The organism is Neisseria sp. HMSC31F04 (assembly GCF_001807735.1).
In the GTDB taxonomy this organism is placed as follows: Bacteria; Pseudomonadota; Gammaproteobacteria; order Burkholderiales; family Neisseriaceae; genus Neisseria; species Neisseria elongata.
This window is the reverse complement of the sequence record NZ_KV790816.1, coordinates 1-42,578: the sequence shown is the minus strand read 5'-3', so window position 1 is coordinate 42,578 and position 42,578 is coordinate 1. Positions and strand designations below refer to the sequence as shown.

The following is a 42,578-nucleotide window of genomic DNA, read 5'->3' as shown; positions in this document are numbered from 1 at the left end:
GATTTTGGGGAATTTTGCAAAGGTCTCGGCCTCTATTCTTTGCCGGAATACCTGCTTTGATAAGGCGGCACGAAGCGGCGGGCACACGCCGGACACGCCGGCCATCAGGCAGACTGATGATGTTCATCCGAAAATAAAATTAGCCAAAATGTCTGCAGGGATTTTAAATCGCGCCATGCCGGTTTGCCGGCTGAACACAAAGTAAGAGGAGATTGAAAAATGGATAAGCAGACAACTTCCAAAGTACTGTCGCATCCCAAGTTCCAAACCATGGCCAAACAGAAATCGATTTTGGGCTGGACGTTTTCCGCCGTGATGTTTGTGGTCTATACGCTGTTTGTCGCCTATCTCGGCATCGATCCACAGGCGTTTGCCACGCCCGTGTCCGAGGGCGGGATAACGACTTGGGGGATTTATATCGGCCTGGCCGTGATTATATTTGCGGTGGCGATTACCGGCATTTATGTTTATGTTGCCAACGGCCGTTTTGAAGAAACCACCCGCGAAGTGGTGCGCGAAGTAACGGAGGGGAAAAAATGAAAAAGATGAATAAATTTTATTTTGCCTTTGCAGCCTGCTTGGCCGCCAACGCAGCATGGGCGGCAGACGCTATTTCCGGCGAGGTGCAACAGCGTCCGCTGAATGTTCCTGCGGTGGTGATGTTTTTTATTTTCGTCGGCGCCACGCTGTTTATCACCAAGTGGGCGGCAAAGAAAAACAAATCGTCCAAGGATTTTTACACGGCGGGCGGCGGAATTTCGGGGTTTCAAAACGGTTTGGCGATTGCGGGCGACTTTATGTCAGCAGCGTCTTTCCTCGGTATTTCCGCCATGGTGTTCACGCGCGGGTATGACGGTTTGATTTATTCCACCGGCTTTTTGGTCGGTTGGCCGCTGGTGTTGTTCTTGGTGGCCGAACGGCTGCGGAATTTAGGCAAGTTTACCTTTTCCGACGTGGTGGCCTACCGTTTGCAGCAAACGCCGGTCCGCCTCTTAGCCGCTTCCGGTTCGATTCTGGTGGTGATGCTGTACCTGATTGCGCAGATTGTCGGCGCGGGTAAGCTGATTCAGTTGTTGTTCGGCATGAATTATCTGTCGGCCGTGGTTATTGTCGGCGTTTTGATGGTGGCGTATGTGTTGTTCGGCGGAATGTTGGCAACTACGTGGGTGCAGATGATCAAAGCGGTGCTGCTGTTGTCGGGTGCGAGTTTTATGGCTTTCGTGATTTTGAAGGTATCGGGCTTCAGTATGGAGCAGATGTTTGCCAAAGCGGTGTCCATTCATGAAAAAGGCAGCAAAATTCTGGAGCCTGGCGGTTTGGTGAAAGACCCGATTGATGCGTTGTCGCTCGGATTGGCTTTAATGTTCGGTACGGCCGGCCTGCCGCACATCCTGATGAGGTTCTTCACCGTGCCGGACGCGAAGGAAGCGCGTAAATCGGTGTTTGTCGCCACGGGCTTTATCGGCTACTTCTACATCCTGACTTTTATTATCGGTTTCGGCGCCATTATTTTTGTAACCAAGGACAATCCGAATTTCTTCGCGGAAATGGTGAAAGACGGCAAAACCGTTTATGAGATGATAGGCGGCAGCAATATGGCGGCGGTGCATTTGTCCGAAGCTTTGGGCGGCAATATGTTCTTAGGCTTTATTTCGGCGGTGGCATTCGCAACCATTTTGGCCGTGGTGGCGGGTTTGACTCTGTCGGGTGCTTCAGCGGTAAGCCATGACATCTATGCGTCAGTCATCCGCAAAGGAAAGGCCACTTCCCATGAGGAAATGCGGGTTTCACGCACTACCGTGCTGATTTTGGGTGTTTTGTCGATTGTTTTCGGCTTGATTTTTGAAAATCAAAACGTTGCCTTCATGGTTGGCTTGGCTTTTGCCGTGGCGGCTTCGGCCAATTTCCCGATTTTGGCACTGTCGATGTTTTGGAAAGGATTGACCACACGCGGTGCGGTTGTCGGCGGTTATACCGGCCTGCTGCTGTCGCTGGTGATGATTATTTTGGGGCCGAGTGTGTGGGTTAGCGTGTTTCATTTCGAATCGCCCGTCTTCCCCTACGGTTCACCCGCCATTTTCAGCATCCCCGCTGCCTTTATTGCGGCTTGGCTGGCTTCAATAACCGACAAATCTGCCCGTGCCGAAGAAGACAAGGCCGGTTATGAAGAGCAGTATGTCCGTTCGATGACCGGTATCGGGGCGGAAAAGGCTTCCGACCATTGATGATGTTGTGTGAAGGCCGTCTGAAAACCGAGGTTTCGGGTTTTCAGACGGCCTCTTCCTTTGTTAAATCTCAGATTGATTCGAACTCAGAATGACGGGACGGGAGGATTGGCCGGTTTGTTTGATGGGCAGGATTAGGTAGATTAGAATGCAACCGTGTTCTTCACAATCCGTTGCTTCGTTATCAATTACTTAGGAATCCAGGTGCAATCATATGAATGTCGTTAAGAGTTTATTGGTTTCAGTTTTATTCTTGAGCTCGGGTTTGCTTGCTGCTCAAAGTCATCATTCCCAATGGAAAAAAGTTTATGAAAAGGATTTAACGGATTTTGAATTGAGTCCGGAGGGAAGCGGGTTGGTATTGTTTGCCAAATCTCAAGGACGTTGCAGGATGGATGTTGATTTTTATGGGGAAACGGGACAGGATAAATACCAGTATGAATTTACCCGCGACCGTTTGACGGCAGGTTTGCATCGGGAGTACCGCTATACCGCTGCATCGTTGTCGGAAGTAACTAAAGATAAAATAAAATTGGTGCGGAATGAGAAGCTGAATCCTGCTTCAGGCGCGGTAGAGAAAGAATTTCGGGATATTTATCAATACGTTCCTAATAAGGTTTTAAAAAAATATTGTTTTTGATATGGCATGGCAAATAAAGCAAGAGGTCGTCTGAAAACTTTTCAGACGACCTCTTGCTTTATTCATCCCATCGTTTAATGCAGATGCTCGTAAATGGTTTCCGCCAATGCCTTGCTGATGCCTTCGACCTGTTCTAAATCTTCTTTGCTGGCGGCAACGACGCCGCGCAGGCCGCCGAAGCGGGTGAGCAGGGCTTGGCGGCGTTTGCTGCCTACGCCGGGGATGTCGCTGAGGGAGGAGGTAACGCGGGCTTTGTCGCGTTTTTTGCGGTGGCCGGTGATGGCGAAACGGTGGGATTCGTCGCGCACGGTTTGCAGGAGGTGCAGGGCGGGGCTGTTGGGCGGCAGGCGGAAGGTTTCGCCGGTGAACGGGAGGATGAGTTCTTCCATGCCGGCCTTGCGTTCGGGGCCTTTGGCGATGCCGACCAAGGGGATGTGCAGCCCGAGTTCTTCCCATACGGACACGGCGATGCCGATTTGTCCTTTGCCGCCGTCAATCAATACGACATCCGGCCATTTGACGGCCTCGCCGTTGGCTTCGGCCTCCTGCATTTTGCCGTAGCGGCGGGTGAGGACTTCGCGCATGGCGGCGTAGTCGTCGCCGGGTTTGGCGGTGGTGATGTTGTAGCGGCGGTATTGCGAGGGTTGGATGTTTTGTTCGTCGTACACGACGCAGGAGGCGATGGTGGCTTCACCTTGGGTGTGGCTGATATCGAAGCATTCGAGGCGGTTGAGGTCGTCTGAATTCATGTTCAGGATTTTTGCCAACTCGTCGATGCGGTGTTGCTGGCTGCTTTGTTGCAGGCGGCGTTGGGCAATCGCCATTTGTGCGTTTTGTTCCGCCATTTTCAGCCAGACTTTGCGTTCGCCTATGGTTTTGGTTACGAACTGCATTTGTTTGCCGTGTTCGCCCTCCAAGGCTTCTTTCAATGCGTCGGGGACGTGGAAGTTGCTGATGATGATGTCGGGTTTGTTTTTGCCCAGATAGTGTTGGGCAACGAAGGCTTCGGCGTATTCTTGCCCGTTTGGTTCGGGGTCGTTTTTGGTGTCGGGGAAGAAGCTTTTGTCGCCGACGTGCCGCCCGCCGCGGATGCTGACCCAGTGTACGCAGACGAGGCCGTCTGAAACGGCGAGCGCAAGCAGGTCGATGTCGTTGGGGTTGTTCGGGTTTTTGCTGTCGATGAACTGGTTGCTCTGCATGATGCCGAGCGCTTGGATTTGGTCGCGGTAGCGGGCGGCTTCTTCAAATTGCAGGTTGGCGGCGGCGGTCTGCATTTTGTGTTGCAGGGTGCGGGTCAGTTCGTCGGTTTTGCCGTTGAGGAAAGTGGCGGCTTGGCGCACGCTGTCGCGGTAGTCTTCTTCGCTGATGTGTCCGACGCAGGGCGCGGTGCAGCGTTTGATTTGGTAAAGCAGACAAGGGCGGTCTCGGTGTTCGAACACGCTGTCTTCGCAGGTACGCAGCATGAAGACTTTTTGCAGGACTTGGATACTGTCGCGCACGGCGTTGCTGTTGGGATAGGGGCCGAAGTATTGGTTGGGCTTTTTCAGCGTGCCGCGGTAATACGCCATCTGCGGATATTGATGTCCGCTGAGCATGAGGTAAGGATAGCTTTTGTCGTCGCGGAAGAGGATATTGTATTTGGGCGACAGGGCTTTGATGAAGTTGTTTTCGAGAATCAGAGCTTCGGCTTCGGAGCGGGTGATGGTGGTTTCGATATGATGAACCTGTTTCACCATCAATGCGATGCGCGGGGAATGGTCGTTTTTTTGGAAATAGCCGGACACGCGCCGCTTGAGGTTGACGGCTTTGCCGACGTATAAAACGTTGCCGCCTTCGTCGAAAAAACGGTACACGCCGGGCAGGTTGGGCAGGTTTTTGAGGAAAAGTGGGATGTCGAAGTCCGTGGTCATGGGGCGGGTAGTGTTGGTATAGTTTTTCAGACGGCCTAAATTATAGCAGGCCGTCTGAAAAGGAAACCGACGGCAGATGAAAACAAACAGTTCGGACAGCCTGCTATAATGCCGCCCTTTTACCTGCCGGAGCAAGAAAGACATGTTTGCCGTTATCGGAGGCAGCGGCCTGACCCGCATTCCCGAACTCGAAATCACCGGACGCAGAATCGTCCGCACGCCATACGGCCTGCCCAGCGCGCCGCTGCTCACCGGCAGGAGCGGCGGCCGCGAGCTGGTGTTTTTGGCGCGGCACGGCCTGAACCACACGCTCGCGCCGCACGAAATTAACTACCGCGCCAATATTTGGGCGTTAAAGTCGTTGGAAGTCGTCGGAATTATCGCGGTATCGGCGGTTACATCGTTAAATAGCGATTGGCGGTCGGGCTCGCTGGTTTTGCCCGACGATTTGATTGATTACACCAGTGCCCGTTCCGCTACCTTCTTTGAAAACGACAACTGCGGCGTGGTGCATACCGATTTTACCGAACCTTACGATGCGGCTTTGCGCCAAACCCTGCTCGAACACGCCGCTGCGCGCGAGACCGTGCTGCTGCCGCAGGCGGTATACGGCTGCCTGCAGGGGCCGCGCACGCCGACCCGCGCCGAAATGCGGCGTTTGCGGCGGGACGGCGTAGACATATTCGGCATGACCGGCATGCCCGAAGCGGTATTGGCGCGCGAAGTCGGCCTGCCTTATGCCCACCTGTGCGGCATCGTCGCCCATGCCGACGACGGTGCGGCGGCGGACGAACGCAGCCGGAAATCCTATGATGCCATCGAACAAATCCGCCGCCTGCTGGTGGATTGGTAAACGGGAGCCGGAAATGGAAGGATACCCTTTGTCGTCCGCAAAGGCCGTTTCAGCGGGGCGGAATACATCGTTTCAAGCTATTAAACCATGAATCACGCCACGTCTTTTTCCACTCCGCCCACACAGAATGCACAGGCCATCGCCTGGGTGTTCGGCCGGCCCGTAACCGACCTGCCGCAGGATTTGTTTATCCCGCCGGACGCGCTGAAAGTCGTCTTGGGCAGTTTTCAAGGGCCGTTGGACTTGCTGCTCTACCTCATCCGTAAGCAGAATATCGACGTGCTGGATATCCCGATGATTAAAATCACCGAGCAATACCTGCACTACATCGCCCAAATCGAGGCGCAGCAATTTGATTTGGCGGCGGAATACCTGCTGATGGCGGCGGTGCTGATTGAAATCAAATCGCGGCTGCTGCTGCCGCGCACCGCCGAAACGGAAGACGGGGAAGAGGCCGACCCGCGTGCGGAACTGGTGCGCCGCCTTCTGGCCTACGAACAAATGAAACTGGCGGCGCAGGGCTTGGACGCGCTGCCGCGTGCCGGACGGGATTTCGCCTGGGCGTACCTGCCGCTGGAAATCGCCGCCGAAGTCCGCCTGCCCGAAGTCGTCCTATCCGACCTGACGCAGGCCTGGCTGGCCATCCTTTCCAGGGCCAAACACAACAAAAGCCATGAGGTTATACAGGAGGCCGTGTCCGTCCGCGCGCAAATGAGCGGTATCCTGCGCCGCCTGCAAACCGCGCCCTGCCGTTTTTCCGAACTGTTCCGCCCGTCGCAAGGCCCGGCCTATGTGGTCGTTACCTTTATCGCGCTTTTGGAATTGGCGAAAGAAGGGCTGGTCAGAATCGTTCAGCCGGAGAATTACGCCGAAATCGAAATCAGCCTGAACGACACGCCGAACGAAGAAACCGCGCCTGATGCCGCAGCGGCACAGGCGGAATAAACCGACAAGGAAACCCGAAAATGGATACACTGCCGTTTCAAAACGAAATTGCCGCCCGGATGCTGGTCAATACCGAAGGCGAAACCATACATCCCGACGCCCGCTTTTTTCAGACGGCCAACGGCTATTGGGCGGCCTGGTACGAAGGCACGGCGGCAGTTCTGCCGCCGGATGCCGCCCCCGGGGAACCCTGTTTTTGGGTGGAAGGCGCGCACGACATCAACGAACTGGCGGCCATGCTGGAAAACGGCGAATTCGACGATATGGAAACCTTCGACGGCGAAGAGGAAGAATGGCATGAGGCAGGGCATACCTGCGGTTGCGGCTGCGCGCACGGGCATGAAGCCGATTGAGTGGGCCGGCAGGCCGTTTTCAGATGGCCTGCAAGCAGGAACCGCCCGTCTGCCGTGAAACGGCAGCGAAGGAAATGACTTGCCGATTTTATTTAAATTTATTTCATTTCCATTCATCGGTTTATAGAAAAAACTAAAATTTTTCCCCTTTATTTGTAAGAAACGGCCGCCTTCGCCGTCTAAGCGTGCATCAAGACATCGGAGGAAGTTTTTTATGGATAAAACGCTCGGCCTTTGCCGTTCGACGGAAGATTGCGGCAAAGGCATTTCAATGTTGGCATTGAGGCTGTTTGCCGCCTACGAATTCGGCGAGGCAGGCTTGGCCAAATGGCGCGGCGAAAACTGGTTTGCCGATATACGGGACGCGTTTCCGTTTCCCTTCGACCTGCTGCCGGCGGGTTTGAGCTGGAATCTGGCGATGGGGGCGGAATTGGTCGTGCCCGTTTTGCTGGTGTTGGGTTTGCTGACGCGCCTGGGTGCGCTGGCATTGATGATACTGACCGCCGTGGCCTGGTACGCGGTGCACGCGGGCAACGGCTACAATGTGTGCGACAACGGCTATAAAATGGCCTTTATTTACCTGCTGCTGCTCTTGCCCCTGCTGTTGCAGGGCGCGGGAAAGTATTCGCTGGACTACCTGCTTTTCCGCAAAAAATAGCTTTCAGGCCGTCTGAAAGGCGGAAATTTTGCTTTCAGACGGCCTTTTACAGCCTGCCGGACTGTTTCCGGCATATTCATTCGTTTTTTAACACTCAGGAGTAAAGATATGAAAACCACTTCTTCTTTGGCCGCCCTGGCCGGTGCATTGGCTTTGATGGGCACCCAGGCTGCCGCCGCTGCCGACCAAAACGCAAAACCCGCACAAACCGTTCCGGCCAAAGCGGCAGCGAAAAAAGCCGCTGAAGGCGCATGCGGCGAAGGCAAATGCGGCGCGGCCAAACCCGCCGCAAAAGGCAAAGCGGCCGAAGCCAAATGCGGTGCCGCCAAAAGCAAAGCGGCCGAAGGCAAATGCGCAGCCGCCAAAAAAGCCGCCCCTAAAGCGGCCGAAGGCGCATGCGGCGAAGGCAAATGCGGCAGCCACTAATCCGGCCGCATAAATAAACCGAGGCCGTCTGAAAAGGCACAATCCGTTTTGACAACGTTAAAACGCGCTTTCAGACGGCCTTCCTTACAGGAACATCCGATTTCGAAAGGAACGATATGGCAACCACACTTCAAGGCGCGGGCTTGGGCTACAAACGCGCGATGGCGGAGGATTTCCTGCACCTCGATCCCGCAGGCAGCCCCATCCGCTTTATCGAAGTCGCACCGGAAAACTGGATGCGGATGGGCGGCGCGGCGCGCAGGCAGTTCGACCAAGTGGCGGAACGCTTTCCCGTCGCCTGCCACGGCTTGTCGCTTTCCTTGGGCGGACAAGACCCGCTGCGGGTGGATTTCCTGAAACAAATTAAAGAGTTCATTGCCCGCTACCGCATCGGCTTTTTTTCTGAGCACCTGAGCTATTGCGGCGACAACGGTTTTGTATACGACCTTTTGCCGCTGCCGTTTACCTGGGAAACCGTGCGCCACACCGCCGCGCGTATCCGCCGTGTGCAGGAAATATTGGAAATGCGGATTGCGGTGGAAAACACCTCCTATTACGCCCACAGCCCGCTGGCTGAAATGAGCGAAGTGGAATTCCTCAACGCCGTCGCACGGGAAGCCGACTGCGACATCCACCTCGACGTGAACAACATCTACGTCAATGCCTTCAACCACAACTTGTTGGCCGCGCACGACTTCATCGACCAAGTGGACGCGGGGCGCGTTACCTATATGCACATGGCCGGGCACGACCGGGAAGGGGACGACCTGCTGATCGACACCCACGGGCAGGCCGTTTGCGGCGACGTATGGGAACTCTTCGCCTACACCTGCCGCCGCCTGCCGCACAGCGTGCCGACCCTGCTCGAACGCGACAACAACCTGCCGCCGTTTGCCGAACTCGAAGCAGAAGTGGCGCGCATCGCACGAATCCAACAACAAACGGAGCAGGAGCGTCATGAAAACCATGCAGCCTGACAACGGAAGCGGCCGCAGCGCGGCCTTTCAGACGGCCTTGGCCGACTATGCGCGCGGCGCAGCGCAAGCCCCCGAAGGCGTGGACATCGGACGGCTCGGCGTCTACCGCCGCCTGTTGCTGAACAACCTAAACAGTTTCATCGACTTATGCTTCAGTGCTTCCGGCGGTTTCGCCGAAACCGGCCTGTGGCAGGAATTGCAACGGCGTTTCCTGCTCGAAGCCCGCCCGCAGTCGCCGTTTTTCAACGACATCCCCAAACAGTTTCTCGACTACGTCCGCAGCAGGCCGGAAAACGAAAGGCCGTCTGAAAACATCCTGCACATGATGGCTTTCGAAACCGACCTCCTGCACGCCGAAACCGTCATCCAGCCCGAAGCCGCCCCGCAATGGGACGAAAACACCGAATTGCGCTGGGCCGAAGGCGCGCGGCTGAAACACTATCCCTGCGACTTCGTCTCTTCCGGCCTCGAACGCATAGACGATGCGGCCGCCGACGTACTCACCTGGCGCGACAACGCGGGCAAAGTATATTACACCGCCCTCGACGGAGCCGACCTATTGCTGCTGAACCACTTTCAAGAAGCGAGCGCGGACACGCTGTCGGGCATCTCGGCGCAACTGGCCGCGCTTTCAGACGGCCTCGACGCTTCAGACTGGCTGGAAGAGGCCGTCCGAAGCTGGGTGGAAGCAGGCGTGCTGCTGCCCGCGCCTGCCGGGCGGAATCGGGATTTATGACCACACCCGAACAAGACACCTACGGCCGCCTGCTTGCCGCCCTGCGCCCCGGCCTCCTGCGTTTCGCCCGCATCCAACTGCGCGACCCGGCGCAGGCGGAAGACATCGTGCAGGAAACCCTTGCCGCCGCCTGGGGCAAGCTCGGCCAATTCCGCGAAGAAGCCGATTTGAAAACCTGGGTAACGGCTATTCTCAAAAACAAAATCGCCGACCATTTCCGCAGTGGCAGGCGCACCGCCGTCAGCCTCGACAGCCTGCGCGAAGAAAACGAAGCCGCTGACCAAGCCTGGCACACCTGCTTCGATGCCGGCGGCCACTGGCTCGAAACCGCCGCCCCCGCCGCCTGGCGGCCGCCGGAAGACTATGCCGAACAGCAGGATTTTTTCCGCACGCTGGAAAACTGCCTCGGCGGCCTGCCGGAGGACACCGCCCGCATCTTCTACTTGCGCGAAATCATGGGCATGGAAGTAGAGGAAATCTGCGGCCGCTTCGGCATCGGGCGGGACAACTGCTACGTCATCCTGCACCGGGCCCGCAACAGCCTGCGCCGCTGTCTGCAACTGCGCTGGTTCGACATCGGCGCGTAAGGAGGAAAACATGTTCAAATGCCGCGAAGCCTGCAAACTGCTGTCCGAAGCGCAAGACAGGAAACTGACTCTGCGCGAACGCGTCCTGCTTAACTTCCACCTGGCCGTCTGCTCGCCCTGCCGCCGCTACCGCAAACAGCTTGCCTTTCTGCGTGAAAACCTGAAAAAATGGCTGTCCGACAAATATTCCTAAATCCCGCTCATCCGTTTTCAGACGGCCTCTGCATCGAAAAGGCCGTCTGAAACAAACATCCGAAAGAGAAAATCATGCAAACACAAGCCGTTATCGAACACATCGTCCGCTGGCTGCACGACTATGCTGGCCAGGCGCGCGTTAAAGGCTTTATCGTCGGCATTTCCGGCGGCATCGATTCCGCCGTCGTTTCCGCATTGGCCGCCCGAACAGGCCTCGACGTGCTGCTGTTGGAAATGCCCATCCGCCAGCAGGCCGAACAAATCGACCGCGCGCAGCAGCACATTGCCGATTTGCAAAGCCGTTTTGCCAACGTCCGCAGTCTGCGCGTCGACCTCACCCCCGCCTTCAACTGCTTTGCCGACACGGTGGAGGTCAGCGAGGCAGAGTACCCGGCCAAGCAGCTCGCGCTGGCCAACAGCCGCGCCCGCCTGCGTATGCTGACCCTGTATTACTACGGCCAAATCAACGGCCTTCTGGTTACGGGGACGGGCAATAAAATCGAAGATTTCGGCGTGGGTTTCTTCACCAAATACGGCGACGGCGGCGTGGACATCAGTCCGATTGCCGACCTGACCAAAACACAGGTTTACCGTTTGGCCGAAAGTCTGGACATTATCGAAGCGATACGGAAAGCCGTCCCTACCGACGGCCTGTGGGACACCGAGCGCACCGACGAACAGCAGATGGGCGCGAGTTATCCCGAATTGGAATGGGCGATGGACATTCCCGCCGACAAGCAGCCCGAGGATTTCGAAGGGCGGCAGCGCGAAGTGCTGGCGATTTACCGCCGTCTGAACCGTGCCGCGCAGCACAAAATCCAACCGATTCCGGTCTGCAACGTGCCGAAGGAGTGGTTGGCATAAGGCATGGCGGCAGTGAAACGGATTGTCCTGAAAGACGGGGCCGTTATCCGCTATATAGTGGGCTATATAGTGGATTAAAATTGCAATGATACGGCGTTGCCAACGCCCTTATGTACTACCCGTACACGGCGGGCGTTGCCGCCTTGTCTCATTTTTATTTTAATCCGCTATACATGCTTTGAGGCCGTCTGAAAAACAGTTTTCAGACGGCCTCGATGTTTGTCGGTTTTGTTTGCTTAAAAAAACGGACGGTTTTTATTTTTTGGCTTCACGGTCGCTTCGGCGGCCGTCGGCTTCATATTTGCCGCCGCGTATGTTCAGCCGTTCCAGCAGTGCGCCGTCTCCGGACGGTATGCCGTCCACGCACCAGACATCGTGGAGTACGGCGCGCACGGCGGCATTGCTGGTGGCTGCGCCGCCCAATTCCTGCCATTGCGGATTGCGTGCCTTGATCCAGCGTTTGTTTACGGGGTCGCCGTAGGCATAAATTTTATAAGAGTGTTTTTTGCCTTGCCGGCTGGAGAACGAGCCGGGCGCGCAATACAGTGCCTCGCTGCTGATGTTGTCAATGCCTTTTCCCGAACGGAGGTTGAGGACGTAACGTACGGTGCCGTCTTCGGCCGCATGGATGCTGTCGGGGGAAATCAGGAGGTGTTTGTCGAAAGTGGGGGAAACGTAGAGTTCGAACCATTTTGTGCCTTCGGCAGGGAAGGGGGCCAGGGCTTCTTCCGCTTCGGTGAAGGTGCGGCGTTTGATGTCGGCCTCGGTTTCCACATAGCGGGAGCTGTTTTCGTTGTCTTTCAGGCTGAATCTCTCCGCTTGGACGAAAGGGGCGGCAAGCAGGAGGGCGAATAGGGCGGCGTATTTTCTCGGCATGTCATTTCCTTGTGTGGGAGGTTGTGCGGCGGATTCTAGCACCAACGGCGGGTCGGCAGACAAGTTTTGCCGTACCGTGGGGCGGTATGCCGATGAAAGGCGTATAATCCGCCGCTTTTGATTTGAGGCGATGAAAATGAGCGAACATTATCTCGATGTAACCGGGCTGAAATGCCCGCTGCCGATTTTGAGGGCGAAAAAGGCTTTGGCCGCTCTGGCCTGCGGCGACGTTTTGACGGTGGATGCCACGGATGCGGGCGCGCCGGACGATTTTGCCGCGTTCTGCCGCCAAACCGGCCATGTGCTGCTGGCTTCGGAGAGGCGGGAAGGTGTGTTCAGGCTGGTTCTCCGGCATAAATAGGCTGCGGCGGATAAAGGTTCAGGCCGTCTGAAAACCGGGACAACGGTGTTTCAGACGGCCTGAACCATGTGCGCGTTTAGAAACGCCGTTTCAGCCCGCAGGCCTGCATGATGCTGGCGGCGAGTTCTTCCACCGATTTGTGCGTGGTGTTGGTGAACGGGATGTCGAAGCGGCGGAACATGGCCTGCGCGTCGGCTACTTCCTGTTTGCAGGTGGAGATGCTGGCGTAGTTCGAATTCGGGCGGCGTTCTTCGCGGATGTCGGCCAGGCGTTCGGGCTTGATGGTGAGGCCGTAGATTTTATTGCGGTACTGTTTCACCATCGGCGGCAGGTCGGGTTTGTCGAGGTCGTCGGGCGTGAGCGGGTAGTTGGCGGCGCGGATACCGTATTGCAGGGCGAGATACAGGCAGGTCGGGGTTTTGCCGCTGCGCGATACGCCCATCAGGATTACGTCGGCATCTTTCAGGTCTTTGTCGCTGACGCCGTCGTCATGGTTGAGGGTGAAGTTTACCGCTTCCATGCGGGCATCGTAGCGGGCGGTGTCCGAGATGCCGTGATTGCGTCCGACTTCGTGGCGGGCCTTGGTGCCCAGTTCTTTTTCCAATATGCCGAGAAAGGCATCGAAAAAACTCAGGTGCAGGCCCGGGCTGTTGCGGATGATGTCGCGGATTTCTTCGTTGATGATGCTGGAGAAAACCAAAGGCCGCATGGCGGTCTGATTGGCGGCGGTTTCAATGATTTTTACCATCGCACGGGCTTTGTCCGGCGTATCGACGAAGGGGTAGGTGGAGCGTTTGAATTTCACTTCCTGAAATTGGTCGAGCAAGGCTTCGCCCATGCTCTCGGAAGTCAGGCCGGTGCGGTCGGAAATAAAAAAGGCGTGTCTGCGCGACATAATGATGCGGCTCTCTTTCGCTGTCTGGTTTGGAAAACAGGCGCGGATGATAGCAAGATGCCGTCTGAAATTGAAGTGCGGGACGGATGTTACATGGTGCTACATGAAATTTTTGTCAAATATAATTTAGCTATTAAATTTCTTTTTATTTTTTTATCGGCATAAAATTTCTTTGTTGTGCGTAAAATTTGCTTGATTAGGGTTTTGCAATATCATTTAACTATAAGATTTGGTGGTGTTTATATCGGTTTTACATTTGTCGGGCGGATTTTGTTTCACTCGACTACAATGAGGCGGAGCGCAATTTTCAGACGGCCGAAACACACGGGCCGTCTGAAAAAAGCATGACACGAAGGCACAGGCTGGTTACAATGCCGCGCTGAATCCTTTACCTTTCCCAACCTTTATTTTGGACGACACAAATGGCTGAAAATTATGTTATCTGGTTTGAAAATCTGCGTATGACCGATGTGGAGCGCGTTGGCGGAAAAAACGCTTCCCTCGGCGAGATGATTAGCCAACTGACAGAAAAAGGCGTGCGCGTGCCGGGCGGTTTCGCCACAACGGCGGAAGCCTACCGCGCATTCTTGGCGCATAACGGCCTGAGCGAACGTATTTCCGCCGCACTGGCCGCGCTGGATGTGGACGACGTGAACGAATTGGCGCGCGTCGGCAAAGAAATCCGCCAGTGGATTTTGGAAACGCCGTTTCCGGAAGAGCTGGACCGCGCGGTTGAAGAAGCCTGGAACAAAATGACGGCCGATGCGGGCACCGACGCGATTTCCGTTGCCGTGCGCTCATCCGCCACCGCCGAAGACCTGCCGGATGCCTCTTTTGCCGGACAGCAGGAAACCTTCCTGAATATCAACGGGCTGGACAACGTCAAAGAAGCCATGAAGCATGTTTTTGCCTCGCTTTACAATGACCGCGCCATTTCCTACCGCGTCCACAAAGGTTTCGCGCACGATATCGTGGCCTTGTCGGCAGGCGTGCAGCGCATGGTGCGCTCCGACAGCGGCGCTTCGGGCGTAATGTTTACGCTGGATACCGAAAGCGGCTTCGATCAAGTCGTCTTCGTGACCTCGTCCTACGGTTTGGGCGAAATGGTGGTTCAAGGCGCGGTAAACCCCGACGAATTCTATGTCCACAAACCGACTTTGCGTGCCGGCCGTCCCGCCGTGCTGCGTAAAACCATGGGTTCGAAACTGATTAAAATGGTGTTTACCGAACAGGCTCAGGCAGGCAAGTCCGTGCAGGTGGTGGACGTTCCGGCCGAGCAGCGCAAACAGTTTTCCATCAGTAACGAAGAAATTACCGAGTTGGCACAATATGCGCTGATTATCGAAGAACACTACGGCCGCCCGATGGACATCGAATGGGGCCGCGACGGCGTGGACGGTAAAATCTATATCTTGCAGGCACGTCCCGAAACCGTTAAATCCCAAGAAGAAAGCGGCCGCAGCCTGCGCCGGTACACGATTTCCGGCGAGAAAAAAGTATTGGCCGAAGGCCGGGCCATCGGTCAGAAGGTCGGTCAAGGCAAAGTGCGCCTGGTGAAAGACGCTTCCGAGATGGACAGCGTGAAAGAAGGCGATGTATTGGTTACGGACATGACCGACCCCGATTGGGAGCCGGTGATGAAACGTGCGGCGGCCATCGTTACCAACCGTGGCGGACGTACCTGCCACGCGGCGATTATCGCGCGCGAATTGGGTATTCCGGCCGTCGTCGGCTGCGGCAACGCCTCTTCCGTCCTGCAGGAAGGCCGGGAAGTAACGGTTTCTTGTGCCGAAGGCGACACCGGCTTTATTTACGACGGTTTGCTGAATGTGGAAGTCAGCGACATCGCTTTGGACAACATGCCCGCATCGCCGGTGAAAATCATGATGAATGTGGGCAATCCCGAGTTGGCATTCTCGTTCTCCGGCCTGCCCAGCGAAGGAATCGGCTTGGCGCGCATGGAATTTATCATCAACCGCCAAATCGGCATCCATCCGAAAGCATTGCTCGAGTTCGAACGTCAAGACGAAGACATCCGTGAGGAAATCGAAGACCGTATTGCCGGTTATGCCTCTCCGGTCGATTTCTATGTGGATAAAATTGCCGAGGGCGTGTCCACGCTGGCCGCTTCCGTATTCCCGCGCAAGGTCATCGTGCGGATGTCCGACTTCAAATCCAACGAGTACATGGGCTTGATTGGTGGCAGCCGTTACGAACCGCACGAAGAAAACCCAATGTTGGGCTTCCGCGGTGCGGCGCGTTATGTTTCCGAAGACTTTGCCGAATGTTTCGCCTTGGAATGCCGTGCCTTGAAACGCGTCCGCGACGACATGGGGCTGACCAACGTCGAAATCATGATTCCGTTCGTCCGCACCTTGTCTGAAGCGGAAGCCGTGGTTAAGGCATTGAAAGCCAACGGCTTGGAGCGCGGTAAAAACGGCCTGCGCCTGATTATGATGTGCGAAGTGCCGAGCAACGCGCTTTTGGCCGAGCAATTCCTGCAGTATTTCGACGGCTTCTCTATCGGCTCAAACGATATGACCCAGCTGACTTTGGGTGTGGACCGCGACAGCGGCGGTTCGATTGCTTCCTCTTTCGACGAACGCAATCCTGCGGTTAAAGTTATGCTGCATCTGGCCATTTCCGCCTGCCGCAAGCACAACAAATATGTCGGCATCTGCGGGCAAGGCCCGTCAGACCATCCCGATTTTGCCAAATGGCTAGTGGAAGAGGGCATCGATACCGTTTCGTTGAACCCCGATACCGTGATTGAAACTTGGCTGTATCTGGCCAAAGAAGTGAAGAGATAAGCGGATTGTCGTGAAAAACCCTGCATATCGGAACGGTATGCGGGGTTTTCGGTTTTATCGTCCGGCCGTTAGTGAAGAAAGCGGCGGGCAAAGGGAAGGCCGTCTGAAAATACGGCAGGGGATTTTCTCCCGCAGTGTTTTCAGACGGCCTGATGTATTGGAAAACCGATTATCGTGCGTTTTCCAATTTTTTGCGTTCAAACACTTCGCGCGGTTCCAAATTCTTTAAGAAACGCGCCAGTTCGGACAACGCGCCCTCGTAAACGCCGCGTTTGAATTCGATAACCTCGTCTATCGGTGCCCAGTAATCGTGCCAACGCCAACCGTCGAATTCGGGGTGGCTGGTGGCACGCAGGTGTACATCGCTTTCGCGGCCGACCAGTTTCAGCAGATACCAAATCTGTTTCTGCCCGCGGTAAGAGCCGCGCCATTCGCGCCGTACCCAGTTGTTCGGCACGTCATAACGCAGCCAGTCGCGCGTGCGCCCGATGATTTTCACATGGTGCGGCAGCAGGCCGACTTCTTCCATCAATTCGCGGTACATGGCCGTTTCCGGGCTTTCGCCCGGCTTGATGCCGCCCTGCGGGAACTGCCACGAATGCTCGCGCACCCGCTTGCCCCAGAAGACACGGTTTTGACCGTTGATGAGGATGATACCGACATTAGGGCGATAGCCTTCCCTGTCCAACATGATTCCGCCCTCGTACAAATTTCAAATCGGGCGATTTTCCCATATTACAGGCCGTCTGAAAAGCAAGCGGCGGCGTATCGATAACGTAACAGGCCGTTAAAAAATGTCGGCAAAACCCCGAAAGCCGCTTGCATCGTACGGGCTTTTGCCGTTTAATGCGCGACAACACCGTTAAGAGAGAGAAGGACATTCAGGATCGCGGCGGGGTGCGCCGGAAACCGTGAAAATACGGCAGGCGGAATCATTTTTCCCAGCGGAACCTCAGCCGGCTGCAATTGGGCCGGAAGATGCGGTTGCGCACACTCCAAGGACACACCCATGAAAAAAACACTACCGGCATTCGTGCTGAGCACCCTGCTGCTTGCAGCCTGCGGCGGTTCCGACCAAGCATCCGACGGCGCGGATACCGCCGCAGACAAACAGCCTGCCGCCACAAAAAAACTCAATATTTTCAACTGGTCGGATTACGTCGATCCTGACACTGTTTCCGCATTTGAAGCGGCCGAAGGCGTTAAGATACGCTACGATTTCTACGACAGCAACGAAGCCTTGGAAGCCAAGTTGCTGACTGGCAATTCAGGCTACGACCTGGTTGCCCCCTCCATCTCCAACATCGGCCGCCAAATCAAGGCTGGTGCCTATCGGGAAATCGATAAGAGCAAAATCCCGAATTACAGCAACATCGATCCCGAACTGCTCAAACAGATGGAACAGGTCGATCCCGGCAACAAATACGCCGTACCGTATTTCTGGGGCATCAACACCCTGGCGATTAACGAAGCCAAAGTGAAAGCCGCTTTGGGCGATAAATGGCCGGAAAACGAATGGGATTTGGTTTTCAACCCCGAATACACCGCCAAATTGAAACACTGCGGCATCAGCTTCTTCGACAGCCCGACCGAGCAATATCCGCTGGCCTTGAAATATCTGGGCAAAAACCCCAACAGCGAAGAAGCGGCCGACATTGAAGCCGCCACCGATTTGATGAGGAAAGTTCGCGGCGACATCAAACGCTTTACCTCTTCGGGTTACATCGACGACATGGCATCGGGCAACCTGTGCGTCGCCATCGGCTACGGCGGCGATTTGAACATTGCCAAAACCCGTGCCGAAGAAGCGGGCAACGGCGTGAAACTGCGCGTGCTCACCCCGAAAACCGGCGTCGGACTTTGGGTGGATTCCTTCATGATTCCGCGTGATTCTGCCAACGTCCTCAACGCCCACAAATACATCAACTACACCCTTCAGGCCGACGTGGCGGCGAAAAACGGCAATTTCGTCACCTACGCACCGGCGAGCAAACCGGCACGCGAACTGATGCAGCCGAAATATGCCGCCGACCCGTCGGTCTTCCCCGACGACGAAGTCCGGGCCAACAGCTTCGTCGTCCTGCCCAAATCGCGGGAAACCGTCAAACTGCAAACCAAACTGTGGCAGGAATTGAAAGCAGGGCAGTAGCAAAGGCAACAGACCAAAGAGGCCGTCTGAAAAACCTTTTTCAGACGGCCTCGACAGCCTATCAACCTTCAATAAAACGGGAGTAACAGCCATGGCAGGAAAATTAAGCGGCAGAACCATCTTGGTAACCGGAGCCTCGCAAGGCATAGGTGCGGAAGTGGCGAAACACTGCGCGGCCGAAGGCGCGACCGTCGTCCTGGTGGCGCGCCGCCAGAAACGCATGGAAAAAGTGTACGACGAAATCGTTGCCGCCGGTTCGCCCGAACCTTTTGCCGTTTGTTTCGACCTCCTCACGGCAGAAGAAAACGAATTCGCCCAACTGGCCGCCACCATAGGCGAAGCCACGGGCGGACGGCTGGACGGCATCGTACACTGCGCGAGCTGCTTCACCGCCTTGTCCCCGCTCGAATTCCAAACCGTCGGCGACTGGGTGAAACAATACCGCATCAACACCGTCGGCCCGATGGGGCTGACCCGCGCCTTCACCCCGCTGCTGAAACAGTCCGACGACGCATCCGTCCTCTTCGTCAGCGAAAGCCACAGCGAAAAAGCGCAGGCCTACTGGGGCGGGTTCGGCGCATCGAAAGCGGCAGTGAACTACCTCGCCCTCAGCATTGCCGACGAATGGGAACGCTTCGACAACCTGCGTGCCAACATTTTGATTCCCGGCGCGGTAAACTCGCCGCAGCGGGAAAAAACCCACCCCGGCGAATCGAAAAGCGAACGGCGCGAACCGGCCGACATCATGCCCGCCTTCATTTATTGGCTGGGCAGCGAAAGCAAAGGCAGAAACGGCGAAACGGTTTATTTGTAGCCCGTTAGCGGAAAAAAGCCGTCTGAAAACGCTTAACCGTTTTTCAGACGGCCTCACATTGAAATAAGCATCCCCATACGGCTTTGCCGTTTTGATTGAATTTAGCCGGAAGAAAACAGCATGAAGATTTTAAAAAGTATTTTGCCCGCCTTAATGGTTTCGTCAAGCCTGATATTCCTCAGCCCGCCCGTTTCCGCCGCACCCAAGCAGAAACCCGCCGCCGGGCAGGCTGACAGGATGCGCATTGCCGACAAAGTCGGACAAAATGATTTGTACGGATTTTGGGGCAATGCGGCAGAAAATGAAGAAGGTTCGCTGATTAACGCGACGACCATGCATCCCGACGGGACGGGTGTGGACACAATGATTCTGACGGTCAAGACCGAGGGCAAGCCCGTTATCATCAAACAGCAATTCACTTGGACATTCGACGAAGAGCGGCAGGTGTTGCGGCAGACCGTTACCGATTATCGGGTTGTGAAAAACGGCAAAGAACAGCGGGACAGGCAAGAAATCGGCAAGAAAAGTACGATCAAAGTCAGGATGCTTGTGGTCGATAACAAGCCGAGTATGCTGGAACTGACCGATGAGGCAAGCGGCAATCGGATGAGTTATTTCAGGAAAGATGTAGAAAAATTCCTCAACACACTGGAAAATGCGGCACAAAAACAATAAGCGCAAACAGGCCGTCTGAAAACGCCGAACCGGTTTTTCAGACGGCCTCCCAACATCATCACGACAGCGGAAACCGACACATGGCAAAAGCCCCAAAAACCATCTACCAATGCACCGAATGCGGTGGCACCTCCCCGAAATGGCAGGGCAAATGCCCGCATTGTGGCGAGTGGAACACGCTTCAGGAAAGCCTTGCCGCGCCCGAACCGAAAAACGCCCGCTTCCAATCTTGGGCGGCGGACACCTCGACCGTCCAATCCCTCTCCGCCGTTACCGCCACCGAAGTGCCGCGCAACCCGACCGGCATGGGCGAACTCGACCGCGTATTGGGCGGTGGCCTGGTTGATGGTGCGGTCATCCTGCTCGGCGGCGACCCCGGCATCGGCAAATCCACGCTGTTATTGCAAACCATCGCCAAAATGGCACAAAGCCGCAAAGTGCTGTACGTTTCCGGCGAAGAATCCGCCCAACAAGTCGCCCTACGCGCGCAACGTTTGGAACTGCCCACCGAAGGCGTGAACCTGCTTGCCGAAATCCGCATGGAAGCGATTCAGACGGCCTTGAAACAGCATCAGCCCGAAGTCGTCGTCATCGACTCCATCCAAACCATGTATTCCGACCAAATCACTTCCGCTCCAGGTTCCGTGTCGCAGGTGCGCGAATGCGCCGCCCAACTGACGCGGATGGCGAAACAGATGGGCATCGCCATGATACTGGTCGGACACGTTACCAAAGACGGCGCGATTGCCGGCCCGCGCGTATTGGAGCATATGGTCGATACCGTGCTGTATTTCGAGGGCGACCAACATTCCAACTACCGCATGATCCGCGCCATCAAAAACCGCTTCGGCGCGGCAAACGAACTGGGCGTGTTCGCCATGACCGAAAACGGTTTGAAAGGCGTGTCCAACCCGTCCGCCATCTTCCTCGCCAGCTACCGCGACGACACCCCGGGTTCGTGCGTTTTAGTCACACAGGAAGGCAGCCGCCCGCTTCTGGTCGAAATTCAGGCATTGGTCGATGACGCACACGGCTTCACCCCCAAACGCCTCACCGTCGGCCTCGAACAAAACCGCCTCGCCATGCTGCTCGCCGTCCTCAACCGCCACGGCGGCATCGCCTGTTTCGACCAAGACGTGTTCCTTAACGCCGTCGGCGGCGTCAAAATCGGCGAACCTGCCGCCGACCTCGCCGTCATCCTCGCCATGCTCTCCAGCTTCCGCAACCGCCCGCTGCCCGAAAAAATGGTCGCCTTCGGCGAAATCGGTTTGAGCGGCGAAGTCCGCCCCGTCGCGCGCGGACAAGAACGGCTCAAAGAAGCGGAAAAACTCGGCTTCAAACGCGCCATCGTCCCCAAAGCCAATATGCCGCGCAACGAAAAAGAGTTTCCGAATCTAAAAATCTTCGGCGTTTCCAGCCTTCAGGAAGCCATCGAAATCTGCCGCGATGCGGAAAACTCGACATAGGTTTCGATAGGGCATCAAAAGGCCGTCTGAAAAGCTTCGGACTTCCTTGAAGTCGGGCTTTCAGACGGCCTTTTGATTTCTGCCGATGTCTGCTGAAGGGTTGGCCTGCTTGGGCGGCAGACAAATGTCCGGGCAGATACGGCGGACTAAGTTTGGCCGTCGGCGGCAGGGTAACGCCGCATCAGTTTCAGCAGCCCGCGCATGGAGTAGCGGCGCAGCCAGGCTGCCAGCATCATGGCAGGATAGAACAACAGGAAGCCGTAAGGATAGAGACTGTCGGGAATGAGCAGCATCAAAAGCAGGCCGATAGCGGCAACTTCCAGCACCGTGCCCAAATGGCCGTTTTGCACCGTGCGGGCAACGTGGGCGGGCAACAGCAGCGGCCAGACGGCAGCGGCATACAGGATGCAGAACGGCTGTTGCAGGCGGGAGGCCTGCCCGTTCAATAAGAGGTTGATCGGGCGTTCGACGGCGGCGAGCCAGTTTGGTTTGTGCTCAAGCAGGTAGAGGGCGGCGTTGAACCACAGCAGGATGGCGCAATAAGAGGCGATGCGGAATTCTTCGGACACCGACTCCAGATCGTTTAATAACGACCAAGCGAAGGCGATGAAGCCGGTCATAGACAAGGAGACGACAACCCACGCCATTTTGTAACGGGAAAGGTAATAAGTCCATGAAACAAGTGGTATCAAAGTGAGGATAAGGAATGTCGGCTCCGGGGTGTTGCGTAAGGGGAAAATTTGAATGGCAATCGTGACGGCGGGCATGGCAAACAGGTAGATTAGCGCAGTAATAGGGTGGTATTTGAATGTTTGCCAACGGGGTGCGGCGATATTCCATAACCAACTATGCAGGAGGGCGATTATGCCGGCAACTACAGAAGTTTCAATGACGGTAACCGGCAAATCGGAAAATGCTTGGTTTTCGACGGTAAACAACAGGGTGGTGAACAGCAGCAGTCCGAGGATGACTATCCACGCCCCGTAGCCGGTTTTCCCCCCTTGCAATAGGTCGTAGAGTGAAAAATGGGAGAAGGCAAGGGCTTCGCGCTGCTCTTGTGTGGTTTCGGACGATAAGTTCGGCCAGGATAAAACGGCGGCCAAGCCGGCAAGCTGTTGCCTGAAAAAGCCGGGCCGTCTGCCGAGGAAGCGGTCGAAAGCGCGGGTGTAGGGGATGGGGTCGGGTTCGGCACTAAAACGGGTTTCGTCGTCGGAGCGGGCAAGCAGGCGGGAGAGGACTGCGTTTTCGCGAAAGTTCTGCAGCCGCATCATTTCGACGGGTGTGAGAATCCGGCCGTGCTTGTCTTCGTGCCAGCCGAAATAATCCGACCATTCTAGCCACAGTGGCCGGTCGTAAATGTCGTGCCGGCGCAGGAAGGCGGCGCACATATACGATGCTTCTTCGCTGCCGCCCAAAGGCATTTGGTCGAGCATGGTAAAAATTTGTTCGCGGTGTTTCAGCAGGCTGTCGCAGCCGCCCTGTTCAAACCATTCTTCCAGCCGGGTTTCGAGCTCTTCGGGCAATATTGCGGCATAGGGGCCGTCTGAAAAACCTTCGGCCGTATCGGCCGCGCTTTCGTGGGGCCAGCCGAAAGTGTCCGACCATTCCGACCACAAGAGGGGGTGGGTGATGTCGTGTTTGTGCAGGAAGTCGAGGCAGTAGCGCGACATTTGCTCCTCCTCGTCCCAAGACATTCCGTCCAGTGAGGCGCGGAATTCGCCGAGCCTGTGAAGCAACCCTTCGCTGCCCGCTTCGTTGAACCATTGCTCCAGTTTGGATAACAAGTATTCGGGGCTGCGTATGTCGTGGCCGTCTGAAAAGACTTTATCTGTATCGGAAGCGACGGATGTGCCGTCAAACGGGCTTTCAGACGGCCTCTCGACGGTTTTTTCTTCGCCGTTGCCGTTTTCCCAAGCAGGGGGAATGGCGGATGTGCCGTCTGAACAGCCGGTTTGCCCTGTTTCGGGTTGTCCGTCATTTTCAGACGGCCATATATCGCCGTCGGCATCTTCGTCTTCATCCCCGTCTGCATCGATATAGATATGGGGGGCGACGGCGAGGGCGTAGTCGAAGGCTTCGCGCAGTTGTTGGTAGGCTGCCGCGTCATCGTCGGGGCGGGTGGTTTTCAGTTGTTTGGCGTAGGCGCGTTTGATGGCGCGTTCGTTATTGGTGGGTTCTATGCCCAGTATTTGCCAACAGTCCATATTGCTTTACTTTTAAGGGAAAGGCCGTCTGAAAGTAGGATGTTGTTTTCAGACGGCCAGTTGGGGCGGGTTGGTTAATCAGTCTTTTTCAGCCTGTCCGGAAGGGCTTATTTTCCAGTGTTGCCCCTGCGCGTCTGTTGCACGGCCGTATATGCGTTTGTCTATCTCTTCCGCCAGCGGCGAGGCGGCGGTGAAGCGCGCGGGCTGGACGATTTTGCCTTGGCGGTCGATATAGCCGTAGCGGGTGTTTTTATCGTGTTGCCCGTCGGAACGGTTGGACAATATCGCCAAGCCGTGCCGGAAATCGGAAATATGGCCGAGCGAGGGCTGCAGGATTTGGCGGCCTTTGCCGTCGGCCAGCCCCCATTTGCCGTTTTGTTTGAACGGCAGGCGGTTTTCGGCAAGCGGGCCGACATCTTGATAACGCGGGGCAATCAGGACGCGCCCTTTCAAATCGGCAATGCCCCATTTGCCGTTCTGCCGCACTTGGAGGTGGGTGAGGCGGTAATGTTCGTACCCCGGGCGGATTTGCTGCCACACGAATGGGGCGGATACGGCGGGTGTGCCGTTCGGTCTGATTTCTATCAGGCCGTAGCCGCCGTTTCGTTTGGCGGCGGCATATTGGCGGTTGACGGAGTCGATGTCTTCGTATTCAAACGGCAGTATGGTTTGACCGTCGCTATCCGTCATCCCCCATTTGCCGTTTGAATTTTGCAGGATGTAGCCGTAGGGTTCGGCGCATTTTGCGTTGCGGTAAGCGGTGTCGGAGGCGGCGCGGCCGTCGGGGAAAACGATGCGGAACGAGCCGCTGCGTCGGACCAGATAGGAGTGCGGCGGTTGTTTGTCGAAGCGGAAGCCGTCTTGCTGCATTGTGTGCGTGCGGCAGACGGTTTCCTTTAAAGTGTAGCCGGCCGGCGCCGTCAGCGGGCGGATGGAGAAAGCGGAAACGGCGGCAGACGGCAACAGGATGCAGAGGCTTAATAATATTTTGGTCATGTTCGCTACTTGGTGGAAGATGGATTGAAGGCCGTCTGAAAATAAAGCAGACGACCGGGTGTTTCAGACGGCCTTATCTGCGCCGCCGCTCTCCGGGCAGACCCATATCGGCCCATTTCACAATGTTGGCCACTTCGGCCGGATTCAGTTCGTAAAACTGGCCGCGCTTCAGGCGGTTGGGCAGGCCGATAGGGCCGAAGCCGATGCGGACCAGTCGGCTGACCGTCAAATCGAAGTATTCGAATATGCGCCGTACTTCGCGGTTGCGGCCTTCTTTAATCACGACGTTGTACCATTTGTTTACGCCTTCGCCGCCTTGTTCGCGGATGCGCTCCACTTTGGCCAAGCCGTCTTCGAGCATGATGCCTTCTTCGGTCAGCATCCGCATTTGTTCGGTCGTCAGGCCGCCCAGCGTGCGCACCGCATATTCGCGTTCCACCTCGAAGCGCGGATGGGCGAAACGCTGCACCAGTTCGCCCGATGTAGTCAGAATCAGCAGGCCGCTGGTGTTGATGTCCAAGCGGCCGATGGCGACCCAGCGGCTGCTGGCGGCCTGCGGCAGGCGGTCGAAGATGCTGACGCGGCCTTGCGGGTCGTCGCGGGAGACGATTTCGCCTTCTTGTTTGTAATACAGGATGATGCGCGGCAGGCGGTCTGCCCATTTGAGTTTGATGATGTTGCCTTTAACCAGCACTTGGTCGTCGGGCGTGATTTTGTCGCCCAGTTGCGCGGTTTTTCCGTTGACCGTTACCCAGCCGTTGTTAATCCAATCTTCCATTTCGCGGCGCGAACCAACGCCTGAGGCGGCCAGCACTTTTTGCAGGCGTTCGGGTTCCATGCGCGACAAATCGCTGCGGCGTTCTTTCAAATCGCGCGCGCGTTCCATGATTTTGCGGTTCGGGTTGCGGACGACCAGTTTTTTGGCTTTGGCGGCATGCTGCTTCGGTGCTTCTGTGCGGTTTTCAAAACGGTTTGACGTTTTGTTTTCAGACGGCCTCTGCACGGCGGCACGGCCTGATGCAGGCTTTTCAGACGGCCTTTTTGCCTTTGCTGCCGTGTTTTCAGACGGCCTGCGGCTGTTTTTCGGTTTGGCGGACACGCCGTCGCGCCATTGTCGTTTGCTGATTGTTTTTTTGGTCATAATGTTCTCCAACCCGCCGGACGGCGGGTTCTTCTGCGGCTTGCGCGGCAGGATGGGTTAAAAATAGTTTTGGTGGGTATCTTGGGACGGATGCGGATTTTGCCGGTTATGGTTCTTTCTCCGACTGTGTATCCCAAGCCGAATCGGACTCATTGTCTTCCTGTTCCGTTGAGCCGTCTTGGGGAAACGCTTCGGGCAGGACGAGTTCGCCCAATTCGGTCAGCGGCGGCAGTTGTTCCAGCGTTTCCAGCTGCAGGTCGCTCAAAAAGGCGGGTGTGGTTGCCCACAGGGCGGGGCGGCCTATGCTGTCGCGGTGGCCGATGACTTCTATCCAGCCGCGGTCTTGCAAGGTTTGCATGATGTTTTGCGAAACGGCCACGCCGCGTATGTTTTCGATGTCGCCGCGCGTTACGGGCTGTTGGTAAGCGATGATGGCCAGTGTTTCCATTACGGCGCGGGAATATCGCGGCGCACGCTGTTCCTGCAGGCTGCCGAGCCGTTCGAATGCGGCTTGCGCAATTTGGAACCGCCAGCCTTCATGGGTATGTACCAGTTGCAGGGCGCGGTTTTGCCAGCGGGTTTTCAAGGTGGCCAGCACGTCTATGAGCTTGTCGGCCGACAGCGGCGGCACGCACAGTTCGCGCATGGTTTTTTCGCTCAGCGGTTCGGTTTGGGTCAGCAGGGCGGCTTCGATAAGCGTATCCGGGGGAAGCGTGTCATTCATGATGTTTTCGGTTTTCATACGGCCTTCCATATACACTCGGGGAGGCCGTCTGAAAAAAGGGTTTCCAGTGGCTCAGGCCGTCTGAAAAGCCTGTATTTGTTGCAGGATGCGGCGCGATTTGATGCCTTCCGGCAGGCGGAAGTCCAGCAGCATCCTGGTGATTTGCAATGCCTGTTGCAGGCTTTCGCCGTTGTCGAAACGGCCTGCGTGCAGTTGCAGCAGGGTGCTGCCGTTTGCGGTGATACCGTTTGCATTATTCGGTACCGATGCCAGCAATAGCGGGGCTTGTTCGGCTTGCAGCAGGTATTGCTTTTCCGCTTCTACGGCTGCTCCGTCGGCATCGTGCAGTAAGTCGGGGGCATAGCCCAGTTCGCTCAGCAGCCGCCATTCGAAGCGGCGCAGGGCGGCAACGTGGTTGTTTCGGGTGCAGATTTCCCGGTGTGCTTCGGCCAGCGCGTCGTATAGCTTTGGATGCGGGTCTTCGCGGGCGGTCAGTTTCCAAACCAGTTCGTTCAGGTACAGGCCGCTGAAGATGGCTCTGCCTTGCGGTTGGGGCCAGCCGCCCAGCCATTCGGCGCGGTGCAGGGTTTTGAGTTCGGTGTTGCCGTACCATGATGCGTCGATGGGGACAAACGGGATCAAGATGCCGCGCAGTTCGCTCTGCCTTTTGCGCGCGCTGCGTGCCAGCAGGGCGACGCGGCCGTAACGTCGGCTGAATACTTCGAGCCTCAGGCTGCTTTCACGCCAGGGTACGGCATTCAGCAGGAAAACGGGTTCGTGGTTGATGCGGTGGTTGCGGTCGGACATGGTGAGGACGAGGCCGTCTGAAAAGCGGTTTGCAGGTGTTTTTCAGACGGCCTTGCGGTTATTTGTTGTTGTATTTTACGTCGTATTTCAGTTCGGTAAGGACGTTTTTCAGGTTGTAGTCGAGGATGTCTTTCACCAATTCGGGCGTTTCCGAGGTAACGGCCTGATAAAGCTGTTGGTTCAAGTTGGCGGCCTGGCGGGTAATGGCGGTGCGGACGACTCCGTTTACGGCATCGGTCAGATGCGGCATCAGACGCTGCATCAGACGGTCGATCAATTCTTGTTCCGACAGGCAGAATACCGGGCGGTTGCCCGGTACGCCCTGCGGATTTAAGACGTTTACGTTGACGGGGATGTCGGCCGGGGCGGGCACGGCTTCGGTGCTGTCGGCATTTTCCTCCGGCTCTTCGGCAATAGGCGTTTGCGCGGATTGACGTTTGGGGTTCAGCCAGACGGCCTGCTTTTCCTGGATGTCTTCCGGTTTGATGTTGCCTTGCAGGGCGTTTTGCGCGTTCAGCCAGTCTTCTTCCAGCAGAACGGTGGTGTCGGTTTCGGTCAGCTCGCCGGCCAGTGCGGCATTGTGCCTGGCCTGCCAGCTTTTCAGATAATTTTTCATGACCTGCCGTTTGAATTCGGCATGCAGGTGGTGTTTTTTTTCTGTTGCTTGTATCGGTGCGGGAGCAGGGGCAGTGTGCGTTTCAGGCTGCTCAGACGGGCGGCTGTCGCGTTTGGCGCGCATTTGTTGTAGTTTTTTTTCCCATTCGGGTTGTTTGTTCGACATGGTTATATTCGTCAGTACGGCTTATAATGCCGCCCATTTTAACAGAATATAAGGAGTGTTCGGTGATGGAAGATATCGAACGTCGTTTGGAGTATTTGGAAGAGGCCAATGAGGCGTTGAAAATGCAGAACAAGGTGCTGGTTACGGCATTCAAAGGCATGCTCCGCGGATTGCCGGCAGAGCTTGCGCAAGATGTGGTGGAATCCGTGCAGCTGGCATTTGAAGATGCGGTAAATGAATTGGTTTACGAAGACAGCCCGCATGTCGATTTGTTTCATGACGTTACTTATGCGTTTTTTCGTGAAAAAGAGTAAATTCGTGCTAAAATAAAACGAAAGCCACTTTTAAAAATTAAGTAAAAGGAAACAAACATGAGCATGAAAAAATGGTTGGCAACAGCATTGGCTTGTTCCGCATTATTGACTGCCTGCGGCGGTCAGGGTCAAAACCAAAGCCAGGGTCAGGCATCGGCCCCGGCGGGTGCGCAAGGCAGCGAGAAGGTTTACCGTGTTGCTATGAATGCCGAATTTGCGCCGTTTGAATTTATGGACAGTGCAAACAATATCCAAGGCTTTGATGTCGATTTGGTCAATGCCATGGCTAAGGCGGGTAATTTTAAAGTTGAGTTTAAACATCAGCCGTGGGACAGTCTGTTCCCCGCATTGGGCAACGGCGATGTCGATATCCTGGCTTCTGCGGTAACCATTACCGACGACCGCAAACAAACCATGGATTTTTCCGATCCATATTACAAAATTACCCAAGTGATTTTGGTGCCGCAGGGTAAAACCATCAAATCGGTTGAAGATTTGAAACAGGTGAATAAAGTAGGCGTGGTAACCGGTACGACCGGTGATTTGGCTGCCAGCAAAACCCTCGGTTCGGACAGCACTAAAATTGCCCGTTTTGAAAACATTATTTTGGTGACCAAAGAGCTGGAAAACGGTGGCTTGGATGCGGTAATCAGCGACAGTGCGGTAATTGCCAACTACATCAAAAATAACGGCAGCAAAGGCTTTTCTATGGTTGAAATTCCCGATTTTACTGAGGAAAACTATGGATTTGCCGTGCGTAAAGGCGATGCCGCTACAGCCGCGATGTTGAACGACGCACTGAAAAAAGTACGCGAATCAGGCGAATACGATAAAATTACCGATAAATATTTTGCCAAATAAAAGGGCTGATTACCACGATGCTTGATCAAGGCCGTCTGAAAGAAATATTTTCAGACGGCCTTGTATGCTGAATAGTCAGGATGGTATAACAATCAAGCGGCACAGCCGAAATACTCAATTAAGGAATAAAGCATGAAAAAAACCGTTATTGCAACATTAGTCGGAATCGCCATCTTGGGAGGCGGAGCTGTCGGCGGCAGTGTTTATGCCGATAAAAAACTGAAGCAGGATTTTTATTTCCAAAACAATCCCAAAGCGGACAAACGTTTGAAGATCACGCTTAAAGAATTCGATATGGGCGTGATGTCTGGTAAAGCTTCGTGGACGGGCGAATTTATTCCCGATTTGTGTCATACGGAAGATAAATTCTCATTGCGCGGTGAGGACGTGATTACGCGCGGCCTGAGCGGTTACAACATGAAAAGCAAGCTTTATCTGGTTGTGGAAAATGGCAAAGAATTTCTCCTGTTCAACGGCGATACCGATATTTCTTGGGCAGGTGGATTCAACAGTAAGCTGACTGCTCCTGCAAGCTCGTATCAAAACAATGAGGAGGGGATAAAAGTTACTTGGGATGCTGTAACTTCCAATATTTCCGGCGGAAAAGCAGATCAACGCTATTATCTGAGCAAATTCGATTTTGACTCCCCCTCTGTTTCCATGCAAAACATCGCTGCTGAGGAAGGGAAATTCCTTGTGCAAATGAACAATTTGAAATACAGCACGGATACCATTATGGGCCAGGCTGTAAAGCCGCAGAACGGAACCGCGATTTTTTCTCTAGGCTCATTCAAAGTGGAGAGTCCGGACTTCAATTTGAAGGTAAATAATGTTAAGAGTGAAAGTGAGCAAACGATTAAAGACGGCAAGTTCACATTTGCCAGCCGTAACACTATTGGCGATATTGAGGTTAATCAGGCCAAGTTCGACCGCATACAGCAAAACTTCAGCCTGCAAGATTTGAACGGAGAGGCTATTGAACGTGCCAACGCCTTCTTGGCGAGAGAAGGGCAGGAGTGTCTGAGTGCGGAACAATCACAGGCTGAAATAAAAGAAATTGCCAAACTGCTGTTGAAATCCGGCCTCAAGGTGGACAGTAAAGGCAATCAGATTTACTTGGACGGCAGCATGGTGAAGGCCGATGCAGATGCCTCATTGCCACCTATTGCGTATGAAAACGACCAGCAGTTAGAGCAGGCCGTGATGGAAAAATTGAAGTACAACGCGGTTGTCGAGGTCGATAAGAAATTTATCGAAGGAATATTGAAGCTGATGGCTATTTACGGAATAGGCGATGGTTCAACCGATGTAGAGGCAACAGTGAAGGAATTGGCTACCGTGCTGGATGGCGAAGTTACGGCCGACAAGCTGATTGTCAAACGCAGTAAATAAGCAGGTTGGATTTCGTTTTAACTTTGCAAATCGACCGTCTGACTGACGAAAACTTTGTTTCAGACGGCCTATGCGAATAAAACTGGCTGCTTAATCGAATATGGTAATCTATGGCGGATTGATTTGATATTTACGATGCACGGGTTGCGGCAATCAGATTGCCCCGCTTCAGTGTCAAATTCCTCTGCTGTGGATGCCATATTTTTTATTTGAAAATAATGAAGGATATTTTGTGAAATCTTCAAAAATTATTTTGCTGTTGGCTTTAGGATGGTGCAGTTCGGCGTACGCTTCAGCGACTCAAAAATTACCCTTGGATGAGACAGGTTGTTTGTCTAAGCCTTTACAAATCAAGCGCGGCGGTGTGGTATATTATTTTGACAGCCCGACAGATACGGGTTTGTTGCTTTCATTTGAACCAATCAGTCCTGATGTGGTGGTGAAAAATCCGAAGGGCAAAAAGGTTGCATTGGAAGTGGGAAGGATAGGCGATAATGACGAAGGCGGATTTAGCTTTGCGGAAATCATAGATAAAGGACGTTACACCATTCACTTTCGGCGAGCGGGAAAAATAGAGTCTTTGTGCATTAACGGGGGGAGTTAGGAAGCATTGCGGCGGGCAGGCCGAAAAGCCCAAAGCGGCAGTTGCTAATCCGCTTATATTGTTTTTATTTCGAATCGCACATTGAATCGAAAGGCCGTCTGAAAATATTTCAGACGGCCTTTGCTTTATTTGCCCCGCATCAGTTCGAAGAAATCGTTGTTGTCCTTCGAGGCTTTGAGTTTGTCCACCAAAAATTCGGTGGCTTCCAAATCGTCCATCGGGTGCAGGAATTTCCGTAACAGCCACATGCGTTGCAATTGGTCGTTCGGCACCAGCAGTTCTTCCCGGCGCGTGCCGGATTTGTTGATGTTGATGGCGGGGAACAGGCGTTTTTCGGCCATGCGGCGGTCGAGATGCAGCTCCATATTGCCCGTGCCTTTAAATTCTTCGTAAATCACGTCGTCCATACGGCTGCCGGTTTCCACAAGTGCGGTGGCGATGATGGTCAGTGAGCCGCCTTCTTCAACATTACGGGCGGCACCGAAGAAGCGTTTGGGGCGGTGCAGGGCGTTGGCATCCACGCCGCCGGTCAGGATTTTGCCCGATGCGGGGACGACGGTGTTATAGGCGCGGGCAAGGCGGGTAATCGAATCAAGCAGGATGACCACGTCTTTTTTGTGCTCCACCATGCGCTTGGCTTTTTCAATCACCATTTCGGCCACTTGGACGTGGCGGGTGGCGGGTTCGTCGAAAGTGGAGGAGACGACTTCGCCGCGTACGGAACGGCTCATTTCGGTTACTTCTTCCGGGCGTTCGTCAATCAGCAGGACGATGAGTTCGGCATCCGGGTAGTTGGCGGTGATGGCATGGGCGATATTCTGCAGCATCACGGTTTTGCCCGATTTGGGCGGGGCAACCAAAAGTGCGCGCTGTCCGCGTCCGATCGGGGAGACGAGGTCGATGGCGCGGCTGGTGAGGTTTTCTTCCGCCTTGATGTCGCGTTCCAATTTGAATTGTTTGGTCGGGAAGAGCGGGGTAAGGTTTTCGAAGAGGATTTTGTGTTTGCAGACTTCGGGGTGGTCGCCGTTGATGGAATCGAGGCGGACGAGGGCAAAGTAGCGTTCGTCGTTTTTCGGTACGCGAACGGTGCCTTCGATGGTATCGCCGGTGTGGAGGTTGAAACGGCGGATTTGGTTGGGCGAGACGTAGATGTCGTCCGGGCCGGCGAGATATGAGGTGTCTGCACTGCGCAGGAAGCCGAAGCCATCGGGCAGGATTTCCAGGGTGCCGGAGCAGTTGAAATCTTCGCCTTGGCGCATCAATTGGCGGACGATGGCGAAAACCAAATCCTGTTTTCTCAGTCGGTTGGCGTTTTCGATGCCGAGTTGTTCGGCCTGTTCCAAAAGTTTGGAAATATGTTGGGTTTGTAGTTCGGAGACGTGCATAAGATTGTTTTTAGAGTCAGTATAAGCGGAAGGAAATACGGCGCGTGAGGCCGTCTGAAAAAAGTGGTCGGAGGGTAAATAGTGATGGTTTTGTATTTGGAAATATGGAAATTGAATTTTGAAAAATGGGAACCGCCGACGGAAGCGGCGGATTAGCGGCCTGCATTCTATGTAGTGTGGGGTGGGTTGTCAAGAAGGCCGTCTGAAAAATAACGGTGCCTCAAAAGCGTTGAAATGCCGTGGCGGCATTCGGTTCGGGCGGTATGTTTTCAGACGGCCTGTCGGGATAAGGATGCTATTGGGGTTGGCTGTAAAGTGATTAGCATCATTTTAGGTATTTGATTTTTGGTTTGGTTTACTAATGGGAAATGCAGTTTTACCGTACGGCAGGTTTGTTGTCGCCAAGATTTCCTTTACACTGCCTCCCTATCTACATATTTGATGAAAAACAAAATTTCAAAGGAACCTCCATGACACCTGATTCTTCCCGCTATTACGGTACCGTCAGCCGCCTGCTGCATTGGTTGATGGCTGCTTGTTTTGTTGTAATGCTGGTAACGGCAATTATTTGGAATCTGACCGAGGCCGACTGGGTCGGCAGTCTTTACGGCCTACATAAATCGTTTGGCTTTATTTTGATGGTGTTGATCGTCGTCCGTATCCTATGGGCGGCTGCCAATATGGGCAAACGCCCGCCCGCCGACAGTGCGGCGGCCAAGATGGGGCATTTGGCATTGTATGCGCTGATGTTGTTTGTGCCGCTGGTCGGCATGATTAGACAATACGGCAGCGGTCGCGGGCCGTTGAAGGTGTTTGGCTTGCAGGTGATGCAGGGTACGCCGGAAAAGGTTGAATGGATGGCGAATCTGGGCAATATGTTGCACGGTAAGATGGCTTGGCTGCTGTTTGTTTTGGTGGCGGGGCATATTGCGATGGTTATTGTGCACCGTATGCAGGGCAATGATGTGTTGCCGCGCATGTTGGGCTGCCGTTCGTAGCCTGCCACCCTGGTTTTGAAAAGGCCGTCTGAAAACCGGATTTCGGATTTTCAGACGGCCTTTTGTGATTTTTCTTAAGTATCGAGATTCATATTATTGCCTGGCCGGAATGTGAACGGAACGGGCGGGGCTTATCAGTCTTCCAGGTTTTTCCGCATCAGTTCGCAGCCTACGGTTACCGAGGGGTTGAGGCGCAGTTCGGCCTTGCCCAGCGAATCGTAACCGTTGAGGCGGTAGAAGCTGACCGAGTTGTTGGAGGCGTAAAGTTTGATAAAGCTCAGGCCGGCCTTGACGGCGAGCGTCTCCGCTTTATGCAGGAGGGCAGTGCCCAGCCCTTGGTTGTGGACGAAGGGATGGACGTACAGCGCATCCAGTTGCGCCTCTTTCAAATCAAGCTGGAAAAAGCCTTGAATGTTGCCCTTGTATTCGGCTACCCACAGTTCCCGTTTCGGATCGGACAGGGTTTCCAGATAGCTCTCGGGAGCCAGCAGTTCGCGCCATGCTTCCAGTATTTTAGGGCCGTAACCGTGGCGGCAGGTGTATTGCACGGCGTATTTATGAACATCATAAATATCGTCGCAGTCGGCAGGTTGTGCCGAACGCAGAAGGGTAAGGATGGCCATGGTGTTTCCTGTGTGTTTCGATTTTCAGACGGCCTCAGGATACGGAAATGTGTTTGAACTGTCTGAAAAAGGCCGTGCGCAAGCGTTTACGCATCGGCAGTACTGATTTTTCAGACGGCCCGGTTATGTTTTAGGCCGTCTGAAAAGATTTACAAAGCACTGTGCAGTTTTTGAGCGGCGGCAAATGCGTCGTCGGCATCGGAGGCCAAAACAGTGAAATGCCCCATTTTGCGGCCTTTCCGCGCGGCTTTTTTGCCGTAAAGGTGTAAATGTGCATTCGGACTGCTTTGCAACGGCAGCCAATTTGGTTCGCCGCCGTCTTCCTGCCAAACGTCGCCCAAAATATTCGCCATGCAGCATGAAGAAAGCAGCTTGGTATCGGCAGGCGGCAGGTTGCACATAATGCGTACCTGCTGCTGGAATTGGTCTGCAGCGCAGGCATCCAGCGTATGGTGGCCGGAATTGTGCGGGCGCGGGGCGATTTCGTTGACGACCAATTCATGCGTGTCGCCGACGACAAACATTTCCACCGCCAACACGCCAACATAGTCCAATTCGTCCGCCAAGCGTTGCGCCATCTGCCGCGCCTGTTGCTGCACGTCGGCACTCAGCCGCGCGGGGACGATGGAATAAGCCAAGATACCGTTTTCGTGGATATTTTCGGCGGGGTTGAAGGTTTGCACGTTTTCATTGTTCAGACGGCATACGATAACGGAAATTTCGCCGCGCAAATCCACCATTTTTTCTAAAACGCAATCCACGCCGCCGTGTTCGGCAAACGCGGCTTTGAGTTCGTCCACCGTTTTGACGCGGATTTGACCTTTGCCGTCGTAGCCCAACGTAGCCGTTTTCAGGATGCCGGGCAAAAATTGCGCGCTTTCTTCGCTGATGTCGTCTGAACGGCAAACCACTTGATACGGCGCGGTTTGTAGCCCCGCTTTGCGTATCCACGCTTTTTCCTGAATACGGTTTTGCGCGATGGCAACGCAGTCGCCACTGGGGGAAACGTTGGTATGTTTTGACAGAAAACGCATCGCGTCGGCATTGACGTTTTCAAATTCAGTGGTAACCGCCGCGCATTTTGCCAACTCATCTAAGGCGGCTTGGTCGTCAAACGGCGCGCACAAATGGCGGTCGGCAAATTCCGCCGCCGGCGCGTTCGGATCGGGGTCGAGAACGGTTACTTTATAGCCCATGGTTTTGGCGGCAACGGTAAACATTCTGCCTAATTGTCCGCCGCCGAGGATGCCGAGCATGGAAGGAGGGAGGATGGGGGAGGTGTTCATGGTGTTTTAATCTGTCTGTGTTCTGCTGTTTATTTCAGGTCGTCTGAAACCGTTAATCCGTCATTCCCGCGCAGGCGGGAATCCAGAGGGTAAATACCCTGCAATGTTTAAAGATTCCTGAAACCTAAAAGTCTGGATTCCCGCCTGCGCGGGAATGACGAAATTCAAGGGGTGCCAGGGTGAATTTACATGTTTTGAAACGATGGTTATTTAATGATTTCAAACCATAAATCCTGCCAACCTGGATTTTTCTCTTCGATAAGGCGCAGCTTCCATTGCCGATTCCATTTTTTCAGTTGCTTTTCCCTGGTAATGGCGTGTTCCATTGTGGAATGCATTTCGTACCAAACCAACATGGTTACATGATGCTGATTTGTAAATCCTTGTGCCAAATGTTCTCTATGTTAGTAAACACGTTGGGTGAGATTGGATGTTACACCGATATACAGCGTTCCGTTTCGTTGGCTGGCGAGTATATAAACGGCAGGTTGCATCATGTTTCCGCAAAAAACTTTAATCCGTCATTCCCGCGCAGGCGGCAATCCAGGCCTCAATCTTTCAGAAATATCTTAGAGATTCCCGTAATTTCAAATTTCTGGATTCCCGCCTGCGCGGGAATGATGCAGTAAAGGTCGCTGTTCTAATCAAACGATTGCTGCTTATTGTTTGGATTTTCAGACGGCCTGTTGATTCCTTAAAGGCCGTCTGAAAACGTCAAGTCTACCTATCCAACCCTTCCTGCACCATCTGCGCCGCCCGAACCACCGCTCGGGCTTTGTTCTGCGTTTCCTGCCATTCGGAGGTCGGATCGGAGTCGGCGACGATGCCTGCGCCGCTTTGAACGTATAGCGTGTTGTTTTTCACCACGGCGGTGCGGATGGCGATGGCCAAATCCATGTCGTTGTTGAAGCCCCATACGCCGACGGCGCCGCCGTAGATACCGCGTTTGCTCGGTTCGACTTCTTCGATGATTTCCATGGCGCGGACTTTGGGTGCGCCGGAGAGTGTGCCGGCGGGGAATGTGGCGGCGAGGATGTCCATGTTGGTAATGCCCTCTTTCAGACGGCCTTCGACGTTGGAAACGATGTGCATCACATGGGAGTATTTTTCAATCACCATTTTGTCGGTTACGTTGACTTCGCCTGTTTTGCTGATGCGGCCGACGTCGTTGCGTCCTAAATCGATAAGCATGACGTGTTCGGCGATTTCTTTGGCGTCGCTTAATAAGTCTTGTTCGTTGGCAAGGTCTTCGGCGGGGGTTTTGCCGCGCAGTCGCGTGCCGGCGATGGGGCGGACGATGACGTCGTCGCGTTCGCGGCGGACGAGGATTTCGGGCGAGGAACCGACGATGTGGAAATCGCCGAAATCGTAGTAAAAGAGATAAGGCGAAGGGTTGAGCGTGCGCAGGGCGCGGTAGAGGGCGAGCGGGCTGTCGGTGAATTCCATGCTCATGCGCTGGCTGGGGACGACCTGCATGCAGTCGCCTGCGAAAATGTAGTCTTTGATTTTATCGACGCAGGCTTTGAACGGCTCTTCGCCGAACTCGCTGACGGCTTCGGTGTGTTTGCTGCCGAGCGAGAGTGGGATAGCGCAGCTTTGGCGCAACTGGGTGCGGATGTCTTCGAGGCGTTCGCGGGCGCGTTCGTAGCCGTCGGGCTGCGAGGGATCGGCGTAAACGATGAGGTGGATTTTACCGCTCAAATTGTCGATAACCGCCAACTCTTGCGACAGCATCAGCAAGATGTCGGGCGTGCCGAGCGGATCGGCTTTGGCGGTATTTTTCAGGCGGTGGGCGAAGTGTTCGAAATTGTAGATGGTTTCGTAACCGAAGTAGCCGACCAGTCCGCCGGTAAAGCGCGGCAGGCTTGGGATTTCGGGCGTTTTGAAGCGGTTGTGGAAGGCTTCGATAAAAGGCAGCGGGTTGCCGTCGTATTGCTCGACGATTTCGCCGTTTTGATAAACATCGACATGTTTGCCGCTGGCTTTGAGATAGTGGCTGCAAGGCAGGCCGATAAAGGAATAGCGGCCGAAACGTTCGCCGCCGACAACGGATTCGAGCAGATAGGTATAGGGGCGGTTGGCGAGTTTGAGATAAAGGGAAAGCGGCGTATCCAAGTCGGCAAGGAGTTCTTGCACGAGCGGGATACGGTTGTAGCCTTCGGCGGCTTGGGCTTGATATTCTTGTTTGCTGATCATGTTTCACTCCGTTGAAGCGGATGTTTCAGACGGCCTGGCAATACAGTGCGGACGAACCCGATTATGGTTTCAGCGCGGTGGTACTTCGCCACGCTATTCGAACCGGCTTTGATTGGCAGCCGGGTATCGTCAAGCGCGGTTATCCGTTCAACGTGCAATGGATGTTAAAAAATGTGAAGAGTATAACAGTTTATCGCTTGGTGGTGAATGAGGCCGTCTGAAAGGAAAAGGCCGTCTGAAAAACGGATGATTCCTTTTCAGACGGCCTTCGTATACGGCCGGCCGTTTTAGACGACGGCTTCTTCTTTTTTCTCTCTGACGCGGCCGATGTTCTCACGGCTGAGGCCGAATAACAGCAGCAGCGGGCTGGCGACGAGTACGGAAGAATAAACGCCGAAGACGATGCCGATGGTCAGTGCCATGGAGAAACCGTGCAGTGCCGCACCGCCGAACAGAAGCATGGAAACAACCATAGCCTCGGTGGAGCCGTGGGTAATGACGGTACGGCTCATGGTGGCGGTAATGGCGTTGTCGATGACTTCAGGCACGGTGTGGTTACGCATTGCGCCTTTGCGGAAGTTTTCGCGGATACGGTCAAACACGACCACCGATTCGTTTACGGAATAACCCAGCACCGCCAGCACGCCCGCCAATACGGTCAGGGAAAATTCCCATTGGAAGAGGGCGAAACAGCCGAGGATGATGATGACGTCGTGCATGTTGGCGATGATGGCCGAGACGGCGAAACGCCATTCGAAACGCATCGACAGGTAGATAATGATGCCGACCACCACCATGCCCAATGCAATCAGGCCGTTATGCACCAATTCGTCGCCGACTTGCGGGCCGATGAATTCCACTTGGCGCAGTTTGGCCGAGGCATCCTGTTTCTTCAGGATGTCCATGGTTTGGTTGGAAAGCTGGGCCGATGTGGTACCTGCTTTGTTCGGCAGGCGGATCATCAAGTGTTTGTTGGTTCCCAATGCCTGAACCTGAATTTCGCCCAGTTGCAGGCTGTTTAGGCTATCGCGCACTTTATCGACTTCCGCGGCTTGCGCGTATTCGACTTCCATAACCGTGCCGCCGGTGAATTCCACCGAATAGTTCAGGCCTTTTGTTGCAAGGAAAAATACGGCGAGTATGAAGGTGGCCAACGAGATGAATGTCGTCAGCTTGCCGTATTTCATAAACGGGATATCGCGTTTGAAACGGAACAGTTCCATGGTTACTCCTTATCCGCAGCCACGGCCGGTTTGATATCGCCGCCGATGGAGATGCTTTGCAGTTTGCGTTTGCGTCCGTACCACAAATTGACGAACATACGCGATACGACGACCGACGAGAACATCGAGGTCAGGATGCCCAGACAGTGCACCACGGCAAAGCCGCGCACCGGGCCGGAGCCGAACAGCAGCAGGGCGATGCCGGCAATCAGCGAGGTAATGTTGGAATCGACAATGGTGTCCCAAGCATGTTTGTAGCCCTCAAAGATTGCGGCTTGCGGTTTGGCACCGTCGCGCAGTTCTTCGCGGATACGTTCGTTAATCAACACGTTGGAGTCGATTGCCATGCCCAGCGTCAATGCCATGGCGGCGATGCCCGGCAGGGTCAGGGTGGCGCCGAGGAAAGACAGGGCGGCAACCAGCAGCAGGATGTTGGCGACCAGCGCAATCACGGAAAACACACCCATCAGGCGGTAGTAAACCACCATAAACAGGGCGACGGCGGCAAAACCCCACAGAGTGGAATCCACGCCTTTTTTGATGTTTTCCGCACCGAGCGAGGCGCCGATGGTGCGCTCTTCGACGATTTCCATCGGCGCGGCCAGCGAACCGGCACGCAGCAGCAGGGAAATATCTTCCGCTTCGGCGAACGACATGCTGCCGGAAATAATCGTTTTGCCGCCCGGAATCGGTTCGTTGATTTGCGGTGCGGTGACGACTTCGGATTTACCTTGGTCGATTAGAACCATCGCCATGCGTTTGCCGACGTTGTTGCGCGTCAGGTCGGCAAAGATGCCGGCACCGGCGTTGTTGAAGCTGACGCTTACTCCGGGTTGGCCTGTTTCGTTGCGGTCGGGCTGTGCGTCGTCGATGTCTTCCCCGGTCAGCTCGACTTGCTTGCTAATCAGCAGGGGATGGGGCATATCGCCGGAAGTGTTCAGCAATTCGTAGCCCTCGGGTACGTTGCCGTCCAAGGCCGCCTGAAGGGCGTTGGTGTCGTCGCTCACCATGCGGACTTCCAGCGTGGCGGTACGTCCGATGATATCTTTGGCTTTGGCCGTGTCTTGCACGCCGGGCAGTTGCACGACGATGCGGTCTACACCCGCCTGCTGGATAATCGGTTCGGCTACGCCCAATTCGTTCACACGGTTGTGCAGGGTGTTGATGTTCTGCGCCACAGCCTGTTTGCGGATATTGTCCACGGCCTGTTCCGAAAGGGTGAGAATCAGGCGGCTGCCGTCGCTAGTGAGCGTGGCTTCGGGGAACATATTTTTAAGCGTCGGCAGGATTTTGTTCAGATCGGCTTCGTCTTGGAAGGGGACGGCCAGGCTGTTGTCGTTCTGCACGATGGTGCCGACGCGGATTTTTTCGCGGCGCAACTCGCGGCGGATGTCGCCGGCGTAGCGGTCGAATGTTTTCTGCATCGCGGCCTTCATGTCCACCTGCATGGTGAAATGTACGCCGCCGCGCAGGTCGAGGCCGAGGAACATCGGGTTGGCACGGATTTTCGCCATCCACTCGGGCGTGTTGGCGATTTGGTTGAGGGCGGTGATGTAGCCTTCGCCCAAGGTGCTTTCAATCACCGAACGCGCCTTCATTTGGGTTTGCGAATCTTTGAAACGCACTTTCAACGAGCCGTTGGCGATGAACATGCCGTCGTCGGGAATGTTGGCCATACGCAGGGCTTCGCTGACGCGCGCTTCGGTTTGGCTGTTGATGGCGAGGGATTGGCGGTTGGTCGAAATCTGCACCGCTAGGGTGTCGCCGAAGAAGTTCGGCAGGGTATAGAGCAGGCCCAGGCCGAGTATGGCGAGAACCAGCAGGTATTTCCACAAGGGATAACGGTTCATAATCAAACCTTCGGGATGAGGCCGTCTGAAAATCCGGTTTCAGACGGCCTGTTCGGAATCAATCTTCTGACGGCTTATGCATCGGTTCTTTTAGCCGCCACGGCATGGCGTTCCACTTCGACTTCGACGTTGCGCGCGATTTCGACAGTGAAGAATTTTTCGCCGACTTTGGTGATTTTGCCGGTAAAGCCGGAAGCCAGAATCACTTTGTCGCCGGTTTTCAGTTCGGTCAGCATGGCTTGGTGGGCTTTAAATTTTTTCTGCTGCGGACGCAGGATCAGAAAATAAAATACCACTAAAATCAATGCCAGCGGGGCAAACGACATCAATCCGCCGGGTTGTGCGGCATCTGCGGCATAAGTTAGTCCAATCATGGTTTCTATCCTTGGTTTGAGAAATGGCGGCGGCATGCTGTATGCCGCAGGAAACGGGGTATTTTAAAGGCCGACGGGATTTTTTCCAAGAAATTTCGCCTTTTGCCGCGGCAAAATCGGAAAAAAGGCGCGGATAAGTGCGGCAGCGGCTTGTTCAGGCCGTCTGAAAAGGGTATAAACGGCGGCTTCGATTGTTTCAGACGGCCTGAATGCCGAACCGATAGGGAGCAGCCATGAATACCACCTTCTCACAATTTTTACCCGAACACCTGCGCCGGCATAATCTGCCGCCCGAACTGGGTGAAACGGCGGCAACCGTCGTTTCCGCTTGCGTGCAGATCGGCCGGCTGGTGCGGCTGGGCGCGCTTGCGGGCGTGCTCGGTACGGCGGGCAGCGGCAACGTGCAGGGCGAAGAACAGAAAAAACTCGACGTGCTGGCCAATGATTTGCTGATAGACGCGCTGCGGCAGAACCCGCAGGTGGCGGGGTTGGCCAGCGAGGAAGAAGACAGCTTCGTGGCCTGTCATGAAAACGGCCGCTATCTGGTGCTGTTCGATCCTTTGGACGGTTCGTCCAACATCGATGTCAATATTTCCGTCGGCACGATTTTTTCCATCCTACCCAAGCCCGAAGGCGGGCTGGATACGGCCTCTTTCCTGCAAAGCGGCGAAAACCAGGCGGCGGCAGGCTATGTGCTGTACGGCCCGCAAACCCAGTTAGTGATTACCTTCAAGCACGGCGTGTACGTTTTCACTTTGAACGAAGGCGGCGATTTCGTCTTAACGCAACAAGAGCCGCAGGTTCCGGTGCAAACCAAAGAATTCGCTATCAACGCATCCAACCAACGCCATTGGCTGCCGCCCGTTCAGCAGTACGTTGCCGAACTTTTGGCAGGCGAAACCGGCGTGCGCGGCAAGAATTACAATATGCGCTGGGTGGCCAGCATGGTGGCCGAAGTGCACCGCATCCTGATGCGCGGCGGGGTGTTTATGTATCCGCAGGATAAGCGCGATCCGTCCAAACCGGGCAAGCTGCGCCTGATGTACGAAGCTAATCCGATGGCACTGATTATGCGGCAGGCGGGCGGGGCGGCCAGCAACGCCGTTCAAGATATTTTAAGCATCCGCCCGGAAGGTCTGCATCAGCGCGTCGCCGTGGTTTTGGGCAGCCGCGAAGAAGTGGATTATGTGAACAGCCTGCATCAAGGATAACGGTTGCGTCGGGCATAAAAAAGGCCGTCTGAAAATGGGGAAACCGGTTTTCAGACGGCCTTTGTTTGTGTGTCGAATTTAAGAATCCGGCTTGCGGCTGCTTGTCGCGCATCAATTTACATCAAATATCAGTTTTTTCTGCATCGGTTTCATCATTCATTACGAGACCTTTGCAAAATCCCCCCAAAATCCC

Annotated in this window: 43 protein-coding genes and 1 pseudogene; 26 read left to right on the top strand and 18 right to left on the bottom strand. The window is 54.9% G+C overall.

Features of this window, described 5'->3' with window-relative positions; genetic code table 11:
- From HMPREF3107_RS12370 to HMPREF3107_RS07895, 4 genes are all read left to right on the top strand, one after another.
- The coding region (locus tag HMPREF3107_RS12370) for a hypothetical protein (protein ID WP_210391414.1) at positions 1-205 on the top strand (205 nt) is incomplete at its 5' end.
- Between the two features lie 14 nt (positions 206-219).
- Positions 220-540 carry a DUF485 domain-containing protein gene (locus HMPREF3107_RS07905; RefSeq protein ID WP_070454812.1) on the top strand — a complete coding sequence of 107 codons (321 nt, stop codon included), beginning with the start codon at positions 220-222 and terminating at the stop codon, positions 538-540.
- Positions 537-2,225 (top strand): cation acetate symporter, encoded by a 1,689-nt coding sequence (locus HMPREF3107_RS07900; protein WP_070454811.1) that lies wholly within the window; start codon positions 537-539, stop codon positions 2,223-2,225. Before HMPREF3107_RS07905 ends, HMPREF3107_RS07900 begins: the two co-directional genes overlap by 4 nt.
- A 214-nt stretch (positions 2,226-2,439) precedes the next feature.
- Entirely contained in the window at positions 2,440-2,865 is a 426-nt protein-coding gene (locus HMPREF3107_RS07895) for a hypothetical protein (RefSeq protein ID WP_070454810.1), read from the top strand.
- Between the two features lie 74 nt (positions 2,866-2,939).
- Here HMPREF3107_RS07895 and uvrC read toward each other — a convergent pair whose 3' ends face one another.
- Positions 2,940-4,775, bottom strand: coding sequence for an excinuclease ABC subunit UvrC (gene uvrC / locus HMPREF3107_RS07890; RefSeq protein ID WP_070454816.1), 1,836 nt, complete (start codon positions 4,773-4,775; stop codon positions 2,940-2,942).
- Between the two features lie 142 nt (positions 4,776-4,917).
- Between uvrC and HMPREF3107_RS07885 the strand changes: the two genes are divergently transcribed.
- The 10 genes from HMPREF3107_RS07885 to nadE all read left to right on the top strand — a co-directional run bounded on the left by HMPREF3107_RS07885 (position 4,918) and on the right by nadE (position 11,369).
- Complete coding sequence (locus tag HMPREF3107_RS07885) at positions 4,918-5,628, top strand: S-methyl-5'-thioinosine phosphorylase (protein WP_070454809.1); 711 nt, start codon at positions 4,918-4,920, stop codon at positions 5,626-5,628.
- Positions 5,629-5,715: 87 nt separating this feature from the next.
- Positions 5,716-6,573 (top strand): segregation and condensation protein A, encoded by an 858-nt coding sequence (locus HMPREF3107_RS07880; RefSeq protein ID WP_070454808.1) that lies wholly within the window; start codon positions 5,716-5,718, stop codon positions 6,571-6,573.
- A 20-nt stretch (positions 6,574-6,593) separates the two neighbouring features.
- The gene (locus tag HMPREF3107_RS07875; protein ID WP_070454807.1) at positions 6,594-6,926 is read left to right on the top strand and encodes a general secretion pathway protein GspG; all 333 of its coding nucleotides are present in this window, start codon (positions 6,594-6,596) and stop codon (positions 6,924-6,926) included.
- A 214-nt stretch (positions 6,927-7,140) separates the two neighbouring features.
- On the top strand, positions 7,141-7,584 hold the full coding sequence (locus HMPREF3107_RS07870; protein ID WP_003771689.1) for an HvfX family Cu-binding RiPP maturation protein: 444 nt from the start codon (positions 7,141-7,143) through the stop codon (positions 7,582-7,584).
- Between the two features lie 108 nt (positions 7,585-7,692).
- The gene (locus HMPREF3107_RS07865; protein WP_049250249.1) at positions 7,693-8,010 is read left to right on the top strand and encodes an HvfA family oxazolone/thioamide-modified RiPP metallophore; all 318 of its coding nucleotides are present in this window, start codon (positions 7,693-7,695) and stop codon (positions 8,008-8,010) included.
- A gap of 116 nt (positions 8,011-8,126) precedes the next feature.
- Positions 8,127-8,987, top strand: a complete 861-nt coding sequence (locus HMPREF3107_RS07860) for an HvfB family MNIO-type RiPP peptide maturase (RefSeq protein WP_070454806.1) — start codon at positions 8,127-8,129, stop codon at positions 8,985-8,987.
- A complete protein-coding gene (locus HMPREF3107_RS07855) occupies positions 8,968-9,723 on the top strand; it encodes an HvfC/BufC family peptide modification chaperone (RefSeq protein ID WP_083284651.1) in 756 nt (251 codons plus the stop codon). Before HMPREF3107_RS07860 ends, HMPREF3107_RS07855 begins: the two co-directional genes overlap by 20 nt.
- Positions 9,720-10,310, top strand: coding sequence for a sigma-70 family RNA polymerase sigma factor (locus tag HMPREF3107_RS07850; RefSeq protein WP_070454805.1), 591 nt, complete (start codon positions 9,720-9,722; stop codon positions 10,308-10,310). The genes HMPREF3107_RS07855 and HMPREF3107_RS07850 overlap by 4 nt, the downstream gene beginning before the upstream one ends.
- Before the next feature lie 10 nt (positions 10,311-10,320).
- On the top strand, positions 10,321-10,503 hold the full coding sequence (locus HMPREF3107_RS07845; RefSeq protein ID WP_070454804.1) for a zf-HC2 domain-containing protein: 183 nt from the start codon (positions 10,321-10,323) through the stop codon (positions 10,501-10,503).
- A gap of 74 nt (positions 10,504-10,577) precedes the next feature.
- A complete protein-coding gene (gene nadE / locus HMPREF3107_RS07840) occupies positions 10,578-11,369 on the top strand; it encodes an NAD(+) synthase (protein WP_070454803.1) in 792 nt (263 codons plus the stop codon).
- Positions 11,370-11,624: 255 nt separating this feature from the next.
- Here nadE and HMPREF3107_RS07835 read toward each other — a convergent pair whose 3' ends face one another.
- Positions 11,625-12,245, bottom strand: coding sequence for a CNP1-like family protein (locus HMPREF3107_RS07835; protein ID WP_070454802.1), 621 nt, complete (start codon positions 12,243-12,245; stop codon positions 11,625-11,627).
- 136 nt (positions 12,246-12,381) lie between these two features.
- Here HMPREF3107_RS07835 and HMPREF3107_RS07830 point away from each other — a divergent pair, with 136 nt between their 5' ends.
- Positions 12,382-12,606, top strand: a complete 225-nt coding sequence (locus HMPREF3107_RS07830; protein ID WP_070454814.1) for a sulfurtransferase TusA family protein — start codon at positions 12,382-12,384, stop codon at positions 12,604-12,606.
- A 76-nt stretch (positions 12,607-12,682) separates the two neighbouring features.
- Here the strand turns inward: HMPREF3107_RS07830 and HMPREF3107_RS07825 are convergent, their stop codons facing one another.
- On the bottom strand, positions 12,683-13,501 hold the full coding sequence (locus HMPREF3107_RS07825; protein ID WP_070454801.1) for a posphoenolpyruvate synthetase regulatory kinase/phosphorylase PpsR: 819 nt from the start codon (positions 13,499-13,501) through the stop codon (positions 12,683-12,685).
- Between the two features lie 422 nt (positions 13,502-13,923).
- Between HMPREF3107_RS07825 and ppsA the strand changes: the two genes are divergently transcribed.
- Positions 13,924-16,311 carry a phosphoenolpyruvate synthase gene (gene ppsA / locus HMPREF3107_RS07820; RefSeq protein WP_070454800.1) on the top strand — a complete coding sequence of 796 codons (2,388 nt, stop codon included), beginning with the start codon at positions 13,924-13,926 and terminating at the stop codon, positions 16,309-16,311.
- A 169-nt stretch (positions 16,312-16,480) separates the two neighbouring features.
- Here ppsA and HMPREF3107_RS07815 read toward each other — a convergent pair whose 3' ends face one another.
- A complete protein-coding gene (locus HMPREF3107_RS07815) occupies positions 16,481-17,002 on the bottom strand; it encodes an RNA pyrophosphohydrolase (RefSeq protein WP_003771657.1) in 522 nt (173 codons plus the stop codon).
- 318 nt (positions 17,003-17,320) lie between these two features.
- On the opposite strand from HMPREF3107_RS07815, the gene HMPREF3107_RS07810 reads away from it, so the two are divergent.
- The 4 genes from HMPREF3107_RS07810 (at position 17,321) to radA (ending at position 21,415) form a co-directional block, all read left to right on the top strand.
- Positions 17,321-18,460 carry a polyamine ABC transporter substrate-binding protein gene (locus HMPREF3107_RS07810; protein ID WP_070454799.1) on the top strand — a complete coding sequence of 380 codons (1,140 nt, stop codon included), beginning with the start codon at positions 17,321-17,323 and terminating at the stop codon, positions 18,458-18,460.
- A 91-nt stretch (positions 18,461-18,551) separates the two neighbouring features.
- Positions 18,552-19,274 carry an SDR family oxidoreductase gene (locus HMPREF3107_RS07805; RefSeq protein WP_070454798.1) on the top strand — a complete coding sequence of 241 codons (723 nt, stop codon included), beginning with the start codon at positions 18,552-18,554 and terminating at the stop codon, positions 19,272-19,274.
- 120 nt (positions 19,275-19,394) lie between these two features.
- Positions 19,395-19,949 (top strand): hypothetical protein, encoded by a 555-nt coding sequence (locus HMPREF3107_RS07800; RefSeq protein ID WP_070454797.1) that lies wholly within the window; start codon positions 19,395-19,397, stop codon positions 19,947-19,949.
- An 80-nt stretch (positions 19,950-20,029) separates the two neighbouring features.
- Complete coding sequence (radA, locus tag HMPREF3107_RS07795) at positions 20,030-21,415, top strand: DNA repair protein RadA (protein WP_070454796.1); 1,386 nt, start codon at positions 20,030-20,032, stop codon at positions 21,413-21,415.
- Positions 21,416-21,561: 146 nt separating this feature from the next.
- Here radA and HMPREF3107_RS07790 read toward each other — a convergent pair whose 3' ends face one another.
- The 6 genes from HMPREF3107_RS07790 to HMPREF3107_RS07765 all read right to left on the bottom strand — a co-directional run bounded on the left by HMPREF3107_RS07790 (position 21,562) and on the right by HMPREF3107_RS07765 (position 28,068).
- Positions 21,562-23,619 carry a J domain-containing protein gene (locus tag HMPREF3107_RS07790; protein WP_070454795.1) on the bottom strand — a complete coding sequence of 686 codons (2,058 nt, stop codon included), beginning with the start codon at positions 23,617-23,619 and terminating at the stop codon, positions 21,562-21,564.
- Between the two features lie 78 nt (positions 23,620-23,697).
- A complete protein-coding gene (locus HMPREF3107_RS07785) occupies positions 23,698-24,615 on the bottom strand; it encodes a WG repeat-containing protein (protein WP_070454794.1) in 918 nt (305 codons plus the stop codon).
- 73 nt (positions 24,616-24,688) lie between these two features.
- Positions 24,689-25,756 (bottom strand): pseudouridine synthase, encoded by a 1,068-nt coding sequence (locus HMPREF3107_RS07780; RefSeq protein ID WP_070454793.1) that lies wholly within the window; start codon positions 25,754-25,756, stop codon positions 24,689-24,691.
- 106 nt (positions 25,757-25,862) lie between these two features.
- Positions 25,863-26,480 carry an SMC-Scp complex subunit ScpB gene (locus HMPREF3107_RS07775; protein ID WP_070454813.1) on the bottom strand — a complete coding sequence of 206 codons (618 nt, stop codon included), beginning with the start codon at positions 26,478-26,480 and terminating at the stop codon, positions 25,863-25,865.
- Positions 26,481-26,552: 72 nt separating this feature from the next.
- Complete coding sequence (gene recO, locus HMPREF3107_RS07770) at positions 26,553-27,287, bottom strand: DNA repair protein RecO (RefSeq protein WP_070454792.1); 735 nt, start codon at positions 27,285-27,287, stop codon at positions 26,553-26,555.
- Positions 27,288-27,345: 58 nt separating this feature from the next.
- Positions 27,346-28,068, bottom strand: coding sequence for a hypothetical protein (locus tag HMPREF3107_RS07765; protein WP_070454791.1), 723 nt, complete (start codon positions 28,066-28,068; stop codon positions 27,346-27,348).
- Between the two features lie 65 nt (positions 28,069-28,133).
- On the opposite strand from HMPREF3107_RS07765, the gene HMPREF3107_RS07760 reads away from it, so the two are divergent.
- The 4 genes from HMPREF3107_RS07760 (at position 28,134) to HMPREF3107_RS07745 (ending at position 31,239) form a co-directional block, all read left to right on the top strand.
- Positions 28,134-28,382 (top strand): NGO1151 family protein, encoded by a 249-nt coding sequence (locus HMPREF3107_RS07760; RefSeq protein WP_049250219.1) that lies wholly within the window; start codon positions 28,134-28,136, stop codon positions 28,380-28,382.
- Positions 28,383-28,439: 57 nt separating this feature from the next.
- On the top strand, positions 28,440-29,243 hold the full coding sequence (locus HMPREF3107_RS07755) for a basic amino acid ABC transporter substrate-binding protein (protein WP_070454790.1): 804 nt from the start codon (positions 28,440-28,442) through the stop codon (positions 29,241-29,243).
- 132 nt (positions 29,244-29,375) lie between these two features.
- Positions 29,376-30,635, top strand: coding sequence for a DUF945 family protein (locus tag HMPREF3107_RS07750; RefSeq protein ID WP_070454789.1), 1,260 nt, complete (start codon positions 29,376-29,378; stop codon positions 30,633-30,635).
- Between the two features lie 232 nt (positions 30,636-30,867).
- Positions 30,868-31,239, top strand: coding sequence for a hypothetical protein (locus tag HMPREF3107_RS07745; protein ID WP_070454788.1), 372 nt, complete (start codon positions 30,868-30,870; stop codon positions 31,237-31,239).
- 125 nt (positions 31,240-31,364) lie between these two features.
- On the opposite strand, the gene rho is transcribed toward HMPREF3107_RS07745, so the two are convergent.
- Positions 31,365-32,624 carry a transcription termination factor Rho gene (rho, locus tag HMPREF3107_RS07740; RefSeq protein ID WP_003771621.1) on the bottom strand — a complete coding sequence of 420 codons (1,260 nt, stop codon included), beginning with the start codon at positions 32,622-32,624 and terminating at the stop codon, positions 31,365-31,367.
- A gap of 470 nt (positions 32,625-33,094) precedes the next feature.
- On the opposite strand from rho, the gene HMPREF3107_RS07735 reads away from it, so the two are divergent.
- Positions 33,095-33,622 carry a cytochrome b gene (locus tag HMPREF3107_RS07735; RefSeq protein ID WP_070454787.1) on the top strand — a complete coding sequence of 176 codons (528 nt, stop codon included), beginning with the start codon at positions 33,095-33,097 and terminating at the stop codon, positions 33,620-33,622.
- A gap of 134 nt (positions 33,623-33,756) precedes the next feature.
- Here the strand turns inward: HMPREF3107_RS07735 and HMPREF3107_RS07730 are convergent, their stop codons facing one another.
- The 7 genes and pseudogenes from HMPREF3107_RS07730 to yajC form a co-directional block, all read right to left on the bottom strand.
- Positions 33,757-34,245: a GNAT family N-acetyltransferase gene (locus HMPREF3107_RS07730; protein WP_070454786.1), complete on the bottom strand. Its 489-nt coding sequence runs from the start codon at positions 34,243-34,245 to the stop codon at positions 33,757-33,759.
- A 149-nt stretch (positions 34,246-34,394) separates the two neighbouring features.
- Positions 34,395-35,531: a 5-(carboxyamino)imidazole ribonucleotide synthase gene (locus HMPREF3107_RS07725; RefSeq protein WP_070454785.1), complete on the bottom strand. Its 1,137-nt coding sequence runs from the start codon at positions 35,529-35,531 to the stop codon at positions 34,395-34,397.
- 206 nt (positions 35,532-35,737) lie between these two features.
- Positions 35,738-36,025, bottom strand: a pseudogene (locus HMPREF3107_RS07720) (GIY-YIG nuclease family protein).
- A 226-nt stretch (positions 36,026-36,251) separates the two neighbouring features.
- Positions 36,252-37,727 carry an anthranilate synthase component I gene (gene trpE / locus HMPREF3107_RS07715; protein WP_070454784.1) on the bottom strand — a complete coding sequence of 492 codons (1,476 nt, stop codon included), beginning with the start codon at positions 37,725-37,727 and terminating at the stop codon, positions 36,252-36,254.
- Between the two features lie 287 nt (positions 37,728-38,014).
- Complete coding sequence (gene secF, locus HMPREF3107_RS07705) at positions 38,015-38,950, bottom strand: protein translocase subunit SecF (protein WP_041961431.1); 936 nt, start codon at positions 38,948-38,950, stop codon at positions 38,015-38,017.
- Positions 38,951-38,952: 2 nt separating this feature from the next.
- Positions 38,953-40,800, bottom strand: coding sequence for a protein translocase subunit SecD (gene secD, locus HMPREF3107_RS07700; RefSeq protein WP_070454782.1), 1,848 nt, complete (start codon positions 40,798-40,800; stop codon positions 38,953-38,955).
- Between the two features lie 74 nt (positions 40,801-40,874).
- Positions 40,875-41,174, bottom strand: a complete 300-nt coding sequence (yajC, locus tag HMPREF3107_RS07695) for a preprotein translocase subunit YajC (RefSeq protein ID WP_070454781.1) — start codon at positions 41,172-41,174, stop codon at positions 40,875-40,877.
- 233 nt (positions 41,175-41,407) lie between these two features.
- On the opposite strand from yajC, the gene HMPREF3107_RS07690 reads away from it, so the two are divergent.
- On the top strand, positions 41,408-42,385 hold the full coding sequence (locus HMPREF3107_RS07690; protein ID WP_070454780.1) for a class 1 fructose-bisphosphatase: 978 nt from the start codon (positions 41,408-41,410) through the stop codon (positions 42,383-42,385).
- Positions 42,386-42,578 lie beyond the last annotated feature (193 nt).

What these genes read in the sequence shown, in the direction of transcription:
- HMPREF3107_RS07905 (WP_070454812.1), top strand. Translation starts at nt 220, where the DNA reads ATGGATAAGCAGACAACTTCCAAAGTACTGTCGCATCCCAAGTTCCAA.
- HMPREF3107_RS07900 (WP_070454811.1), top strand. Translation starts at nt 537, where the DNA reads ATGAAAAAGATGAATAAATTTTATTTTGCCTTTGCAGCCTGCTTGGCC.
- HMPREF3107_RS07895 (WP_070454810.1), top strand. Translation starts at nt 2,440, where the DNA reads ATGAATGTCGTTAAGAGTTTATTGGTTTCAGTTTTATTCTTGAGCTCG.
- uvrC (WP_070454816.1), bottom strand. Translation starts at nt 4,775, where the DNA reads ATGACCACGGACTTCGACATCCCACTTTTCCTCAAAAACCTGCCCAAC.
- HMPREF3107_RS07885 (WP_070454809.1), top strand. Translation starts at nt 4,918, where the DNA reads ATGTTTGCCGTTATCGGAGGCAGCGGCCTGACCCGCATTCCCGAACTC.
- HMPREF3107_RS07880 (WP_070454808.1), top strand. Translation starts at nt 5,716, where the DNA reads ATGAATCACGCCACGTCTTTTTCCACTCCGCCCACACAGAATGCACAG.
- HMPREF3107_RS07875 (WP_070454807.1), top strand. Translation starts at nt 6,594, where the DNA reads ATGGATACACTGCCGTTTCAAAACGAAATTGCCGCCCGGATGCTGGTC.
- HMPREF3107_RS07870 (WP_003771689.1), top strand. Translation starts at nt 7,141, where the DNA reads ATGGATAAAACGCTCGGCCTTTGCCGTTCGACGGAAGATTGCGGCAAA.
- HMPREF3107_RS07865 (WP_049250249.1), top strand. Translation starts at nt 7,693, where the DNA reads ATGAAAACCACTTCTTCTTTGGCCGCCCTGGCCGGTGCATTGGCTTTG.
- HMPREF3107_RS07860 (WP_070454806.1), top strand. Translation starts at nt 8,127, where the DNA reads ATGGCAACCACACTTCAAGGCGCGGGCTTGGGCTACAAACGCGCGATG.
- HMPREF3107_RS07855 (WP_083284651.1), top strand. Translation starts at nt 8,968, where the DNA reads ATGAAAACCATGCAGCCTGACAACGGAAGCGGCCGCAGCGCGGCCTTT.
- HMPREF3107_RS07850 (WP_070454805.1), top strand. Translation starts at nt 9,720, where the DNA reads ATGACCACACCCGAACAAGACACCTACGGCCGCCTGCTTGCCGCCCTG.
- HMPREF3107_RS07845 (WP_070454804.1), top strand. Translation starts at nt 10,321, where the DNA reads ATGTTCAAATGCCGCGAAGCCTGCAAACTGCTGTCCGAAGCGCAAGAC.
- nadE (WP_070454803.1), top strand. Translation starts at nt 10,578, where the DNA reads ATGCAAACACAAGCCGTTATCGAACACATCGTCCGCTGGCTGCACGAC.
- HMPREF3107_RS07835 (WP_070454802.1), bottom strand. Translation starts at nt 12,245, where the DNA reads ATGCCGAGAAAATACGCCGCCCTATTCGCCCTCCTGCTTGCCGCCCCT.
- HMPREF3107_RS07830 (WP_070454814.1), top strand. Translation starts at nt 12,382, where the DNA reads ATGAGCGAACATTATCTCGATGTAACCGGGCTGAAATGCCCGCTGCCG.
- HMPREF3107_RS07825 (WP_070454801.1), bottom strand. Translation starts at nt 13,501, where the DNA reads ATGTCGCGCAGACACGCCTTTTTTATTTCCGACCGCACCGGCCTGACT.
- ppsA (WP_070454800.1), top strand. Translation starts at nt 13,924, where the DNA reads ATGGCTGAAAATTATGTTATCTGGTTTGAAAATCTGCGTATGACCGAT.
- HMPREF3107_RS07815 (WP_003771657.1), bottom strand. Translation starts at nt 17,002, where the DNA reads ATGTTGGACAGGGAAGGCTATCGCCCTAATGTCGGTATCATCCTCATC.
- HMPREF3107_RS07810 (WP_070454799.1), top strand. Translation starts at nt 17,321, where the DNA reads ATGAAAAAAACACTACCGGCATTCGTGCTGAGCACCCTGCTGCTTGCA.
- HMPREF3107_RS07805 (WP_070454798.1), top strand. Translation starts at nt 18,552, where the DNA reads ATGGCAGGAAAATTAAGCGGCAGAACCATCTTGGTAACCGGAGCCTCG.
- HMPREF3107_RS07800 (WP_070454797.1), top strand. Translation starts at nt 19,395, where the DNA reads ATGAAGATTTTAAAAAGTATTTTGCCCGCCTTAATGGTTTCGTCAAGC.
- radA (WP_070454796.1), top strand. Translation starts at nt 20,030, where the DNA reads ATGGCAAAAGCCCCAAAAACCATCTACCAATGCACCGAATGCGGTGGC.
- HMPREF3107_RS07790 (WP_070454795.1), bottom strand. Translation starts at nt 23,619, where the DNA reads ATGGACTGTTGGCAAATACTGGGCATAGAACCCACCAATAACGAACGC.
- HMPREF3107_RS07785 (WP_070454794.1), bottom strand. Translation starts at nt 24,615, where the DNA reads ATGACCAAAATATTATTAAGCCTCTGCATCCTGTTGCCGTCTGCCGCC.
- HMPREF3107_RS07780 (WP_070454793.1), bottom strand. Translation starts at nt 25,756, where the DNA reads ATGACCAAAAAAACAATCAGCAAACGACAATGGCGCGACGGCGTGTCC.
- HMPREF3107_RS07775 (WP_070454813.1), bottom strand. Translation starts at nt 26,480, where the DNA reads ATGAATGACACGCTTCCCCCGGATACGCTTATCGAAGCCGCCCTGCTG.
- recO (WP_070454792.1), bottom strand. Translation starts at nt 27,287, where the DNA reads ATGTCCGACCGCAACCACCGCATCAACCACGAACCCGTTTTCCTGCTG.
- HMPREF3107_RS07765 (WP_070454791.1), bottom strand. Translation starts at nt 28,068, where the DNA reads ATGTCGAACAAACAACCCGAATGGGAAAAAAAACTACAACAAATGCGC.
- HMPREF3107_RS07760 (WP_049250219.1), top strand. Translation starts at nt 28,134, where the DNA reads ATGGAAGATATCGAACGTCGTTTGGAGTATTTGGAAGAGGCCAATGAG.
- HMPREF3107_RS07755 (WP_070454790.1), top strand. Translation starts at nt 28,440, where the DNA reads ATGAGCATGAAAAAATGGTTGGCAACAGCATTGGCTTGTTCCGCATTA.
- HMPREF3107_RS07750 (WP_070454789.1), top strand. Translation starts at nt 29,376, where the DNA reads ATGAAAAAAACCGTTATTGCAACATTAGTCGGAATCGCCATCTTGGGA.
- rho (WP_003771621.1), bottom strand. Translation starts at nt 32,624, where the DNA reads ATGCACGTCTCCGAACTACAAACCCAACATATTTCCAAACTTTTGGAA.
- HMPREF3107_RS07735 (WP_070454787.1), top strand. Translation starts at nt 33,095, where the DNA reads ATGACACCTGATTCTTCCCGCTATTACGGTACCGTCAGCCGCCTGCTG.
- HMPREF3107_RS07730 (WP_070454786.1), bottom strand. Translation starts at nt 34,245, where the DNA reads ATGGCCATCCTTACCCTTCTGCGTTCGGCACAACCTGCCGACTGCGAC.
- HMPREF3107_RS07725 (WP_070454785.1), bottom strand. Translation starts at nt 35,531, where the DNA reads ATGAACACCTCCCCCATCCTCCCTCCTTCCATGCTCGGCATCCTCGGC.
- trpE (WP_070454784.1), bottom strand. Translation starts at nt 37,727, where the DNA reads ATGATCAGCAAACAAGAATATCAAGCCCAAGCCGCCGAAGGCTACAAC.
- secF (WP_041961431.1), bottom strand. Translation starts at nt 38,950, where the DNA reads ATGGAACTGTTCCGTTTCAAACGCGATATCCCGTTTATGAAATACGGC.
- secD (WP_070454782.1), bottom strand. Translation starts at nt 40,800, where the DNA reads ATGAACCGTTATCCCTTGTGGAAATACCTGCTGGTTCTCGCCATACTC.
- yajC (WP_070454781.1), bottom strand. Translation starts at nt 41,174, where the DNA reads ATGATTGGACTAACTTATGCCGCAGATGCCGCACAACCCGGCGGATTG.
- HMPREF3107_RS07690 (WP_070454780.1), top strand. Translation starts at nt 41,408, where the DNA reads ATGAATACCACCTTCTCACAATTTTTACCCGAACACCTGCGCCGGCAT.